Source organism: Caulobacter sp. GW821-FHT12D05 (genome assembly GCF_058807295.1).
Map to the genome: position 1 here is coordinate 838,233 of NZ_JBXAQO010000001.1, position 57,671 is coordinate 895,903.

Below are 57,671 nucleotides of genomic sequence, written 5' to 3' on the forward strand. Positions count from 1 at the left end.
GTTGCTCGTCGACAGCGCCCCCATCTGAGTGGCGGTCAGGGTGGCGATCTGGCCCGTGGCGAACTTGCCGAAGTCGTACTCCGACATGCCGGCGATCTGGGTGGTCGTGATCGCGGCCTGCTGGCTGGCGGTCAGGGCTTGGACCTGGTCATTGTCCAGGCTGTTGAAGCTGGTCGTGCTCAGGGCCGCGAACTGGGTGGGGCTGAGCGCCGCCACCTGGGTATGCGTGAAGCGCAGGAAGTCGTCATGCGACAGCGCGGCGATCTGGGTCGTGGTCACGCTGGCCAGCTGGGTGGCGCTGAAGCTCTGGACCCGATCCCAGCTGATGGCGCTGAAAGCCGTCGTCGACAGGCCGGCGATCTGGCTGGGGCGCAGTTGCTGGATCTGCTCGGCGGTGAACTCGCCCATGTCGGCGGCCGTCAGGGCGCCCACCTGGGTGGCTGTCAGGGCCGACAGCTGGGTCCCGGTCAGCGCCTGCACCTGATCCCAGCCCAGGCTGTTGAAGCTGGACGTGCTCAGCGCCGCCAGCTGCGAGGTGGTCAGCACCTTCATCTGGGTGGGCGAGAGGGCCGACAGGCCGGTCTGGCCTAGCCCGCTGATCTGGGTGGGGCTGAGGCCGCTGAGCTGCGTCGAGGCCAGGTTCTGGATCTGCACGTCGCGGAAGGCGTTCAGCTGCGTCGGCGTCAGGGCCGCCATCTGCGTGGTCTTCAGCAGCGCGATCTGCGAGGTCGCCAGCTCGGCGATCTTGGTCTCGGACAGGCCGCTGATCTGGGTCGTGCTCAGCGCCGCGACTTGCGTGGTGTTCAGGGCCTCGATCTGGCCCTGGCGCAGGGTGTTCAACTGGTCGTTGGTCAGGGCGGCCACCTGGGTCGCCGCGAACAGCTTCACCTGGTCGGGCGTGAACAGGCCCAGCGTCGTCTCCGACAGGCTGCGGATCCGCGTGGTGTTCAGCGAGGCCACCTGGGTGGAGGTCAGGCCTTCGACCTGGAACTGGCTGAGGCTGTTCAGCAGGTCGGTGGTCAGGGCGGCGAACTGGCTGGCGGCGAAGCCGCTGACCTGGTCGGCCGAGAACTCGGCCAGGTCGCTGTCGCGCAGCTGGCTGATCTGGGTGGTGGTGATCGCCGCCAGCTGGGCCTGGTCCAAACGGCCGATCTGGAACGCCGACAGCCCGCCGAAGCCTTCGGCGCTGAGGCCGGCCAGCTGGGTGGCGCTGAAGCTCTCGACCAGACCGTCGGAGAAGGCGGCGGTCTGGGTCGCGCTGAGTCCCCCCAGGCGTGTCGGCGTCAGCAGGTTGAGCTTGGTGTCCAGATTGGCGATCTGGGTTGGCGAAAGCGCCTGCAGCTGGGTCGCCGTCATGCCGCTGACCTGGGTGGCGTTCAGCGAGGCGATACGCGTGCCTTCGAACGACTGGACCAGATCGCTGGAAAGCCCTGACAGCTGGGTAGAGGTCAGGGCCTCGAATTGTTCGCGCGACAGCTCGCCCAGGTCGGTGGCGTCGAACGCGGCCAGCTGAGTAGCGGTCAGCTTCGACGTCTGCGTCAGGTTCAGGTTCGAGACCTGCACCGCGTCCAAATTCTTGAAATGGGTGGCGTCCAGTCCGCCGACCTGGGTGGCGGTCAGCACCTGCAGCCGCTCGGTGTCCAGCTTGGCCAACTGGGTCGAGGTCAAGGCGTTCAGCTGATTGCCGCTGAAGGCCGCCAGCTGCTCGGCGTCGAAGATCAGGGTCTGGGAGAAGGCGGGGATCTGGGTGGCCGTCAGGCCCTTCACCGCCGTGTTCGAGATCGCCGAGACCTGGGTGGCGCTCAGCGCGCCGACCGAGTCCTGCGACAGGGCGCCGACCTGGGTTCCGCTCAGCGTCTCCAGCTTGGTGGCCGACAGGGTCTGGATCGTCGTGACCGACAGCGCGGCCATCTGGGCGGCGGAGAGGTACGAAATCGGCACTGGATCCGTTGCCCCACAAGGTCGCGACGCGAATCGATCGCGTTAACCATACGGGAAAGCCGCCAGCACGACCATGCGGCGAACTGGCTGCTTTCTAGCTCGCCCGCATCGTCCAGAGATCGAGGTCCGCCTCGCGGCCGATCAGCGCCAGTCCCGAGGCGATGGACTCGAATTCGCCGCCGCTCTCGATCTTCTCGGCGCCGAAGCGACGCAGGAAGATTTCGCGCACGGCCGGCACGAACGAGCTGCCACCGGTCAGGAAGACGCGGTCGACGCCGGCCTCGGTCAGCTCGGCGCGCTGCAGGGCCTCGCCGACCGCGGTTTCAATGGCGGTCAGTTCCGGGGCGATCCAGCCCTCGAAGTCGGTCCGCTGGACTTGCTTCTCGATCTCCACCGAACCGGCGGCGAAGTGGAAGGTGGCTTCCGTCTGGGCCGACAGCGCCTCCTTCAGCGCCGAGACCGACTTGTAGAGGGCGTAGCCGTGGTTGCCGTCTAGCACCTCGATCAGGGCGGCGATCTTCTCGGGCTCCAGGGCCGTGCGCTCCAGGGCGCGGATGTCGCGCATGTCCTTGGAGGCGCGCAGCAAGGCCAACTGATCCCAGCGGGCGAAGGCGGCGTAGTAGCGCTGGGGGATCGGCAAGGCGTTGGAGAACGACTTGTACTCCGAGCCCTTGCCCAGCTCCGGCGAGACCAGCTGATCGATGATCCGGTAGTCGAACGCGTCGCCGGCGATGCCGACGCCCGAGCGCGACAGCGGCGTCGAGCGCAGCGTGCCGTCGGCGTCACGCTCGAACCGCACCAACGAAAAGTCGGACGTGCCGCCGCCGAAGTCGGCCACCAGCACGGTGGCGTCCTGCTTCAGCTGTCGTGCGAAGAAGAACGCCGCGCCGACCGGCTCGTAGGCGTAGCGGATGTCCTCGAAGCCCAGGCGCTTGAAGGCTTCTTCGTAACGGGTCAGGGCCAGGGTCTCGTTCGGCGAACTGCCGGCGAAGGTCACCGGGCGGCCGACGATGATACGCGGGGGCAGGGCGTCCAGCTGGGCGCCGGCGTGCTCCTTCAGGCGCAGCAGGAAGGCGGCCAGCAGGTCCTCGAACAGGTAGCGCTTGTTCAGGATGCGCGTCTCGGTGAAGGCCTGCGAGGCGGCGAAGGTCTTGAACGACTGGATGAACCGCGTTTCCAGCGGATCTTCCAGATAGGACTCGATGGCCCACGGGCCGGCCTCGACCACGCGCTCGTTGGCCGCGCCGCCGACGCCTTGCACGCTGTGGAAGCTGAGCGCCGAGCGGAAAGCGAACAGGTCGCGGTTGTCGATCGAGAAGCGGACCAGGCGCGCATTGTCGTCGCCGTGCGTCAGCGAGACGACGGTATTGGTGGTGCCGAAGTCGACGCCAATGGTCGGCGCAAGCGGTGCCGTCATGGGATGGCTCGATGTGGTCGGAACGGGGAGGGGCGTGCGTCGTAGCGCCTCCCCGAAGAAGGTCAAGCGTGATGACCCGTTTAAGCGCTCATTTACGGTCGGCGCCCGATGGTCAGGCCAATTGAACGGTGCTGTCGATTCGGCTGACACCGGTGTCGCCGGAAGCGCGAAAACTCATCGGACGCAGTGTTGGGGCGTCCAGTGTATTTGGGGGAACGCTGTGAAGCTCGACGATCTGAAGGTCTCTTCGAAGGTTCTGCTGCCGGCCCTGGTGCTGGCTGTCGCCACCGTGGCCTGCGCCGGCCTGGGCGTGTGGCAGCAGAAGCGCGCCGACGCGGCGACCGAAGTGCTGGTCAAGCACCGCTCGCCGGCCGAGGTGCAGTCGGCCCGTTTCCTGCGCCGGATCAGCATGATGGGCTACGCGGCCCACCGCACGGCGACCTATGAAGGTCTCTCCGAGCAGGCCGCCTCCGCTTCCAAGGAGCTGGACAAGGTCTATGCCGAGGGCGCGGAAAGTCTCGACAAGATCACCGCCGCCGATCCCAAGACGGCCGACTATACGGCTGGCATGAAGACCAAGCTGGACGCGGCCTATGCCGACGCCCGCTCGGCCGCCGACCTGGCTTTGAAGAACGACGACGCCGGCGCGGTCAGCGGCCTGGCCAAGGTCGATCCGGCCATCGACGCCATGGCCAAGGAAGGCAAGGCCTGGGGCGACGTCTATAACAAGGAGACGGCGGCCATGGTCGCCAGCGCCAGCAAGTCGGCCGCCGCCGGCTCGTGGCTGACCCTGCTGTTCGGCCTGGGCGCGGCCGCCTGCGGCATGGGCTTCGCGCTCTATATCGGCTCGGTGAAGATCTCGCGCCCGGTGCGCTCGCTGTCGCGTAGCATGACCGACCTGGCCGCCGGCCAGCTGAACGTCGAGGTGGTTGGCGCCGGTCGCAAGGACGAGGTCGGGCTGATGGCCCGCGCCGTCCAAGTGTTCAAGGACAACGCCGTGGCCCTGCGCTCGTCGGAAGCCGAGCAGGCCCGGATCTCAGCCGCCAGCGAGAGCGAGCGGACCCGCAATGAGCAAGCCTCGTCGGCCGCCGCCCGTGAGCAGGCCTTCGTCATGGACAGCCTGGCCGCCGCCCTGTCGCGCCTGTCGAACGGCGACTTGACCGTGCGTATCAACGACGCCTTCCCGGCGGGCTACGAAGCCATTCGCAACGACTTCAACGGCGCTATCGTCCAACTGGACGAGGCCATGAGCGGCATTGTCGGCGTGGTCGGCGCGGTCGGTTCCAGCGCCGACGAGATCGCCGCCGCCGCCGACAACACCGCCCGCCGCAGCGAGCAGCAGGCCGCCAGCCTGGAAGAGACCGCCGCGGCCCTCGACGAGATCACCGCCACCGTCCGTCGCGCCTCGCAGGGCGCCGGCGAGGCCAGCCGCGTGGTCACCTCGACCCGTTCGGACGCCGAGAAGTCCGGCAATGTCGTGCGCGGCGCCGTGGCGGCCATGACCGGCATCGAGCAGTCCTCGGCCAAGATCGGCAACATCGTCGGCGTGATCGACGAGATCGCCTTCCAGACCAACCTGTTGGCCCTGAACGCGGGCGTCGAAGCCGCGCGCGCCGGCGAAAGCGGCAAGGGCTTCGCGGTCGTCGCCCAGGAAGTCCGGGCCCTGGCCCAGCGCTCGGCCGAGGCGGCCAAGGAGATCAAGGGCCTGATCAGCGCCTCGACCGCGCAGGTCGACGAAGGCGTGCGCCTGGTCGGCCAGACCGGCGAGGCCCTGGACGGCATCGTGCTGAAGGTCGGCGAGATCGACGCCCTGGTGTCGGAACTGGCCGGCTCGGCCCAGGAACAGGCCCGCGGCCTCAACGAGGTCAACACCGCCGTCAACCAGATGGACCAGGGCGTGCAGCAGAACGCCGCCATGGTCGAGCAGGCTACCGCTGTCAGCCACTCGCTGAAGAACGACATCGGCGGGCTGGTGCAGATGGTCGGCCGCTTCAAGGTCAGCCAAGCGGCCCAACGCCCGCAGGCCGCCTCGCGTCCGGGCTATCGCCGCGCGGGTTGATTGACTCCGCCGCCTCGCTCCGGTCGAAGGGACCGGAGTTGAGGTAGGTGATCTTGGAAAATTTCGACGTCTTGGTGATCGGCGCGGGCGCGGCCGGCATGATGTGCGCCATCGAGGCCGGCAAGCGCGGGCGCTCGGTGCTGGTGATCGACCACGCCAAGGCCCCCGGCGAGAAGATCCGCATCAGCGGCGGCGGCCGGTGCAACTTCACCAACACCGGCGCGTCGATCCATAACTTCCTATCGGCCAACCCGAAGTTCGCGCTGTCGGCCCTGCGCCGTTATCGGCCCAAGGACTTCATCGCCCTGGTCGAGCGGTACGGCATCGCCTACCACGAGAAGACCCTCGGCCAGCTGTTCTGCGACGGCTCGGCCATGCAGATCATCACCATGCTGCTGACCGAGATGAAGACCGCCGGCGTCGAGCTGCGGCTGGAGACCGGTGTGGAGAAGGTCGCCAAGACCGAGGCCGGCTTCGAGGTCTCGCTGTCATCCGGCAAGGTCCAGTGCGCCTCGCTCGTGGTGGCCAGCGGCGGCAAGTCGATCCCGAAGATGGGCGCGACGGGCCTGGGCTACGACATCGCCAAGCAGTTCGGGCTCAACATCATCGAGACCCGGCCGGCGCTCGTCCCGCTGACCTTCGAGGCCGGCATGCTGGCGCGCCTGACGCCGCTGTCGGGCGTGGCCTTGGACGCCGTGGTCGCCCACGGCAAGACCAAGTTCCGCGAAGGCATGCTGTTCACCCACCGGGGCCTGTCGGGCCCCTCGATCCTGCAGATCTCGTCCTACTGGCGCGAGGGCGACGAGATCCGGGTCGACATGGCCCCCGGCGTCGACGCCCTGGCGGCGCTGAAGGCCGCCCGCACGGCCACGCCGCGCCAGGCCGTGGCGACGGTGCTGTCGACCCTGCTGCCCAAGCGTGTCGCGCAGCTGATCGCGGACGAGGTCGCGCCGGGCAAGGGCAACATCGCCGACTGCTCGGACAAGGTGCTGGTTCCGCTGGCCGCCGCGGTCAACGCCTGGACCTTCAAGCCCGTGGGCTCGGAAGGCTATCGCACGGCGGAAGTGACGCTGGGCGGGGTCGACACCGACGCCCTGGACTCACGCAGCCTGGAGGCCAAGGCCGTGCCGGGGCTCTATTTCATCGGCGAGGTGGTCGACGTCACCGGCTGGCTGGGCGGCTATAACTTCCAGTGGGCCTGGGCGTCCGGCTGGTCGGCGGGGCAAGAGGCCTAAGAAAAAAAGCCCCTCCGGTGAGGGAGGGGCTCTTCGTCATCTACTTCTTCTTGAACGGCTTACCGGCCGGCTTGCCGCCGGGCTTGGCGTCGAAGCTCTTGGCCTTGAAGGGCTTGGGACCCTTGAACGGCTTGCCGGGACCGGCGTCGTCGCGCTTGCCGGCATAGGGCTTCGAATAGGGCTTGGGACCAGCGGCGTTGTCGGCGAAGGCCTTCTTGAAAGGCTTCTTCGGACCGTCGCCATCGGCGCGCGGCGCACGCGGCTTGAACTCGCGCGGCGCGTCGGCGCCGGCCTCGTGGCGCGGCTTGAAGGCGCGCTTGGGAGCGCCTTCGGAGTCCTGCGGCGAGTACGGACGCGGGGCCTCATCACGCGGCTTGAAGTCACGCGGCGCGTCGTTGTCACGCGGGGCGCGACGCGGCTTGTAGTCGGCCTTGGGCTCTTCGCCACTGCCGTAAGGCTTGGCGTTGCTGACACCGTCGTCGCCGTAGCTGGACGGACGCGGCGTGTGATCGCGCGAGCCCGGCGCATTGGCGCGGGGGCTGTAGGGACGATCTTCACGCGGCGGGCGCGGCTTGAACTCGCGCGGACCATCGTTGTCGCCGCGCGGCGGACGCGGGGTGAATTCACGACGCGGACCGGCTTCACGAGCGGCCGGGGCCGCCGTCGGGGTGATCGTGACGTCTTCGCGCACCGTCTGCTGGACCGCCGCGCCGAACTTCACGGCCGCTTCGGCCGAGATCTCGAACTTGGTGTCGTAGTCGAAGATCCGGATCGACCCGATGTCCTTCTTGGTGATGTGGCCCAGGCGGCAGATCAGCGGGATCAGCCACTTGGGGTCGGCGTTGTTGCGGCGACCGGTGTTGAGGCGGAACCACTCCGAACCGTCCATGCTGACGCGTTCCGGACGATCGCCAAAGTCGCGATCGCCACCGAATTCACGAGGTTCACGCGGCTCGCGGCTGCGCGGCCCCGGATCGGCGCCGTGGCGCGGGTCGTCATAGATTTCTTCCGGAGCCGGCAGCTTGGCGCGGCGGGCGCGGATCAGGGCCGAGGCCAGCTCTTCCGGCGTGCGCTTTTCCAGCATGGCGGCGACCAGGCCGGCGTCATCCTCGTTGGCGGCTTCCGAGAAGATCGGATCGTCCAGCAAGCGCTCGGTGTCTTTGACGCGGATCTCGTCGGCCGTCGGGGCGCCGCCCCACTGGCCTTCGACGCCGGCGGCCATCAGCAGCTGCTCGGCCTTGCGACGACGGGTGTAGGGGACGACCAGGGCGCTGACGCCCTTCTTGCCCGCACGGCCCGTGCGGCCCGAGCGGTGCAGCAGGGTGGCTTTGTTGACCGGCAGTTCGGCGTGGATGACCAGGCCGAGGTCGGGCAGGTCGAGACCGCGCGCGGCGACGTCGGTGGCGACGCAGACGCGGGCGTGGCCGTCGCGCAGGGCCTGCAGGGCGTCGGCGCGTTCGCGTTGCGACAGCTCGCCCGACAGGCCGACGACGGCGAAGCCGCGCTCGCGCAGCTTGGAGTGCAGCGAGCGGACGCTTTCACGGGTGTTGGCGAACACCAGCGCGCCGGGGCTTTCGAAATAGCGCAGCAGATTGACGACCGCGTGCTCGACCTCGTTCGGCGCGACGCGGACGGCGCGGTATTCGATGTCGCGGTGCGGTTCGTTGCGGCCGATCGTGTCGATGCGGATGGCGTCGTTCTGGTAGCTCTTGGCCAGCTGCACGATCTCGCGCGCCAGGGTGGCCGAGAACAGCAGGGTGCGGCGCTCGGCCGGGGCAGCGTCGAGGATGAATTCCAGGTCCTCGCGGAAGCCCATGTCGAGCATCTCGTCGGCCTCGTCGAGGACGGCGACCTTCAGCTCCGACAGGTCCAGGTGACCGCGCTCGATGTGGTCGCGCAGGCGGCCCGGGGTGCCGACGACGATGTGGGCGCCGTAGTTCAGGGCGCGCTGCTCGCGGCGAGCGTCCATGCCGCCGACGCAGTTGACCACCACGGCCTTGGCCTCGGCGTACAGCCAGGTCAGCTCACGATTGACCTGGATGGCCAGTTCGCGGGTCGGGGCGATGACCAGGCACAGCGGCGCGGCGGCGCGGCCGAAGATCTCTTCCTTACCCAGCAAGGTGGGGGCGGCGGCTAGGCCGAAAGCGACGGTCTTGCCCGAGCCGGTCTGGGCGCTGACCAGCAGGTCGCGGCCTTCGGCGTCGGCTTCCAGCACGGCGGCCTGGACGGGGGTGGGCTCGAGATAACCTTGAGCGGCAAGAGCCCGCTCAAGAGCGGGGTGGGAGGCGGGGAAGGGCATTTCGGTCCAGTTCATTTGCGGCCGCGCACACAAAAACGCGCGGCTCGCGCCAATGACCAAATCGGGCCCCTGAAGCCTGTAACGCTTCCCTCGGACCGCTTATTGGTCGAATTCCAACGAAAATAGCCCCCTCCGCGACGGAAGGGGGCTCACGAGAAGCCTTATGCGCTTGTTGCAGTGCAAAAGGCAAGCGCAATGACGGATTTGTTTCAGTTCACCGTCGCCAGCGCCTGGTCGATCGCCTGGACGATCCGTTCCGGGGTCTCGGCGCCGACCACGGCGACCTTGCCGGCGAAGATGGCGAACGGCACGCCGGTCACGCCGCCCTGGACGGCCATGGCGTGTTCGCGGGCCACGGCCTCCTTGTCGGCGCCTTCGGAGAGCAGTTGCAGCACCACCGTCCGCTCCATGCCCGCGGCCTCGGCGATGTCGGCCAGCACGATCGGATCGCCGATGTCGAGGCCTCGCTCGAAATAGGCCTTGAACAGAGCCTCGACGACCAGGTCCTGCACGCCGGCCGTCAGGGCCCAGCGGATCAGGCGATGGGCGGCGTTGGTGTTGGGCGACAGGGCGATGGCCTCGAAGTTGAAGGCGATGCCTTCCTCGGCGCCGCCCTCGACCAGGGCCGCGTGCACGGCCTTCAGCTTGTCGGGGTCCTTGAACTTGTTGGCCATGTAGGCCTTGCGGTCGACGCCTTCCTCGGGAAGCGTCGGGTCCAGCTGATAGGGCCGCCAGATCAGCTGGGCCTCGACATCGGGACGCAGGGCCACGGCCGACTTCAGGCGTCGCCAGCCCAGATAGCACCAGGGGCAGACCACGTCGGCGACGACGTCGATGAGCAGTTGCTGGGCCATGGCGCACTCCTACGAACGATGTCCGCTACAGGACGTGTTCCATATAGGGGCTGCCGTTACGGCGCCCAAGCTCTAGCTGGCGTCGCGCTTCAGGGCGCTGGCGGCGGCGCGTTCCAGGGCCTTGACCGCGCCTTCGCCGCGCTGGACCTCGGCCACGCCGATATCGAACTCGCAGACGAACGGCGGACGGTCCTCGCCGGCGTCGAAGGCGGTGCAGCCGATCACGGCGGCGATCCGCTCGGCGGCGGCGCGGGCGGCGTTCTGGTTGGTCGCCGGCAGGGCCAGGGCGAAGACTTCGGTGGCCAGGCGGGCGGGCGTGTCCTCGACGCGGACCAGGCGGCCGACCATTGAGCCAATCTGCGGGATGGCGCGGTCCAGCCAGCCGTTCTGGCGGGCCCAGACGGTGTCGGGCTTGTCGGCGACGCGCAGCACGCAGATCGACAGCGGCCGGGCGCGGTCGGCGGCGGCCTTGGCCAGGCGCGCCAGGTGGGCGGCGAACAGGTCGCGGGTGAAGAGGCCGGTGGCGGCGTCCATCAGGCCCGAGCTGCGGGCCTTCTCCAGCGCGCCGCGGATCGACTCGCCGCGGCGGAAGCTGCGGGCCAGCTCCATCACCCGCATGGCGGTCTCGGTCTCGGGCGTCTCGGGCGAGGCCACGTCGGACACGCCGCGATGGAAGGCCTCGGACATGGTCACATAGCTCTCGGCCTTCAGGTACAGCAGGGCCGGGATGTGGAAGAGGCGGGTGTTGCGGCGCATGCCGGCCGCGATCGACAGGGCTTCCTGCTGGCTGTCGCCGGCCCACAGGACCACCGAGTCAAACGCCCGCTCGTGCAGGTAATCGAAGGCCGTATAGGCGGTGAAGGCGCCGACCACCTCGGCGCCGCTGCTCTGCAGGGCGTTGGCCAGGGCCAGAAACTGCGGGGCCGGCTCGCCGACGGCCAGGATGCGGAAGGGAACTTCCGAGTTCTCGGGCAGGTCCAGGCGACGGCCGCGTTCGCCAAAGGTCTCGAGGCGCAGCTCGAACTCTTCCTCGGCGATTGCGGTGCGCACCAGGCTCTCCAGGCGCAGGGCGGCCTGGGACGGATGCAGCGGCGGCGACAGGGTCAGGTCGAAGGCCTGGTTGCGATAGTCGCCGTCGGGATCGCCGATGGCGATGACCGGCAGGCGGCGCGGGGCGACGGCGGCTTTCAGGCGACGGGCCAGCGTCTGGGTCTCGGGACCGGCGCTGGCCAGGTCGACGATGACCGCCTCGATCGGCAGGTCGCCCAGGGCGGCCAGGGCGGCATAAGGACCGCGAGCGGTGATCGTGCGCCAGCCCAACCGGTCCAGCCCTTCGGCCAGCGGTCCGGCGCGAACATCGTCGCGCGCCACGATCAGGATCCGGGCGTCAACCGCCAAACCAGCCTCCGGCCAAACGCTCGCATGCCCGGTCACCACACGACCGCCGAGATTCGACGCTGCAACATAGCAGAGGCTTTGTGCGGTCAAAGGTACGGAACGCCGCAGGCGGGGGATGAATCCGTAAGGGCTTGCCTGACCGAACGTCAGGGTCGTTCTAGTGCTCGCAACCGGCCGCGTTCGAAGTGCCGAAAGGGAGAAGATCATGGGCCAGGGGCCGCTTTCGGGGCTGAAGATCGTCGAGTTCGCCGGCATCGGTCCGGGACCGTTCTGCGGCATGCTGCTGTCGGACCTGGGCGCGGACGTCGTGCGCATCGACCGCAAGGGCCAGGGCAGGGGTTCCCCGGCCGACGTGACGGCCCGGGGCCGGCGCTCGGTGGCGCTGGACCTGAAGCACCCCGAAGCGATCAAGACCTGCCTGAAGCTGCTGGAACAGGCCGATGGCCTGATCGAAGGCTTCCGGCCGGGGGTCATGGAGCGGCTGGGCCTGGGGCCGGACGTCGCCTTGGCGCGCAATCCCAAGCTGGTCTACGGCCGCATGACCGGCTGGGGCCAGACGGGGCCCTACGCCAAGGCCGCCGGCCACGACATGAACTACATCGCCATCACCGGGGCGTTGGACGCCATCGGGACCAGCGACAAGCCCGTGCCGCCGCTGAACCTGGTCGGGGATTTCGGGGGCGGGGCGCTTTATCTGGCCTTTGGCCTGTTGGCCGGGGTGATCCATGCGCGCTCCACCGGCCAGGGCCAGGTGATCGACTGCGCCATGAGTGACGGCGCGGCCTCGCTGATGGCCATGTTCTACGGCTTCAAGGCCGGCGGCATGTGGAACGAGGGGCGGCGAACCAACCTGCTGGATGGCGGGGCGCACTTCTACGACACCTACGAGTGCGCCGACGGCAAGTGGATCTCGATCGGCTCGATCGAGCCGCAGTTCTATCTGCTGCTGCTGGAGAAGACCGGCATCACCGACCCGCAGTTCCAGCACCAGATGAGCCGCGAGGAGTGGCCGGAGCTGCGCCAGAAGCTGGCGGCCGTGATCAAGCAGAAGAACCGCGACGACTGGTGCGCGATCATGGACGCCACCGACGTCTGCTTCGCCCCAGTCCTGACCATGGACGAGGCGCCCAAGCACGCCCACAACGCCGCCCGCGAAACCTTCGTCGAGGTGGCCGGGGTCATGCAGCCCGCGCCCGCGCCGCGCTTCTCGGTCACGCCGGGCGTCATCCAGGGACCGCCGCCCAAGATCGGCGCGAACAACGACGACGCCCTGGCCGACTGGGGTTTCTCGGCCGAGGCGATCACCGACTTGAAGGAAAATGGCGCCCTCTGAGACCTGACGGGTTCGTTCAGATTGGGTTCAGGCGGCGGGTCATAACTTGCGGGTGTCGACCGGTCGCTGCGCCATCCGTCCCTCGATGTGGCGATCGGTTCACAGGACTATCCTGCGGAGACGCGTCGCTTTTCCCAAGCGGCGCGTCTTTGACTCTGGGACCTCGCATCGCCATGGTCCGCCGGATGCAAGACCCGCAGCATCATATTCGCTGGCGCGACCTCGACCTCGATCCGATCCATTGGGCCCGCGAAATCCTGCGTGTGCTGGGGCTGGCTTTGTCGCGCCTGTGGGGCCGCGATGTCATGCTGTACGTGGGCGGCGTCTCGTTTTTCGCCCTGCTGGCGGTGTTCCCGGGCCTGGCGATTCTGATCGGCCTGTACAGCTTCTTCCTGACGCCCGTCAGCGCCGCGCATCAGGCCAACCGGTTGGCCGAACTGATTCCCTCCGGCGCGCGCTCGATGTTCCAGGACGAGTTCTCACGCCTGGCCCATGCGCCCGGCCAGACCATTTCCCTGCAGAGCGCCGTCGTGCTGATCGTCGGCGCCTATGCCGCCCATCGCGGCTTCAAGGCGCTACTGGCGGGGCTGTCGTTCATCCACGACGAAGAAGACCAGCGCGGCTTCGTCGGCTTCAACCTGATGGCGCTGTTCGTGCTGATCGCGGCGTTTGGCCTGTTGTTCGTGATGTCGGGCATTTTTCTGACGTTGCGCCTGTTAGGCACGGCCCTGGACCTGCGGCCGCTGGCCGGCGTGTCGTGGATCCAGTCGGAATGGACCTGGGCCAGCTTCGGCATCGTGGTCGGCATGAGCCTGGTCTATCGCTACGCCATGTCGCGCGAGGCGGTCGGCTGGCGGGCCTCGATCTCGGGCGGCGTCGCGGCGGCGGCCCTGTGCGTGTTCATGTCCTGGGCCAGCGCCTTCTACGTCGAGAAGATCGTCCACCTGGGCGCGACCTACGGCTCGATCTCGGCCGTGATCATCTTCCTGATCTGGCTGTCGTGGAGCGTGAACGCGATCTTCTTCGGCGGAGCCTTGGCCACCGAGGTCGAGATCGCGCTGGATGAGCGGCCGCGAGCCCTGTTGGAAGGCCCGCGGGCGATCCCGCTTAAGGCGCCTTCCGAATACGAAAACGGATGACGCCGCCGTCCTGGTCGGCGATGTCCAGCACCTGAGCGCCGATCTGACCGGCGAAGTGCGGCACGTCGATCCGGGCCATCGGGTCGGTGGCCAGCAGAACCAGCTCAGCGCCCGGCGCAGCGGCCTCGTGGGCCTTGCGCAGCTTCAGGGTCGGAACGGGGCAGTGATGGCCGCGCGCGTCGACCAGGATGGGCTCAGACATCGAACACGCCTTCGGCCTCGGCGGCCGGCAGGATGCGATACTGGCCCGGTTCCAGGTCGGCGGGCAGGACAAGGCCCCCGATCCGCTCGCGGTGCAGCGTGACCACGTGATTGCCGACGGCCGCGAACATGCGGCGCACCTGGTGATAACGACCTTCGGTGATCGTCAGCCGGGCGGTCTTGGCGTCGACGACGTCCAGCTGGGCCGGCAGAAGCGGCTTTTCCTCGCCATCCAGCATCAGCGTTCCGGCGGCGAAGATCTCGCCCTCCGTACCGGCCAGCGGCCGATCCAGGGTCGCCAGATACGTCTTGGGCACATGGCGCTTGGGCGAGATCACCCGATGCAGGAAGTCGCCGTCGTCGGTGATCAGGATCAGGCCGCTGGTGTCCTTGTCGAGCCGGCCGACGGTCGACAGCCCCGGATCCCGGATCTGCCAGCGACGGGGCAGCAGGTCATAGATCTTCTGGCCGTCTTCCTTGTGCGAGCAGGTTACGCCCAGCGGCTTGTGCATCAGCAGCACCAACGGCGCCGGCGGATCGATGGCGACGCCGCGGATCGTCATACGCTCGGGAAGCGTGGCGTCGACGGCGATGCGAGCGCCGGCGTCCTTCAGGACCTTGCCGTCCAGGACGACCTTGCCGGCGGCGACCAGGGCCTGGACGTCCTTGCGGCTGCCATAGCCCAGATTGGCCAGCAGTCGGTCCAGCCGGGCCATCAACGCCTTAGCCATTACTTGCGGGCCTCGAAGACCTTGTACCCGGCGCCTTCTCCGACCAGGCGGACCTTGGCGAAGCTCTCGCCCAGGATCGCTTCGTACGGCAGGTGGCGGTTGGCGACGATCCACAAGGTCCCGCCCTTGCGCAGCGCGGCGGCAGCCGAAGTGATGAAGGCCTGGCCCAGCGTCTTGTCCTCGCCGCCGCCCTCGTGGAACGGCGGGTTGCTGACGATGAAGTCCAGGTCCTTCAGCTCGATCTGGCGCACGTCGCCCCAGACGAACTGGGCGCGCGGATCGGTGACGTTGCGCTTGGAGACCTCGACGGCCCGATGGTCCAGCTCGACCAGGGTCAGCTTGGTCACCTTGGGCGAGGCCAGGACGTTCAGCGCCAGGATGCCGATGCCCGACCCGAAGTCGGCGCCGACGCCGGCGAACGGCGGCAGGACCTGGAGCAGGGCGTTGGTGCCGGCGTCCAGGCGATCCCAGCTGAACACCCCGGGCTGAGTCCACAGACCGTCGTCGCTGATCCGGCGCGGCGCGCCCGAGGCCAGCGCTTCCTTCAGGCCGGTGATCTCGGCCGGGCGGACGACCAGGCAGATGCGGTTGTGACGTCGGGCGCTCTCGCCGACCTCGCAGCCCAGGGCCTGGAGTTCCTTCTTCAGGCGCAGGCCACCACGATCCTTGGGGGCGAAGGCGGTCAGGCGGCCGCCGGGCGCCAGAATTCGCAACGCTTGGGCGAGGACAAATCGTCGCTCCACCGCGCCGGCAGGGGCGCGGACGGTCACGGCGGTAAAGGATTCGTCCGCGACCGAGGCCAGATCCGTCGACCCGACGATGAACGGCGACAGCTGAACGGCGTCCGGCGCGGACGGCGCCAGGTCGTGATCGGCCTGGCCATAGAGCGCGGTGGAGATCGCCGACATGCTTGTCCTGAAAGGGTTTTTTGAGATTTAGAGGTCTGGCGGGCAGGGTGGGATTCGAACCCACGGTAGACTTTCACCTACGGCGGTTTTCAAGACCGCTGCCTTAAACCACTCGGCCACCTGCCCGGAGCAGGCGGCTATATCAGCGCGATCCGCCCTTAACCAGACTTCAAAACAAACGAGTGACGATGTGGGCTCGGAAGGGGTGTGGACCCGTCTGGACACTTGAGCGGAATGAACCAGCGTATCCAACAGGCTTGGCGGACCTTGCGCACTCTCGGCCTCATGGCCGTAGCGGCGGCGAGCCTGGCGGCCTGCGCGACGCCCAAGTACGAGACCGGCAAGTCCGGTTTCACGGCCACGGCCCGCAACGACACCACGCGAGGCTCGGCGCCGCGCGCGGGCTCGACGGTGGGCAAGGACGGCAAGGCGCTGCGGGGCACCGAGAAGCCCTATCAGATCAACGGGATCTGGTACTATCCGAAGGCCGATCCGGACTACAACGTCGTGGGCGTCGGCTCGTGGTACGGCGATCAGTTCCACAACCGCCGCACCGCCAACGGCGAACTCTTCGACATGAACATCCCGTCGGCGGCCCATAAGACTCTGCCGCTGCCCAGCCTGGTCGAGGTGACCAACCTGGACACCGGCCAGAAGATGATCGTTCGGGTCAACGACCGCGGGCCGTTCGTCGGCGATCGTGTCATCGACCTGTCCAAGGCCGCCGCCCAGCAGCTGGGTTACTATCGCCAGGGCGTGGCCCGCGTGCGGGTGAAATATGTCGGCCCGGCGTCCAAGAGCGTCTTCGATCCGCAGCGTCAGTACGCCCGAACCTCGACACCGCCGCCGGCCCCGGTGCGAACCGGTCCGCGCAGCTTCGACGACATCAAGGAACCGCCGCAGCGGGTCCAGGTCCTGCCGTCACGCGCCGAGCCGGACTGGGCCCAGACCAGCGCCCCGATCATGCAGTCGGCTCCGCAGATCAATCCCCCAGATCGCGTCTATGCCGCGGCCAAGTCGGCCTATCGCGTGCAGGCCGGCTCGTTCTCCAGCCGTGAGAACGCTGAAAAGGCCGTGCGCCAGCTCTCGGGGACCGGACAGGCCGCGATCGACACCATCGAGCGGGCCAACGGCACGCTCTATCGCGTCACCGTGACCGCCGGCCAGGACGAGGGCTCGGCCTGGAGCCTGCGCGATCGCGTGGAGTCGCTGGGCTATCAGGGCGCGACCGTTCTTCGGCCCTAGACACAGCTCGGAAACCGGTCGAATGAGGCCGGGTGACCCAGGGTTCTTTCATCAGTTTCGAAGGCGGGGAGGGGGCTGGAAAGTCCACCCAGATCCGCCGCCTGGCCGAGCGGCTGCAAGCGGCCGGCCATGACGTCGTCGTCACTCGCGAACCGGGCGGCAGCCCCGGCGCCGAGGCCATTCGCGAGCTGCTGGTCAACGGCGCGGCCGACCGCTGGTCGCCGGTCACCGAGACTCTTCTGATGTACGCCGCTCGCCGCGACCACGTGGAGCGGGTGATCCGCCCGGCGCTGGCGCAGGGCAAGGTCGTGCTATGCGATCGTTTCGCCGATTCCACCCGGGCCTACCAAGGCGCGGGCGGCGACGCGCCGGCCAGCCTGATTGCCTCGCTGGAAGAGCATGTGCTGAACGGCACGGTCCCAGTGCTGACCCTGATCCTGGACCTGCCGGCCGAGGTTGGCCTGCAACGCGCCGAGGCGCGGGGCGGCGCCGCTCGCTTCGAGTCCAAGGGCATCGAGTTTCACCAGCGCCTGCGCGCCGGCTATCTGGAGATCGCTCGCCAGGAGCCTGAGCGCTGCGTCGTCATCAACGCCGACGCCACGCTTGACGATGTCGCCGCCGCCATCGCCGAGGCGGTCGCCCAGCGACTGGATCTTTAGGCGATGCCGGCCCATCCCCGCGACGTCTACCAGCTGGACGGCCAGTCGGCCGCCGAGGCCGCGTTCCTCGACGCCCTGGATCGCGGCCGGCTGCACCATGCCTGGCTGTTGACCGGTCCCGAGGGCGTCGGCAAGGCGACCCTGGCCTACCGCATGGCGCGCCGTCTGCTGGGCGCGCGGCCCGAGCCCGGCCTGGGCCTACTGGGCGCGGCGCCGTCCGACGTGGTCAGCCGCCAGGTCGCCGCCCGCTCGCACCCCGACCTGATGGTGCTGGAGCGCCTGACCGACGACGGCAAGGCGCGCAAGTCGATCCCGGTCGACGAAGCGCGGCAACTGCCGGAGTTCTTCTCGACGACGCCGGCCATCTCGCCCTATCGCGTGGCGATCATCGACGCCGCCGACGACCTGAACGTCAACGCCGCCAACGCAGTGCTCAAGACGCTGGAGGAGCCGCCAGCGCGCGGGGTGATCCTGCTGATCAGCCATGCGCCGGGCAAGCTGCTGCCGACCATCCGCTCGCGCTGTCGCCGCCTGGCCGTGCCGGCTCCGGGCGTTCCGGCCGCCGCCGAGATGGTCGAGCGCATGGCCGACGTTTCCGGCCGTGACGCCGAACGCCTGGCCCGCATGGCCCACGGCGCGCCGGGCAAGGCCCTGCAACTGGCCGCCGCCAAGGCCATCGAGATGGACGACGCGGCCAACGACATCCTGCGGACCCTGCCCAAGATCGACGAAGGCGCGCTGCTGGCCATGGCCGACACCTTCCGAGGCGCGGAGGGCATGGCGCGCTTCGAGCTCTTGATGGATCGCCTGGCCGATCAGGTGCGGATCTTCGCCACCCAGGTGGCCGCCGACGGCAAGCAATCGCCCGGCCTGGACCGTTGGGCGGCGGCCTGGGAGCGGCTGTCCAACGTCTCCGGCGAGGTCGAAGCGGTGAACCTGGATCGCGCCGACGCCTTCTGGAGCGTCATCTCGGACTTGCGCGCGGCGGCCAAGACGGCGATTTGAGCGGCATGCTCATCGACAGCCATGTGAATCTGCACGCGCCCCAGTTCGCCGAGGACAAGGACGCCGTCATCGCCCGCGCCCGAGAGGCCGGCATCGCCCTGATGGTCACCATCTGTGACAAGGTCTCGTCCTTCGAGGCCGTGCACGCCATCGCCATGGCCGAGCCGGATATCTGGTGCACGGTCGGCACCCACCCGCACGAGTCCAAGGAAGACCCGGAGCTGACCGCCGCCCGCCTGGTCGAGCTGGCCCAGCGTCCGCGCGTCATCGGCATCGGCGAATGCGGCCTGGACTTCCACTACGATCTGTCGCCGCGCGACGTGCAGGCGGCCGTGTTCCGCCAGCACTGTGTCGCCGCGCGCGAGAGCGGCCTGCCGCTGGTGCTCCACACCCGTGAGGCCGACGAGGTCATGGGGCAGATCCTCGAGGAGGAGCACGCGGCCGGAGCCTTCAAGATCCTGATGCACTGCTACACCAGCGGGGCCGAGCTGGCCGCGCGAGCCGCCGCCTTGGGCGCCTGGTTCTCGGTCTCGGGCATCGCGACCTTCAAGCAGGCCGAGGACGTGCGGGCGGTGATCCGCGACATGCCGGCCGACCGGATCATCGTCGAGACCGACTGCCCGTACCTGGCCCCCGTGCCGATGCGCGGCCGCCGTAACGAGCCGTCATATCTGCCCCATATCTACGACAAGCTGGCCGAGATTCGCGGCTGGAGCCGGGCCGACACCGAACAGCGGACCGAGGACGCCTTCTTCAACCTGTTTGACCGGATCCCTCGTCCATGACCGGACCGCTGGAGTTCACGATCCTGGGCTCCGGCTCGTCCGGCGGTGTTCCGCGCGCCGACGGCAATTGGGGCGATTGTGATCCGGCAGAGCCCAAGAACCACCGTTCGCGCTGCTCGATGCTCGTCCGGCGGCTAGGGCAGGGGCCTCAGCACGAGACCACCGTCGTCGTCGACACCTCGCCGGACCTGCGCCTGCAGACCGCCCACGCCGGCGTGAAGCGGGTCGATGCGGCGCTGTTCACCCACGATCACGCTGACCAGGCCCACGGCATCGACGACCTGCGGCCATTCTTTCTCAATCAGCGCCAGCGCATCCCGACCTGGATGGACCAGGCCACGCACGACGGCCTGCTGACCCGTTTCGAGTACATCTTCAAGACGCGCGGCGGCTATCCGGCGATCCTGGAGCCGCGCCTCATTCCGCCGCTGGGCGAGGACTTCCAGATCGACGGTCCCAGCGGCTTGATCCCGGTCCACACCTTCGACGTCGACCATGGCGAGATCCGCGCCGTCGGCTACCGTTTCGGCGGTGTGGCCTATACGCCGGACGTGCGGGCGATCCCCGACGGCAGCTGGGCGGACCTGGCCGATCTGGACGTCTGGATCGTCGACGCGCTGCGCTGGACGCCGCATCCGACCCACGCCCACGTGGAATTGGCGCTGGAATGGATCGCCAAGGCCAAGCCGCGCCGGGCCATCCTGACCAACCTGCACATCGACCTGGACTACAACGCCCTGACGGCCCGACTACCGCCCGGCGTCGAGGCGGCCTATGATGGCCTGCGCTTTACGCTTTAGGTCGAGTGAGCGACGGAAAGTCGCCGGCCGATCGTCATGACAAGGAGCCTGCAAGAGAGGTGAATGTTCGCCTTGATCGCAAGTTCGCCCAAGTTTGTCTAAAACTTGGCTTTACGTAACAGCGTTGAAATAAGCTCGTCCAACAACACCGTCATAGGGACGCGGTAGAGTCACTTTCCCGTGCGTCACTGACAGACCTCACATGGCTGAAACCGTCACCATTTCCCGAGAAGTCTTCCAGCGTCTGCGATCGCGGCTGCCCGCCGTGACGCGCGAGCACCTGTTCGACTGCTACGCGATCAGCGAGACGACCTGGACCAAGCTGCGCGACGGCAAGCCGGTGAAGCGCTCCACGCTGGACCGGATCATGATCAAGCTGGCCAAGCTGGACGCGCGCGTCGCCGCTTAAGCCAGGGTTGGCCATAGCCAACCCTAATTCTTAGCTTCGGAGCGCTTCTGGGCGAAACCGCTCACACTTTCGCCGGCGCGCTCCGCCCGATCTTTATGCCGCCCTTATGTGGCGGCTCAGCTTCGACATAGAGCCCTTACGCTCCAAAATGGTCTGTGGCCTCCAACACCAAAGGAGGCCGTTATGGCTGATCTTCTCTATGGGGCGCTGGCCTTGGGCCTGTTCGCCCTGTTCGGCGCATTCGTCGCCGCGCTGAGGCGCGTGTGACCATGCTCGTGAACCTGCTGTGGGCGGCCGGGGCCATCGTGGTCGCCGGCTACATGGTCGCCGCGATGATGCGACCCGACAAGTTCTGACGGATTTCCTCAAATGAACTGGCAAGGATGGGCGGAAATCGCCCTGACCCTGAGCCTGGCGGTCGCCATCGGCTGGCCGCTGGGCGTTTTCATGTCGCGCGTCTGGAATGGCGAGCGGACGTTCCTCGACCCGGTGATGCGTCCCGTAGAGGCCCTTTTCTACACCGCCTGTGGCGTTGACCCGAAGAAGAGCCAGAGCTGGCATGCCTATGCCCTGGCGCTGCTGGCCTTCAACCTGGTCGGCTTCGCCATCACCTACGCCGTCCTGCGCTTGCAGGGCGTGCTGCCGATGAACCCGCAGGGCTTTCCTGGCCTGTCGGGCCACCTGTCGTTCAACACGGCGATCAGCTTCGTCACCAACACTAACTGGCAGAGCTATGCGGGCGAGACGACCATGTCGACGCTCAGCCAGATGGTCGTGCTGACCGTGCAGAACTTCGTCTCGGCCGCCACCGGCGCGACCGTGGCCGCGGCCTTGGCCCGCGCCTTCCTGGCCAATCGTGGCGAGGGCGTCGGCAACTTCTGGGCCGACCTGATCCGCACCACGCTCTATGTGCTGCTGCCGCTGTCCTTCGTGGTGGCCGTGCTGCTGGTCGCCTTGGGGATCCCTCAGGCCCTGTCGGCCGGCGTCACCGCCCACACCCTTGAAGGCGCCGATCAGAAGATCTCGCTCTATGCCGTGGCCTCTCAGGAAGCCATCAAGATGCTGGGCATCAACGGCGGCGGCGTCTTCAACGCCAACTCGGCGCACCCGTTCGAGAACCCCACGCCGCTGACCAACCTGATCACGGCGATCTCGATAAACGTGCTGGGCTGGGCCGCCTTCTTCGCCTTTGGCCGCATGGTCATGGCCAAGAAGGACGTCCGCGCCCTGGTGATGGCGGCCTTCGTGCTGCTGTTCGCCGGCGCGGCGGGCATCTACGCCACCGAAACCCAACCGTCGCCCGCTCAGGTCGCGGCCAAGGTCGACACGACGGTCAATATGGAAGGCAAGGAGGTCCGCTTCGGCGCGCCCGCCACCGCCGCCTGGGCCGCCGCCACGACCGGCGCCTCGAACGGCTCGGTCAACGGCATGCACTCCAGCCTGATGCCCCTGGGCGGCGGCATCGCGATGTTCCTGATGCAGCTGGGCGAGATCCTGCCGGGCGGCATCGGCTCGGGCATCGCCATCATGGTCGTCATGGCCCTGCTGTCGGTGTTCGTCGCCGGCCTGATGGTCGGCCGCACGCCGGAGTACCTCGGCAAGAAGATCGAGGCCCGCGAGATCCAGTTCTCGATCCTGGCCGTGATCGTCATCCCGCTGTCGATGCTGGGCTTCTCGGCGCTGGCCGCCGTGCTGCCCGAGGCGCTGAAGGGCCTGATGCACGCCGGGCCGCACGGCCTGTCGGAGATCCTCTACGCCTACGTCTCCGGCACCGCCAACAACGGCTCGGCCTTCGCCGGCCTGACCGCCAACGCGCCCTGGTGGAACGTCACCTTGGCTCTCGCGATGGCCATGGGCCGCTTCCTGCCCATCGTGGTCGTGCTGGCCATCGCCGGCGCCCTGGCCGCCAAGCCCAAGCTCGCCCCGACCGCCGGCACCCTGCCGACTGACGGCGGCCTGTTCGTCGGCCTCCTGGTCGGGGTGATCCTGATCCTGGGCGGCCTGCAATTCTTCCCCGCGATGGCGCTGGGACCGATCGTCGAGCACTTCCAAGCGCTCGGCGCGGTCGCGGCCCTTCGCTGAACGGTGACATCATGAGCGCCATCAATATGCATTCCTCGGTCGACGGCCGTCGCAAGGCTCCGGCCTTGGCCGGCGGTCTTTCCGGCCCTGTCCTGGCCCGCGCGGCCAAGGACAGCTTCCTCAAGCTCGATCCGCGCAAGCTGACGGGCAATCCGGTGATCTTCGCCACCTGGATCGTGGCTCTGCTGTCGACCGTCTCGGCGGTCGCGGCAGTGGCCAACCACCAGGCGGCGGGCTTCGCCATCCAGGTCTCGATCTGGCTGTGGGCCACGGTGCTGTTCGCCAACCTGGCCGAAAGCGTCGCCGAAGGGCGCGGCAAGGCGGCGGCGGACAGCCTGCGCGCCACCCGCGTGACCACCAAGGCCAAGCTGATCGTCGACGACAAGACCGGGACCTATGTCCCGACTCCGGCCCACAAGCTGGGCGTCGGCGAGGTGATCCTGGTCGAGGCCGGCGACGTCATCCCGACCGATGGCGAGATCATCGAGGGCATGGCCAGCGTCAACGAGGCGGCCATCACCGGCGAAAGCGCCCCGGTGATCCGCGAGAGCGGCGGCGACCGCTCGGCCGTCACCGGCGGCACCACGATCGTCTCCGACTGGCTGAAGATCCGCGTCACGGCCGAGGCGGGCAACACCTTCCTCGACCGCATGATCGCCATGGTCGAGGGCGCGGACCGTCGCAAGACGCCGAACGAGATCGCCCTGGCCGTACTGCTGGCGGGCCTGACCCTGATCTTCCTGATCGCGGTCGTGACCCTGCTGGGCCTGGGCAAGTTCTCGGGCGTGGTGCTGGATCCGCTGGTGCTGGGCGCGCTGTTCATCACGCTCATTCCGACGACCATCGGCGGCCTCCTGTCGGCCGTCGGCATCGCCGGCATGGACCGCCTGCTGAAGGTCAACGTCCTGGCCACGTCTGGCCGCGCCGTGGAAGCCGCCGGCGACGTCGACACCCTGCTGCTGGACAAGACCGGCACCATCACCTTCGGCAACCGCATGGCTACCGAAGTGATCCCGGCCCCCGGCGTGCGTCCTGAAGCGGCCATGCGCGCCGCCCTGATGGCCTCGCTGGCCGACGAGACCCCGGAAGGCCGCTCGATCATCGAACTGGCCCGCAACCAGGGTCTGGTCGTCGAGGCTCCGGCCGGCGCCACGGCGATCCCGTTCACGGCTCAGACCCGCCAATCGGGCCTGGACCATGACGGCCGGAGCTGGCGCAAGGGCGCGGTGGACGCCGTCTATCGCTCGTTGGCGCTGGAACCCAAAAGCGTCGCGGTCGAGCTGACCGGCGCCGTGGACCGTATCGCCCGTTCGGGCGGCACGCCGCTGGCGGTCAGCGAGGACGGCGTCCTGGTCGGCGTCATTCACCTGAAGGACGTGGTCAAGCCGGGCGTGAAGGAACGCTTCGCCGACCTGCGCCGCATGGGCCTGCGCACGGTGATGATCACCGGCGACAACCCGGTGACCGCCGCGGCCATCGCCTCGGAAGCCGGCGTCGACGACTTCCTGGCCGAAGCGACTCCCGAGGACAAGCTGCGCTTGATCCGGGAAGAGCAGGGCAAGGGCCGCCTGGTGGCCATGTGCGGCGACGGCGCCAACGACGCGCCCGCGCTGGCCCAAGCCGATGTCGGCGTGGCCATGCAGACCGGCGCCCAGGCCGCTCGCGAGGCCGGCAACATGGTCGACCTCGACAGCGACCCGACCAAGGTCATCGAGATCGTCGAGGTCGGTAAGCAGATGCTGATCACCCGCGGCGCCCTGACGACTTTCTCGATCGCCAACGACGTGGCCAAGTACTTCGCCATCATCCCGGCGATGTTCGTGGTCTCACTGCCGGCCCTGGGCGCGCTGAACGTCATGCACCTGCACAGCCCGCAGAGCGCGATCCTGTCGGCGGTGATCTTCAACGCCCTGGTGATCGTCGCCCTGATCCCGCTGGCCCTGAAGGGCGTGAAGTACCGCGCCATCGGCGCCGGCAAGCTCCTGTCGCGCAACCTGACGCTCTACGGCATCGGCGGCCTGCTGGCGCCGTTCGTGGGCATCAAGCTGATCGACATGATCGTCTCGGCCCTGGGGCTGGCCTGATGCTCCGCCCGATCGCCAAGGATTTCGCCTTCGGCGCCGTGGCGATCGGGCTCGTCTTCCTGGCGGCCTATTCCGCCGAACTCTTCCTCTGAAAGACCTCCAATGATTTCCCGCATTTTCGCCGCCGTCTCGATTTTGGCCCTGTCGGCTGGTGTTGCTCAGGCCCAGGACGGGCCCAAGCTGAGCTACAACCTCGGCGTCGCCTCAGACTATGTGTTCCGCGGCGTCTCGCAAACCCAGGAGGACCCGCAGCTGTTCGGCGGCGTCGACCTGACCGCCGGCAAGTTCTACGCCGGGACCTGGGCCTCGAACGTCGACTTCGGCGACAAGACCGACGCCGAGGTCGATCTCTATGCCGGCTACAAGCCGACCGTCGGCGCCGTCTCGCTGGACCTCGGCGTGATCTATTACGGCTATCTGGGCGCGCCGAAGGGCGCCGACTACGGCAATGTCGAGTTCAAGGCCGCGGGCTCGGTTCCCGCCGGCAAGGGCGCCCTGGGCGCGGCGGTGTTCTACAGCCCCGACAGCTTCGGCGCCGCCGATGAGGCCGTCTATTACGAGCTAAACGGCAGTTATCCGATCGCCGCCAAATGGTCGGTCTCGGGCGCCGTCGGCCGCCAAACCTATGAAGGCTCGGGCGACTACACGACCTGGAACGTCGGCGCGGCCTACGCCCTGACCGACAAGCTGTCGCTCGACCTGCGCTACCACGACACCGACGAACACGGCTTCGGCAAGGTCTATGGCGCGCGCGCCGTGGCGTCGCTGAAGGCCGTGTTCTAGAAGGGAGTTCAGAGCCATGCTTTCACATCTTCGTCCCGCTCTGGTCTCGATGGGCCTGTTCACCGCGCTGCTGGGCGTGGCCTATCCGCTGGCCGTCACCGGCGTCGCCCAGGCGGCGTTCCCGGCCCAGGCCGGCGGCAGCCTGGTCCGCGACGACGCCGGCAAGGTCGTCGGCTCGGCCCTGATCGGCCAGGTCTTCGCCAAGCCGGAATACTTCCACGGCCGTCCGTCGGCCGCCGGTAACGGCTATGACGCCAGCGCCTCCAGCGGCTCGAACATGGGTCCGCTGAACGAGAAGCTGATCGAGCGCGAGAAGACCGACGCCGCCAGCCTGCGCGCCGAGAACCCCGGCGTGGCCATCCCGGCCGACGCCGTGACGACCTCGGGCTCGGGCCTGGATCCGGACATCTCGCCGGCCAACGCCCGCTTCCAGGCGCCGCGTATCGCCAAGGCGCGCGGCGTGGCCGAGAAGGCCGTGTTGGCCACGATCGACCAGCATATCGACCAGCCGCTGCTCGGCTTCATCGGCCAGCCGCGCGTCAATGTGCTGGCGCTGAACCGAGCGCTGGACGCTCGTTTCCCGAAAGGCGGATAGTTGCCGGCCGACGAACCGAACCGTCCCGACCCAGAGGCGCTCCTGGCCGCCGCCAACAAGGCGCGCCGGGGGCGCCTCAAGGTGTTTCTGGGCATGGCCCCGGGGGTGGGCAAGACCTACGAGATGCTGCGCGCCGCCCGCCGCCGAAAGGCCGAGGGCGTCGACGTCCTGATCGGCGTGGTCGAGACCCACGGCCGCCGCGAGACCGAGAGCCTGCTGCGCGGCATGGAAGTCCTGCCCCGCAAGCCGATCGAGCATCGCGGCCGCGTCCAGATGGAGTTCGACATCGACACGGCGCTTGAGCGCAAGCCCAAGATCCTGCTGGTCGACGAATACGCCCACTCCAACGCCATCGGTTCGCGCCATCCCAAGCGGTGGCAAGACGTCGAGGAGTTGCTGGCCGCCGGCGTCGACGTCTGGACCACCCTGAATGTCCAGCATCTGGAGAGCCTGGTCGACGTCGTCCAGCGCATCACCGGCGTCCGCCAGCGCGAGACCGTGCCCGACAGTGCGCTCTCCCGCGCCGACGCCATCGAGCTGGTCGACATCACGCCCGAAGAGCTGCGCGAACGGATGGCGGCCGGCAAGGTCTATGTTCCCGAGACCGCGCGGCTGGCCTCGGAGAACTTCTTCAAGGTCGAGAACCTGACGGCCCTGCGTGAGCTGGCCCTGCGCCGCGCGGCCCAGACCGTCGACGACCAGCTGGTCGCCGCCATGCGCGAGAAGGGCGTCGAAGGGCCTTGGGCGGCGGGTGAGCGGATCCTGGTCCTGGTCAGCGGCGACGCCATGGCCGGGGCCCTGGTCCGCGCGGGCCGGCGGCTGTCGGACATGATGATGGACGCGCCGTGGATCGTCGCCCACGTCGAGCGCACCGATCGTCCGGCGGCGGGCGAGGGAAGCGCGGCGCGCCTGCGCGAGGCCTATCGCCTGGCCGAGCAGTTGGGCGGGACGACCGTGGCCCTGACCGGCGGCGACATCGTCGCGACCGTGATGGCCTATGCTCGCCGCAGCAACGTCACCCAGATCGTCATCGGCAAGTCGGTGGAGAGCCGCTGGCGCGAGATCCTCGGTCGCTCCCTGGCCGCAGCCCTGCTGCGCGAGGCGCGGGGCGTGGCGGTGCACGTCGTCACCGAGGCCGCTCACGAACGCGAGCCCAAGCCGGCGCGACCGCTCAGCCTGGGGCGCTGGCAAGGCTACGCCGTCGGGGCGCTGTTCGTAGCGGCCGCGACCCTGACCGCCTGGGGCCTGGACGTCGCCTTCGACCGCGTCGATCTGGGGATGATCTTCTTGGCCGCCGTGCTGGCCGCCGGGGTGCTGCATGGCCTGAGGCCGGCCCTGGCGGCGGCGACCGTGGCGTTCTTCGTCTACAACTACCTGTTCCTGGCGCCGCGCTACAGTCTGGCGATCGGCGCGCCGACGGACTTCATCACACTGGTGGTGTTCTGGGCCGTGGCCTTGGCGTCCGGCGGCCTGGCCGGCCGGGTTCGCGACCAGGCCCTGGGCTCGCAGCGCCGCGCCGCCGCTGTCGCCACCTTGCTGGCCGCCAGCCGGACGTTGTCGGCCGCCACCGGCCGCGACGCGGTCGCCCGCGCACTCGCCGAGCAGGTCGCGGCGGCCGCCGGCGGGCGCTCGCTGGTCCTGCTGCCCCAGGGCGACGAGATCGCCCCGGTCGCCGGCTCGCCCAGCCTGGAGCCGCTGGACGCCGCCCAGATGGCCGCCGCGCGTTGGGCGTGGGAGAAGGGCGAGGCGGCCGGCTTCGGCACTGGCACCTTGCCGCAGGCACGCTGGACCTTCTGGCCGCTGGAGGGCGTGCGCGCCCGCACCGGCGTGGCCGGGGTCGAGGCCGGCGCCGCGCCGCCCGGCTCGGACCACGAGCGGCTGGTCCTGGCGCTGCTGGAGCAGGGCGCCGTGGCCCTGGAGCGTTCGCAGCTGGCCACCGAGGCGCTGGAGACCGAGACCTTGCGCCGCGCTGACCGCTTCCGCTCGGCCCTGATGAACTCGGTCAGCCATGACCTGCGCACGCCGCTGTCGACGGTGCTGGGCGCCTCGACGACGCTGCTGGACTACGGCGACAAGATGCAGAAGGCTGTGCGCGAGGATCTGCTGCTCAGCATCCGCGAGGAGGCTGAACGCCTCAGCCGCTACGTCGCCAACCTGCTGGACATGACCCGGCTGGAAGGCGGCGGCTTGAAGCTGCGCAGCGACTGGACCGACGTCCGCGACGTGCTGAACGCCGCCGCCGAGCGGGTCACCCGACGCCTGGGCGAACGGACGCTGACCCGCGACTACCCAACGACCCTGACCCTGGTCCAGGCTGACGTCAGCCTTCTCGAGCAAGTCGTTGTCAACATTCTGGAAAACGCCATCACCTACAGCGGCGACGGCAGCCGGATCGAGCTGGCGGTCTATGAGGATCGCGGCAATGTCGTGATCAGCGTCGAGGACGAGGGCAGGGGCGTTCCGCCGGCCGAGCTGGAGCGGATCTTCGACAAGTTCCGCCGCATGGAAGAACCCAGCGATCGCCACCAGGGCGCCGGTTTGGGCCTGGCCATCGCCAAGGGTTTCATCGACGCCATGGGCGGCCGCATCGCCGCGGCCAGCCCGATCCACGATGGGCGCGGCACGCGCATGCTGATCAGCCTGCCCAAGGCGATCGCCACGCCGCGTGATCTGCTATGAGCGTCTCCATGAGCGCCGGACGCCACCGCATCCTCGTCATCGACGACGAGCCGCAGATCCATCGTTTCCTGGGCCCGGCCCTGGACGCCGCCGGCTACGAGCCGTTGCGCGCCGACAGCGGCCAGGAGGGCCTGCGCGGCATCGCCCTGTGGTCGCCCGACGCCGTGGTGCTGGACCTGGGTTTGCCCGACATGGACGGCAAGGACGTGCTGGAGAAGGCGCGCGCCTTCTATGACGGCCCCATCCTGATCCTGTCGGCCCGCGATCGCGAGATCGAGAAGATCCAGGCGCTGGATCGCGGGGCCAACGACTATGTCGAAAAGCCTTTCGGCGTCGGCGAGTTGCTGGCCCGCCTTCGCGCCGCCCTGCGCCAGACCGGACGCGCCCAGGCGCCCAGCGGTCCCATCCGCGCTGGCGAGATCGAGATCGACCTGGAGAAGCGCCGCGTCACCCGCGCCGGCGAGGCGGTGAAGCTGTCGCCGCGTGAATACGATGTCCTGACCCGCCTGGCCCTGGGCCACGGCAAGGTGCTGACGCACAAGGAGCTGCTGACGGCGGTCTGGGGTCCGGCGCACGTCCAGGACACCCAGTACCTGCGGGTCTTCATCGGCCAACTTCGGCAGAAGCTGGAGGCCGATCCGGCCACGCCCAGGATGCTGCAGACCGAGCCCGGCATCGGCTATCGTTTCGTCGGTGACGACGAGGCTTAAGGCGTCCAGCCCAGGCGGCGGCTGACGACCGTCGCGGCGTCGGCGACCTGGCGTCCGGCGGCGTCCATCTGGTCGGCGGACATGTATTGCTGGGCGCTGGAGAGGCTGAGCGCGGCGATCACCTCGCCGCTGGCGTCGCGAACGGGCGCGGCCACGCAGCAGATGCGCTCGCCGTCCTCGCCGATGTGGCGGGCGAAACCTTCGGCGATCAGGGCGTCCTGGCTCTCGGCCGGGAAACTGGCGCGCCAAATGGCCGACGACGCGTCCATCAGCAAGGCTCGCCCCAGAGCCGTGGCGTCGACACGGTTGCGATCGCCCAGCTGGTGACGAACGGCCAGCAGGCGGCGGCTGGGCGCTCGGCCGACATAGACGATGTGGTCGCCGTCGCGGATGGCCAGGTTCGTCGCGTCACCGGTCTCGAGACTCAGTGCGTCCAGCGTCGGCTGAGCAATGGCGATCAGATCCGCGCTCTCGTGCGCCATGGCGCCCAGGGTCAGGATGCGGGGGCCAAGCTGATAGCCCTTGCGCGGGTCGTGTCGCAGCAGCCCACGATCGACCAGGGCCGAGGCTAGGCGGTACGCCGTGCTGCGGGTCAGGCCCAGGCGCGTGGTGATGTCGACCAGGCTGATCGGACCCGTGCTGACGGCGTCCAGGATATCCAGCGCCCGCATCAGCGAGCGGCTGACATCCGTCCGTTCGCCCAAGGGAAGCGACGGAGAGAGGGGGATCGACGGTGACAGGGTCATCTTGATGATCTTGCGCGGACGGACGCTCGCCTTCCCGGGCTGGGGAGGGCGAGCGTCCTTACCCACTAGAACTTGGCGCGCACCCCGAAGAAGAAGCGCGAACCGAAGGTCTCGTTGCCGATCCGGCGGACGGCGTTGTTGTTCTCGATCCGGACCTCGTCGGTCAGGTTCACGCCTTCGACGAAGAAAGTGATGTGCTCATTGAGGTTGTAGCTGGCCGAGGCGTCCAGCGAGCCATAGGCCTCGTTGAACTCCGGCAGGCTGCCGCGGCCGACGGCCGTGATCAGCCAGGCGTCACGCCAGTTGTACGAGGCGCGGGCGCTGAACTTCTCGTTCTCGTAGTAGAGCGAGACGTTGTAGCTCTTCCGCGACAGGCCCGGGAACGGCAGGATCTCGCCGGTCAGCAGGTTGGTGCCCTTGAAGCCCTCGTCCTTCTGGTAGGTGTAGTTGGCCAGGACCCCGAAGCCCTTGAAGGGCGCGGGCAGGAAGTCGAACGAATATTGGCCGCCGATTTCCAGGCCGTTGATGTTGACCTGGTCCGTGCCGTTGACCGGACGGGTGATGTTGTAGGTCGTGCCGTCGATGGTTTCCGGCGCGGCCTGGTTGATGATGAACGACGAGATCTCCTTCCGGAAATAGGTCGCCGAGATGAAGCTGTCGCGGGTGAAGTACCACTCCAGGCCCGCGTCATAGGCGGTGGCTTCGAACGGCTGCAGGTCCGGGTTGCCGCGCGAGCCCGTCAGGCCGACGACGTCGATGCTGCGGCGCAGGGCCAGCTGGCTGGGCGCGGCGCGGGCCATCACCTTGCTGGCGGCGGCGCGACCGATCAGCGTGTTGGGGATGAACTCGAAGCGCAGGTTCAGCGACGGCAGGGTCTTGGTGTAGCCGCCCTCCTGCGAGCCCTTGACGAAGTTGACCGGAGCGCCGCCGCCGGGGCCGGTGGTGCGGTTGTAGCCGGTCGAGACCGTCTTGGTGTCGACCACGCGCACGCCCAGGGTGCCGCTGATCGGCACCGGCAGGCTGCTGAAGTCGAAGGCGGCCTGGACATAGGCGCTCTTGGTCTTTTCCTCGACCGACCAGGTGTCGAGGAAGGCCTGGAAGCTGCCCGAGCCACCGGCCTTCTCGGCGGTGTTCGGGTTCGGGTTGACGCCATAGACGTCGTTCTGCAGGCCCGCCGCCGCGAGGGTGGCGTTGTAGGTGGCCAGGGTGTTGTCGTTCCAGTAGCGGACGCCGCCGTCGTAACCCAGGTCGCCGGTCTTGAAGAACGGGATGCTGTTGGTCACCGAGTTGGTGTTGACGATGCCCTCGATGGTCGCGCACGAGGTCGCCACCGCGACGGCCGCGGCGCTGCTGGTGTCGGCGCGGCAGTTCAGGCGCGTGGTGCGCTGGTACAGGATCTGGTCGGTCTTGAACTGACGAGCCTGCACGCCGCCCTTGATCTGGGTCAGCCACGAGTCCGTCGGCTTGTAGGTGACGTTGAACTGTTCGGCGGTCTCTTCGGAGGTGTTGTTACGTGGGTTGAACACCGCGTCCAGGCGGTTGACGCCCTGGCCCGTGGTGACGTCCAGGCCCGGGAACGAGAAGTTCGGGGCGCGCTGGCTGCCGGTGTAGTCGATGATCGCGCGCGGCACGCCGAAGACGGTGGCGGTCGAGTTGATCTCGTTGTTCTGGACCTCGGCGTTGGAGTAGTCGAGGCGGGCGTCGAACACCCAGTTGTCCAGCTTCCACTCACCGCCCAGGGCCGTGGTGTACTGGGTGCGGGTCAGGTCGCCCAGGATGTTGCGATAGGCCAGGTCCATCGGGAAGGCGGCGCTGCTGGTCAGCTCGATGTGGTTGACCGTGTTGTCGCTGCCCAGCGTCGTCTTGCTGTAGTCGATCAGGCCGCCCGAGGCGCCCAGCTGCAGGAGCGTGCTGTTCACCTTCTCGGTGGCCGTGGCGTAGGTGCCGTCCAGATAGGCCTTGAAGTTGTCGTTCGGACGCCATTCCAGGACGCCGTTCAGCGCCTTCCGCTTGGTGACGCGGCGGTCGATGATCAGGCGGGGGATTTCCGGCACCCAGTCCAGCGTGCCGTCATTGTTGACGTCGGTGCTGCGCCCGGGCGTCGCGCCCGCGCCGGTGGCCGTGGCCGCACGGCGAATCCAGCCCGTGGTGCGGGCGTTGTTGCTGTTGAGGTGACGGTTCTCCCAGGTGCCCGACAGCAGCACGCCCAGGGTGTCGTTCAGGAAGGTCTTGGCGCCGATCAGCGCGAATTTCGGATCGTATTCTTTGGCCAGGTTCGAATAGACGCCCTGGATCGAGCCAGCGACGAAGGGCTCCTTGCTGTCGAACGGACGGCGGGTGATCACCCGCACGGTGCCGCCGATGCCGCCTTCGGCCATGTCGGCGGTCGGCGACTTGACGACGTCCAGGCGCGAGACGAACTCGACGGGGATGTCGCGGAAGTCGACGGCGCGGTCGCTGCCGCCCACGGTCAGGGACAGGGCCGACGAGCCGTTGATCTCGACGCGGTTCAGGCCCGGATCGGCGCCGCGGATGCTGACGCCGCGGCCTTCGCCGTCCTGGCGGCTGATCTGCACGCCGGTCACCCGTTGCAGGGCTTCGGACAGGTTCTTGTCGGGGAAGTCGCCGATGTCCTCGGCCGAGATGGTGTCGACCACCTGCAGCGAGTTGCGCTTTACGTCCATGGCGCTGCGCAGGCTGGCGCGGATGCCGGTGACGACGATCTCGTCGACGACGTCAGCAGATTGGGCGGGGGCAGGGGCTGTTTGGGCGGCGGCAGCGCCGGCGACCGAGGACAGCAGGACAGTTGCGACCGCAAGGCGCGAGGCGCCCGACCGCCATTGCGTACGCAGAGACGTCTTCATGGTTTTCCTCTCCATTGTGCGAACCCACCGTTGCTCAGCACCCCTGAGGTCGGCAGTCTCATATTTTGGTATTCTATCCCGAATATGGGGAAGATACCGTCATTTCTCTGTTCGTGTCGAGAGGGGCGCAGTGTTTCAGCGCCGAAACCGCGTCGGCGGCCGGGGCTGCATGAACCATGCGGAGACCCGTGGAACCGGGCTCCAGTTCAAATAGAAATTTCCCCGTGGTCCCCTACGATGCCCAAGCTGTGCTGAGTTTTAGGGACGCCATCGATGTCGGCTGGAAATCTCGCGGAACCGAATCTGCAACGCCGTCGACTTATGTTTTCGGCGGCGGCTCTGGCGTTGATTCCGGGCCTGCCGGCGATGGCGGCGACGGACGAAGCGGCCCGACTCACCACGATTTTCGATGCGCTGCATGCCGAGGGTTTGGCGCGGTCGCCCGAGCGGATCGTCAGCCTGGGCCTGGATCGCCAGCCGCAGTACGCCGGCGCCAAGTCGCAGCTGTCGGACCGCTCTTTGGCCGCCGCAGATCGGGCGCGGGCCGATCTGGCGAATGACGTACGGCGGCTGAAGTCGATCGATCGCGCCAAGCTCTCGGGTGCGGCCCGCAACGCCTACGACACCGTGCTGTTCGACCGGGAGGTCTCGCTGGAGGGCGCCAAGCGCTTTGCCTATGGCGCGGTCGGTGATCCCAACCCGTACGTGATCTCGCAGAATGCCGGCGTCTATCGCGGCGTGCCCGAGGGCTTGAGCAACGCTCAGATCGAGACGGCCGACGACGCCGAGGCGTGGCTGTCGCGCTTGAACGCCTTCGGGACGGCGCTGGACCAGGACACTGAGCGTTTCCGCCACGACGCAGGCCTGGGCGTGCTGCCGCCCGACTTCCTGTTCGACAAGACCATCGCCAGCCTCGCGGCCCTGGCGGCCGAGGACCCGAACACCTCGCCCCTGGCCGCCGGCCTCGCCAAGAAGACCGCAGACAAGGGTTTGAGCGGCGACTGGAGCACCCGCGCCAAGGCGGTGCTGGCCCAGACCGTTCAGCCCGCCCTCAATCGCCAGCTTGAGGCGCTGAAAGCCGCCCGTCCCAAGGCCGTGCACGAGGCTGGCGTTCGCCGCCTGCCGGATGGCGGCGCCTATTACGACTGGGCGATCCTCTCCAACACCACGGCCCGGATCACCGCCGACGAGGTCCACCGCCTGGGCCTGGCCCAGATGGAAGAGGCCACCGCCCGCGCCGACGAACTGCTGAAGAGCCAGGGCCTGACCCAAGGCGCGGTCGGCGCCCGCATCGGCGCCCTGAATGTCGATCCGCGCTTCCTCTACCCGGAAACCGACGAGGGCAGGGCGCGGCTGATGGAGCGGGTCAAGGGCCTGATCGCGGCGATGGACGCCCAGATGCCGCGCATGTTCGGCCGCTTCCCAAAGCGAGCCGTGCAGGTGCGGGCCACGCCCGCCGCGCAAGAGGCCGGCGCGCCCGGCGCCTATTACTCGGCCGGATCCGCTGATGGCGCTCGGCCGGGCTACTACAACATCAACATGCGGCTGGTCGGCGCCAGCCCGGACTGGCAGCTGCCGACCATCACCTTCCACGAGGCCAATCCGGGCCATCACCACCAGATCTCGATCGCGCGGGAGTCCGCCGGCGACGTCCACCCGATCCTGCGCGACATGGGCTTCACGGCCTACAGCGAGGGCTGGGCGCTCTATGCCGAGCAGCTGGGCGACGAGCTGGGCCTCTATGCCGACGATCCGTTCGGCAAGGTCGGCTACTACCGCTCGATGATGTTCCGGGCCGCGCGCCTGGTGGTCGACAGCGGCATCCACGCCAAGGGCTGGTCGCGCGAGCAGGCCATCGCCTATCTGGTCGACAATGTCGGCATGAGCCAGCGCGGCATGACCAGCGAGGTCGATCGTTATTGCAGCTGGCCGGGCCAGGCCTGCGCCTACAAGATCGGCCACGCCAAGTGGACAACCCTGCGCGAACGCACCCGCAAGGCGCTGGGCGACCGCTTCGACATCAAGGCCTTCCACGACGCGACCCTGGCCGCCGGCGCCATGCCGCTGGACGTGCTGGACCGGTTCGTCGCCGACTGGGCCAAGGCTCAGAAGGCTTAGCGCCCCCGGCGACGCGGCGCCCGGAGTATCAGGCCGGGCAGGTCATCGCCGAACAGCGGCTTGATGTTCATCATCTCGACGGCGTCGATCTTGGGCCGCTGACGCAGGTCGCGCGCCCACTGGGCCGCCTCGCGCCAGTCGTGGTGATAGGTCGACAGCCGGTAGTCGAAGTCGCCGATGACCCTCTGGGCGCCGGCCACGCACGCATCGGCGATCAGGTCGTTCTCGAAGGCCTCGATGTCGGCGGGCGTGGCGTCGACCAGGCGCACCCAGGTCGTCGACTGCTGGTCCACGCCGCGCGCGACCGGGTCGTGCAGGGTCACCAGCTGGGCGATGCCCAGCGAGCGCAGGATCGACAGGCGCTGGGACATCACGAAGCGGCTGATGTTCAGATCACGCATGATCTGCTCGATCGAGCCCTTGGTGGCGAGGGCGGCCTGGTAGAGCTCGCGCATATGCGGCTGGGACGAGCGCTCGAGGGCGTCGACCTGATTGCTCTTCACGGGTTTTGCTAGCGCCATCGTGTTCGTCGCGGCGTCCATCCGCGCTCCCTGATGAGCGCAAATTTAGCCGTGATGGGGCGGCATTTTAATTCGTATGCACCGCTGCCTGGCTTCTAGATGAATAGTCTATCCAGGCGCGACGATTGATATGCTTAAGCCTGCCGGATGGCATGCAGGGCCAGTCGCAGGCGCTCGAGGTTACGGTCCAGCGTCGCCGGATCCGATCCGAAACCCAGGCGAATGTGACCCGACAGCCCGAAGAACTCACCCGGCGCCACCAGCAGGCCGTGGCGGATCCACAGTCGCTTGGCCAGGGCCAGGGTGTCTTCGACGCCTACCACCTTGGGGAAGGCCATGCAGCCGAACTCGGGCAGCTGACCCTCCAGCAGGCCTTCGGCGACCATCGCCTGCAGGCAGCGCTCGGCGACGGGCCGGGTCGCGGCCAGGACGCGTTTCCAGTGCAGGTCGAAGACGTCGGGCGCCTCCAGCACGTGGGCCGCCACGGTGTGGGCCAGCTTGGACACGCCGATGTCGCCCTCGGGCGAGCGGGCCCGGATACGGGCGATCAGGTCGGGCGCGGCGCAGATCCAGCCGAACTTCAGGGCGAACAGGCCAAAGACCTTTGTCAGGCTGGACACCGTCACCAGGTTCGGCGCCAGGGTCGCAGCGGCGCGCTCGACGGCGGGCCGGGCGAAATCGGCATAGACCTCGTCGACGATCACCTGGGCCCCAACCGTCGCGGCCAGGGCGGCGATCCGCTGCAAGTCGGCGGCCGGCGTCAGTGCGCCGGAGGGATTATGCAGGCTGGTCAGGACGATGGCGCGGGTGTCGGAGCGGATCTTGGCGGCCAGGTCGACCAGGTCGACGGCGAAGTCCGGCGCCGAGCGCTGGAAGGTCTCGACCCGCGCGCGGCGCTCGTCGGCGACCTGGGCCAGCAGGTCGAAGCCGGGGCTCTCGATCAGGACATGGTCGCCGTCCTTGACCAGGGCTTTCAGCACCAGATCGAGCGCGCTGGTGGCGCCGGTCGTCGTCAGGATCTGGTCCTCGTCGACGCCATAGCGCCGGGCCAGGGCCTGGATGGCGAAGCGATTGCCGCCCGCGAACACACTCACATACCGCGGCGACACCGACAGCGAGAAGGCGTCGCGGACGACGTCGACCAGCTCGGGCAGGGGCTCGCGGATGGTGCTCTCGAACAGCGCCGCGATCCTGGGATCGGCCGCGCGCAGGCGCATGCCCTCGCGCACCCAGTCCGCATAGGTCGTGGCCGAGAACAGGCGATCGGCCTGGGCGCGACGGGCGTCGGTCTCGGAGGGAGTGCTGGCGTCCAAGGTGGCGATCTGAGGTTACGCTATGAAGAGATCTCCCAGCCTAGGCCGACCGACCGGAATTTCTTTGCGACCTGATCGGCCGCCGGCGGCAAATTCGTCGCCCCTATGCGCCGCGTGACTGCGCCGTGAATAACTTATGTCAGGCGCTTTGGAGGCGTCCGCGCGATTGCAAAGATATTGTGGCGTTCGGCGACTAGTCTGAACGGGTCGAGGGAGATCCAAGTCTTATGAAAACCGCTGCCGCCCGCGCGCTCGCCGTCACGCTCCTGCTGGGTTCGCCAGCCCTGGCCTTCGCCGCCGACGCGGCCAAGCCGCCGGCCACCGCGTCGGCCCTGCAGGTCGCGGTTTCCAAGCACACCGGCGTCTTTAATGGCCAGAAGGTGGCCTACACCGCCACGGTCGCCGAATATCTGGTGGACGGCGCCGACGGCAAGCCGGGCGCCAAGATCGTCACCATCGCCTATGCCCGCGACGTCAAGGACGCCGCCAAGCGACCGGTGATGTTCGTCTACAATGGCGGCCCCGGCGCCTCATCCTCGCCGCTGCACTTCGCGGCCCTGGGCCCGATGCGCAAGGTCGCCGCCGATGCGCCCAAGGACGGGCCGCAGATCCGCGACAATCCCTTCAGCCCGCTGGACGCCTTCGACCTGGTGTTCATCGACCCGGTCGGCACCGGCTTCAGCCGGCCGTTCCCGGACACCGATCCCAAGGCCTTCTATTCGCGCGCCGGCGACGCCCAGGCGGTCGGCTCGGCCATCAAGCAGTGGCTCAAGGCCAACAAGCGCGAGGCCTCGCCCCGCTACATGACCGGCGAGAGCTACGGCACCACCCGCGCGGCGATGATCCTGAAGGTCGTGCCCGACCTGAAGTTCGACGGCGTGGCGCTGGTCGCCCTGGTCGGCGACACCGCCGGCCGCGAGATGCCCTATGTGGCGGCCCTGCCGACCATGGCCGCCGGCGCCTGGTATCACAACCGGGTCGACCGCAAGGGCCGCACGGTCCAGCAGACCTTCGACGAGGCCCTGGCCTTCGCGCGCGGCGACTACGTCACCGCCCTGATCCAGGGCGCGAGCCTGCCGGCCGCCGAGCGCCGCCGCGTGGCAGAGCGCATGTCGCAGCTGATCGGCCTGCCGGCGGACCTGATCGAGTCCAAGAACCTGCGCCTGACCAAGAACGACTTCATGTTCAACCTGCTGAAGGATCAGACCCTGCGGACGGGCCTGCTGGATGTGCGGGTCACCGCGCCGCTGGAGCCCGGCCAGGACGGGGCGATCGACGATCCGGCCCTGGGCGTCGTGCCCAAGCGCGCCCCGGGCGCCCCCGCCGGACCGCCGCCGTCGCCGGCCGCCATCGGGGTGATCCCCAACGCGGTGCTGGGCGGCTACATCAAGGACAATCTGAAGTTCAAGACCGACGAGCCGTACTACGCCCTGAACTTCAAGGTGAACGCGGCCTGGAACTTCGACGACCGCAAGGACGTCAATCCGGCCATCGCCGCGGCGATGACGGCCGATCCGAGCCTGCGGCTGTTCTGGGCGGGCGGCGTCTATGACCTGACGACGCCGGCCTATGCGGCGCGCTACACCCTGGACCAGGTCGGCATCCCGTCGGACCGGCTGACGGCGATCTATTTCGACGGCCCGCACGGCGTCTATGACGGCGACGACAACCTTGCCAAGTTCACCGCCGCCCTGAAGGCCTTCGTGGCGGCGGGCCGGTAGACCTGCCGCCAAGCCTCGCCGATCAGGTCGGCGAGGCGGGCAGGGCGCTCAGCAGACGATCGATGTCGTTGGCGTCGTTGAAGGCCGCCAGCGACACCCGGAAGCGATTGGCCGAGACGGTGATCGTCACATTGGCCTTCTTCAGTGGCTCGCTCAGCTTGGCGCGGGCGTCCTTCAGCGCGAAGGCGACCAGCTGGGTGCGATTGCCCAACGGCGTCAGCGGCTCGTAGCCGCGTCGGCGCAGCTCGGTCTGGACCGTGTCGGCCAGCGGTTGGCGATGGGCCTGCAGGCGCTCGACGCCCACGGCCTTGATCCACGGCAGCGAATAGGAGAGGTGGACGATCCCCGTCCACGAGGTGGTGCCCATGGCGAAGCGGCCGTGGGCGGTGTTGCCCGCCGTGATGTCGGCCACGGTCGCGCCCGGCGGGTCGTACGGATAGACGTGCGGCTGGAAGCCGGTGACCTGCTCGTAGCCCCACCAGGGGCGCGGGATCTTCTCCTGGATCTCCTTGCGGACATACAGGAAGCCCAAGCCAAAATCGCCCATCAGCCACTTGTAGGAAGAGCAGGCGGCGAAATCGACGCCGCTGGCCCGTAGGTCCACCGGCACGACGCCGGCGGCGTGGACGATGTCGGCATAGACATAGGCGCCGTGAGCGTGGGCCAAGTCGCAGACGGCCTTCAGGTCGTGCTCGAAGCCGTTGACCGTTGAAACCAGGCTGATCGAGACCAGCTTGGTCTTGTCGTTGATGGCCGCGGCCATCTCGGCCATGTCGATGCGGCCGTCCTTGGTCATGCGCAGGGTGACGACGTCGACCCCGGCCTTGCCCAGTTCGCCATAGGTGTAGAACGAGCCGAAGAAGTGCAGGGCGTCGGTGACGATGCGGCCGCCGGCGCGGGGGAAGTCCAGCGCCTTCAGCACCAGGTTCTCGCCCATGGTGGTGGACTGGATGATGCACAGCTCGTCGGGCGTGGCGCCGACCAGTTCAGCGAAGGTCTGGACGACCGTGCGTTCCTTGCGGCTGACGCTGTAGTCGGGCAGCGAGCCGTCGCGGGTCTTGTAGCGCAGGTACTCTTCCAGCGCGGCCTTGGCGCCCAGCGGCATCGGGTGGGTCGAGCCGGCGTCCAGATAGGTCATCGGCATCTTGGCGAAGGCGCTCTTGGCCGGCAGGGCGATGGTCTCGGCCGGCGCGGTCGGGGCCTGGCCCGTGGCCTGTGCAGCCTTGGCCAGGCCGGGCGAGAGGGCGGCGGCCGCGACCAGGGCGCGTCGGGTGAAGCTCACGGGCGTCTCCTTGAACAGAGCTCGACGCTAGCCGAGGCCGGCGGAATAGTCCGTTCGTTATGGTCCGTCGTCTGAGCGGCGGTTGAATAGACTATCTCACGCCGCCAGCGGGGACGCATCGCTCATGCGCGTCAGCGGAACCCGCGCACCACCAGCGGGACGGCCGTTGTGCTCTTGGTCTCGGTCAGGGTGACGATCGAGCGGACATCGACCACGCCGGGCAGCTTCAGCAGCACTTGGAAGATGAAGTCCTGGTACCACTTCACGTCGGGGGCCAGGATCTTGACCATGCAGTCCATCTCGCCAAACACGGTCCAGCACTCCAGGATCTCCGGGGTGTTGCGGATGGCGCGGTGGAATTTCTCGCGATCCTCGTCGTTCAGGGTGGTCATCTTCACCTGGGCGAAGATCTGCATCGCGAAGCCCAGCTTCTCGTGGTCGACGATGGCCACCACCGACTTGATGTAGCCTTCCTCGCGCAGGCGCTGGATCCGCCGCCAGCAGGGCGACTGGGACAGGCCGACGCGTTCGGCCAGCTCGGATGACGACAGGGACGCGTCGCGCTGCATGACCTCGAGAATCTTCAGGTCGATGGCGTCGGGCGTGAACGACATAGGCTATCCTCCGCTTTCTTTGTTTTTGCATCATGCATGTGCTGGTCGCGCCAGATGTGCAAGTCCTAGCCGCTGGAAGGCGCATGGCAGGCGCCTAATGACTGAGCCTCGGTGCCTGTTCGCCAGGCGCTTTGCGGGCGAATGGATCACATCGTTCGCTGGGTGAAGGCCGCATGGCCTATGCGTCTCGGGCAATCCAGCGCATGAAAACACAAAGATCAGTCGGACCGGCGGCGATATAATGCGCGCCGGGAGAGAGGCGACGAAGCATGGGCAAGGCAACGGGATTGGTCGTCTTCGACGCGGCGGCGGTGCACGAGCGCCTGACCGTCGGCGCGGCGATCCCCGTGGTCCGCGAGGCCATGATCGCCCTGTCCAGCGACCGTGTCCGCCAGCTCTTGCGCAGCTTCATCGCCGTGGGCGAGGGCAAGACCTTCGCGATCATGCCGGCGGCCCTGCTGGACGCCGAGGTGTTCGGGGCCAAGCTGGTCTCGGTGTTCGCCGACGGCCAGGGGCGCAAGGCGCATGAGGGCGTGGTGGTGCTGTTCGACGGCTTCGACGGCGCGCCGGTCTGCGTGGCCGATGCGGGGGAGGTGACGGCGATCCGCACCGCCGCCGCCAGCGCCGTGGCGAGCGACGCCCTGGCGCGGCCGGACGCCCAACGACTGGCGATCCTTGGCACAGGCCGACAGGCCGCCGCTCACATCGAAGCGATCGGTAAGGTTCGTGACCTGAAATCCGTGACCGTCTGGGGCCGTGATCCGGAACGCACGCGCGCCTTCGCCGCCGAGCACTCGGTCGAGGCCGCGCCGGACGTGGAGAGCGCCGTCGCGGACGCCGACATCGTCTGCACGGTGTCGACCGCTGTCGATCCCATCCTGAACGGCGCGTGGATCGCCCCTGGGACCCACGTCAACGTCGTCGGTTCCAGCGGCCCTATGGCGGCCGAGATCGATGCGGAACTGGTGCGCGCCAGCCGCTTCGTCGTCGATCACCGCGAGCACGTGCTGGTCCACGGCGGCGAGTTCCTGCGCGCCAAGGCGCAAGGTCTGGTTGGCGACGATCACATCGCCGGCGAGATCGGCGAGGTGCTGGCCGGCCGCGTCGAAGGACGCCAGTCGGCCGACCAGATCACCGTCTACAAGTCGCTAGGCCACGCCGCTCAGGATCTGGCGGTCGCGGCCTGGCTCTACCGCACCCGCTAGGCGGGCGCGCCGCCCTGGACGAAGGCGCGGATGTCGTCGGTGAAGGCCGTCAGGCTGGGCAGGTTCGAATAGGCCATGTGCCCGCCGACATACTGCCGCTGATAGACTCGATCGCGCGGGAAGCCGTTGCTGGACACCAGGTAGCGGGCCGGACCGATCGTGGTGGTCAGGTCGTAGAGGCCGGTGCCGACCATCAGGCGGAACTTCGGATTGGCGGCGAACGCCTTCCGCAGCTGGGCGGGGTAGTCGTAGTCCTGGAAGGGACCCGCGCCACCGCCGGTCGAGTTGTAGTTCCAGGCCCCGGCGCCGGGCGCGCTGTCGCGGTACTCGCTCCAGGTGACGCCCAGGCTCTTGAGGTGCTCGACCACCATCGCCGGGATCGCCGAGGTGACCGCCAGGGCCGGATCGCCGGCGCGGGCGCCGGGGGCGGGCAGGGGAGCGGTGTAACGGGCGTCATAGGTCCCGGTCATCAGGCCCTTGTCCTTGAGCAGCTCGCGGGCGAAGGCGACCTTGGTGATCGTCAGGTCGTGGGTCAGGTAGTAGTCGGCGCTGATGCCGCTCAGGGCCTGAAGCTTGTCGGCCACGCGGCGTTGCTCGGCGCCCGGCAGGTAGCTGCCTTGGGCCAGGGCCACCAGATAGTCGCTCATCGCCCAGGCCTGGACCTTGTCGATGAAGGCGGCCGGCGACAGACCGCCGGTGTCGACCTTGCCGTGATAGGCCGCGATCGAGGCCATCTGCGACAGGTTGGTGGCGTACGAGATGATGTTGCGGGCGCGCTGGCTGGTCTCGATCATGTTGGCCGCCTGGCCGAACAGGAAGACGCCTTCCAGCGGCATGACGCCCGACAGCTTGCCGGCCATCACGGTCGCGCGGATCGTGCCGTAGCTTTCGCCCAGCACGTACTTCGGCGAGGCCTCGCGGCCGTTGGCCTTGCTCCAGGCCACAACCAGGTCGGCGATCGACAGGGCATCGCCTTCGACGCTGTAGAAGCGCTCCTTCGAACCCGCCGGGCCGATGCGCGAGAAGCCGGTTTCGGCCGGGTCGACGAACACCAGGTCGGCGACGTCCAGGACGGTGAGTTCGTTGTCGACCAGCTGCGGCGGCGGCTGGGGCGCGGTGATGTCCTGGGCGATGACCACGCGGCGCGGGCCCAGGGCCGCCATGTGCAGGGTCGCCGACGAGCTGCTGGGACCGCCGTTGAACACGAACAGCACGGGCCGCTTGGCGTCGGTCTTGGTCGCGACGTACGCGGTCGTCACCAGGGTAAGCGTTATCGCGCCCTTGTCGTCGGTCAGCACCGTCTCGCCGACCGTGGCGACGTAGTCGACCGTCTTGCCGTTGAAGGCTCCGCGACGCTTGGCGACGAACGGACCGCCGGTGCGGGCGGCGTCCTGCGCTTGGGCCGGAACGCCGGCCGCCAGGGCGCCGGCGCCGAGGACAGCGCCCGTCAGCAGGGCGCGCTTGGTCAAGGAAGTCATGGCGTTCCGGGTCTCCAGCTCGATGACATGAGCCTAGCCGTGCGATGTCGGATTATCTTTGCATTGTGATGTCGGCGAACCGCCGCCCGTGTCGAACCTATGCAAGCCCTGCGGATCATGCAGATGGATGATGCGCGGATAGGCTCGTGCGCGCCTGACGTTTGCGCGCCGAAGCCTGGACCGGTTCATCGCGACCTCGGGCAATAAATATCCAAAACCGCGGCCAAGCCCGACTAAGTCCTCCGTGGGCGGCGCGGAGCGCAGCAAGTTCGAATAGTTGATGCGAGGGCCTGCCCCTATGCTGACGACCTGAAATTTTCGGAGCGTCCAAGACCTCATGACAGGCCCCGCATCCGCCCCTTCGCCGGCCTTGAAGCACGGCGTCGGCCTGCTCGATCTGGTCATGCTGGGCGCGGGCACCGCCATCGGCGCGGCGATCTTCTCGGTGCTGGGCCCGGCCAGCCAGGTCGGCGGCGCCGGCATCTTGATCGCGGCGGGCCTGGCGGCGATCCCGATGATCGTCTTCGCGCTGGTCTATGCCTACATGGCCTCGGCCCTGCCCAAAACCGCCGCGTCCTACGAGTGGCAGCGCCTGCTGACAAAGCCCTGGATCGCCTTCGCCGTGGTGTGGATGCGGATCCTGAGCAACGCGGTCGTGATGATCGTACTGGGTCGGGTGTTGGTCAGCTACCTGTCGATGGTGATCGAGGTCCCGGCCGCGCCGACCATGCTGGGCCTGTTCGCCCTGATCTTCGCGCTGAACTTCGTCGGGGTGAAGGTCGCGGCCAAGGCGCAGACGGCGATGATGCTGCTGCTGCTGGCGGTGTTCGCGATCTTCGTGGCGTCCGGCGCCCACGGCTTGAAACCACACCTGTTCGTCGAAGCCGTAGCCGGCGGCTGGACCCCGATCCTGGCGGCGCTGCCGCTGATGATCCAGCTGTTCTTAGGGATTGAGACCGCCACCGAGGTCGGCGAGGAGGTGCGCGATCCCAAGCGCACCGTGCCGCTGGGCCTGGCCTTGGCCCTGGCCCTGACCGTGGTCGTCTATGTCTCCATCGCCTTCACGGCGCTGAGCCTGGCCGGTGTCGACACCCTCGCGTCGAGCAAGGCGCCGCTGCTGGCCGCCGCCGAGGTGTCGCTGGGCGGTTGGGCCAAGCCCCTGATCGTCGGCGCCGCGCTGCTGGCCCTGACCAAGTCGATGAACGCCATCTTCCTGGTCTTCACCCGCTTCCTGTACGCCATGGGTCGTTCGGGCGTGCTGCCCGCAAAGCTGGGCGAGGTGCATCCGCGCTTCGGCACGCCGCACTGGGCGACGATCACCGCCTTCGCCCTGACGGCGGCCTGCGTGCTGCTACCGTCCAGCCTGCTGTTCCTGCTGCTGGCCATCAACATCCCGACGATGATGAAGTACGCCGCCTCGTGTCTGGCCGCCTACAACATGGCGACCAAACATCCGGAATTGCACGCCGAGGCGCGACTGCGTTTCAGCAAGCGCGCGGTGCAGATCCTGGCCGTGGTTGGCCTGCTGGTCGCCGTGGCGATCGCCGCCCTGGGCCTTGGGACCGACTGGCGGCCCTATGTGCTGCTGGGCGGCTGGTTGGCGGTCGGCATGATCTACTATGCCGTGACGCTGGGCCGCCGCGCTGGCCAAGAGGCCTCGGCATGAAGATGGAGATCGGCCGTCCGCTCGGCGTCGCCCGCCGCGCCGACTTCGCGCCCATGTCCAGGATCCACCTGGACGCGGCCTATATGCACCCGATGAGCCTGGGCGCACGCCAGGCCCTGGACCGCTACGCCGAGTACCGCATGGGCTCGTCGTCCGGCGAAGGCCATGACGACGGCGCGATCCGCGAGCAGGTCCAGCGCATGTTCGCCACCCTGATCGGCGCCAAGCCGGCCGAGATCGCCTTCGTGCCCAGCACCATGGCCGGCGAGAACGCCGTGCTGTCGGCCCTGGGCCTCAGCGGCGGGAAGGGCAGGGTGGTCACCGACGCCCTGCATTTCACCGGCTCGCTCTATCTCTATGAACGCCTAGCCGAGCATGGCTTGGACGTCGAGGTGGTGCCCGCCCGCGACGGCCGCATTGAACTCTCGGACCTGGCGGCGGCGCTGGAGAAGCCCACGGACCTGGTCGCCCTATCGTCGGTGTCTAACTACAACGGCTTCCGCCACGACCTGGAGGCCGTCTGCGAACTGGCCCATGCGCGCGGCGCGCTGGTCTATGCCGACATCATCCAGGCGGCCGGCGCCGTGCCCTTCGACGTGAAGGCGTCCGGCGTCGATTTCTGCGCCTGCGCCACCTACAAGTGGCTGATGGGCGATTTCGGCGTGGGCTTCCTCTACGCCCGCGGCGACCGCCTGGATCGGCTGGACCCAACCGCCTTCGGCTATCGCCAGGTCAGCGAGATGATCGCCCAACCCATGGCCGATCCGCCCGTGCTGTGGCGCGCCCGGCCCGACGCTACCGGCGCCTTCGGCATGGGGACCATGGCCAGCGGCGCGGTGGCTCAACTGCACCATTCGCTGGACGACCTGCTGCGCATCGGCGTCGAGGCGCTGGCGCGCCATCGCGAGACCCTGCTGACGCCGCTGCGTGAGCGCCTGGTCGCCAAGGGCTGCCGGATCCTGACGCCGCATGAGACGGGTTCGCCGCTGCTGGCCTTCGTGCCGCCCGGCCTCGACACGGTCGGGGCGCGGCTGGAGGCGGCGGGGATCTTCGCGTCGGTCTATGAGGACCGGGTGCGGGTGGCCCCGACCTTGTTCAACGATCTCGACGACATCGGCGCCCTGGTCGCGGCTCTGTTCGCCTAGGCGTCAAAAACACATCCGGGGGAGGACTGAAAGATGCGCCATTTCATGATGATGGGCGTTGCGGCGCTGGCGTTGAGCGCCGGCATGGCCCATGCGGCCGAGCAGGGGCCTCCGCCCAAGCTGTCCGTACGCCTGACCCCGCACGCGCTGGGCGGGCCGCAGAGCTACATGGCCGTGCAGGAGACGCTCCAAGCGCCCGGCCTGGCGGCTGGCGACACCCTGGTGCACCTGCCGATCCGGCTGGTCGGGATTCCCGGCTCGCAACTGCTGGGCGCTGGCCTGACCGCGCGTGACGCCTCGGGCCCGATTGCCCTGACCCAGGTCGACGAGCCGCCGACACCGCAGGGCGGCTATCGCGGCTGGAAGGTCTCGCGCGCCACGGTCGGCGACGTCGTGGTCGAGTACCAGGCCGCGCCGCGCCAGATCACCGCCGCCACCAACAACGGTCCGCTGTTCGACCTGCGCGAGGAAAGCGGCGGCTTCGCCGCGGCCGGCGTGACCTTCATGGCCGTGCCGCCCGGCAACAAGCCCTATCGCATCACCCTGGACTGGGATCTCTCCGCCGCGCCCAAGGGGTCGCGCGGGGTGTCGTCGCTGGGCGAAGGCCATGTCGAGACCATGGGACCGTCCGAGCGCCTGGCCTTCTCGTTCTACGCGGCCGGCCCGCTGCAAGGCATCGGCGGCGGCAAGAGCGACTTTGGCCTGTTCTGGCTGAGCCCACCGCCGTTTTCGGCCGAGACCCTGGGCCAGCGCATCCAGACCCTGCACGGCGCCATGGCCAAGTTCTTCGGCGACAAGAACGGCGTCTATCGCGTCTTCATGCGCCAGAACCCCTATGCCGGCACCGGCGGCACGGCGCTGCCGCAGTCGTTCATGTTCGGCTACCGCCCTAGCGACAAGCCGACGATCGAGGCGCTGCAGAGCCTGCTGTCGCACGAGATGGCCCACAACTGGCCGTCCATGCAGGGCGAGCACGGCGCCACGGCCTGGTACAGCGAAGGCACGGCCGAGTTCTACTCGATGATGCTGTCCTACCGCTCGGGCGTGCTGTCGCTGGACGACTTCGCCAAGTCGCTGAACGACAAGACGACGGCCTACTACACCAATCCCTATCTGCGCCTGAGCAACACCGAGGCGGCCAAGATCTTCTGGAGCGATCCGACCGCCCAGACCGTGCCGTACGGCCGGGGCGTGATCTATTTGATCGATGTCGACGCCAAGATCCGCGCCCGCTCGAACGGCCAGCGCAGCCTGGATGACATCGTCAAGGAGCTCTATCGCCGCGAGAGCACCGACCAGCCCTACACGATCGAGGCCTGGCTGGACCTGGTCGGCAAGGAGATCGGCGCCGACGAGGCCAAGGCCGGCTACGACGCCATGGCCCGGGGCGATATCCTGAAGCCGGGCGATCGCTTCAAGGGCTGTCTGACGCCGACCGCCAAGACCTACAAGGTCTTCGAGTTGGGCTTCGACCGCGCCTCGTTCAGCAGCGAGGGGCGGCTCGTGAAAGGCCTGAAGGCCGGCACGACCGCCGACCAGGCCGGCATCCGCGACGGCGACCAGATCGTCACCGAGGACGGCATGCTGCAGGCGCGGGCCGACGAGACCAAGGCCCTGACCCTGACGCTCAAGCGCGATGGCGTGACCCGCACGCTGACCTATACGCCGCGCGGCGCCTCGGTCGACGGCGTGACCTGGGCCAAGACTCCCGGCGCGACCACGCAAGCCTGCCGCTTCTAGGTCCTCGACATAGACGATGCGAGGAGGCCGCCAGGCTCGCATAATCCATGTATGTCGATGACGCGACGGTTCGAAGAACGAAAAGATAAACTGTCCCCCTTGGCCTAGCTTTCATCTGTGGCGACGACCTGGCGGGCTGGAAACAGACCCGCCGGGCGATCCAGCCAGCGCAGCTTGGGGAAGCGCGCGTTGTGAAACCAAGATTGGGGGTACCATGCGAAAGTCTTCGATCCGCGGCCGTCTGCTCGCCACGACCATCATCGGCGGCGCGGCTCTGGCCGGCGGCTTCACGCCCGTCCGGGTCCACGCCCAAGAAGCGGCCGAGATGGTCACCGAGGTCGTCGTCACCGGCTCGCGCATCCGTCGCGCCGAGACGACCACGCCGGCCCCGGTCACGGTGATCGGCCAGGAAGCCATCGTCGAGCGCGGCTATGTCCAGGCCGGTGAAGCCCTGAACCAGATCTCGTCGGTCGCTCCGACCTACGGGCAAGCTTCGGGCAGCGGCGCGGCCGCCGGCTCGGGCCAGCAGTTCCCCAACCTGTTCAACATGGGCGCGGGTCGCACCCTGACCCTGATCAACGGTCGCCGCACGGTGACCTCGTCCAGCGGCCTGGGCGACCGGGTCGTCGACACCAGCATCATCCCGGTCGGCCTGATCGAGCGCGTGGACGTGGTCCAGGCCGGCGGCGCGGCCGTCTACGGCTCGGACGCCATCGCCGGCGTGGTCAACTATGTCCTCAAGCGCAATTTCGAAGGCGTCGAGCTGGACGCCCAGTACGGCATCTCCTCGCGCAGCGACAACAAGAAGCCGGCTCTGCGCGCCACCCTGGGCAAGAACTACGCTGACGGCCGCGGCAACGTCGCCGTGAATCTGGAATGGTCGAAGACCGATCCGCTGTTCGACCGCGATCGCCCGCTGACCAACCTGGGCCGCGTGACCTACACCAACCCGGCCAACACCAGCCAGACCGACGGCATCCCGGCGCTGGCCCCGGCGCTGAACGCCACCTTCTACTCGTACACCAACAACGGCGTGGTCTTCACGACGCCGGCGCCGGTGCCGACCTTCATCCTGCGCTCTGGCGGCGCGACCCAGCAGTTCAACGCAGCCGGCACCGGCCTGCAGAACTACAATCTCGGGACCTTCCTGCAGGTGCCGTTCGCCAGCGGCGGCGACGGCTTCCCGTACCAGGACCTGGCGACGCTGCGCACCGGCGTCGAACGCAAGAACGCCAACGCCATCTACCACTACGACTTCAGCGACCACCTGAAGGTGTCGGGCGAGTTCCTGTACTCCAACACCGTCGGCCGCGACCCGTACGGCACGATCGCCAGCAACACGGTGCTGAACACCCCCGCCAGCGGCGCGGGCTACATCACCTTCTTCGCGACCAACCCGTATCTCAGCACCGAAGCCGTGAATTCGCTGAAGGCGGCCAGCCCGTCGTTCGGCGCCGGCGCGCCGCTGTTCCTGTCCAAGTCGTGGTCGGACCTGCTGCCGACCCGCGAGACCCGCTACAACACCGACACCTACCGCGCCCTGCTGTCGCTGGAAGGCGACTTCAACCGCGCCGACCGTGACTTCTACTGGACCCTGTCGGCCAGCCATGGCGGCACCAAGGGCTCGCAGTCGGGCTGGGGCGTGAAGACCGCCGCCTTCAACAAGGCGATCAATGCGGTCAAGAACAGCGCCGGCAACATCGTCTGCGCCGTCAACGCCAACGCCAGCACCGCCGATGACGACCTGGCCTGTGCCCCGCTGAACATCTTCGGCTCGGGCAATGTCAGCAAGGAAGCGCGCGCCTACGTCACCACGCCGTCGGGCCAGGACTTCCGCAACACCCAGGACGACGTCCTGGCCACCCTGGGCGGCGACCTGTTCCAACTGCCGGCCGGCGTCGCCAAGTTCAGCGTCGCCTACGAGTACCGCGCCGAGTGGGCCCGCTTCAAACCGTTCGAGGGCAACCAACTGGGCCAGGTCGGCTCGGGCGCCATCAGCAAGGCGACCTCGGGCAAGTACCACACCAGCGAAGTGTCGGGCGAAGTCCTGGTGCCGATCCTGGGCGGCGACTTCAGCTTCCCCGGCGCCAAGCGCCTGGAGTTCGACGGTTCGTACCGCATCGTCGACCACTCGATCACCGGCACCGAGAAGGTCTGGGGCGCGGGCCTGCAGTGGGAAGTCTTCGACGGCTTCAGCCTGCGCGGTTCGCGTAGCCGCAACTTCCGCGCGCCGACCCTGGACCAGCTGTTCGCGCCGCAACAGACGACCCTGGGCTCGATCACCCAGGACCCCTGCGACAGCGACCGCATCAACGCCGGTCCGTCGCCGGCCACCCGCCGCGCCAACTGCCAGGCCCTGTTCGCCGCCAATCCGGGTTACGGCCCGCTGGCGACCTTCCAGGACCCGTCGGAGAACTTCAACAACGCGCTGATCACCACCGGCGGCAATATCGACCTGAAGAACGAGGTCTCGGACACCACGACCATCGGTCTGGTGTTCCAGCCCAGCTTCATTCCGGGCCTGACCCTGATCGCCGACCGCGTGAAGATCGACCTGACCAACGGCCTGTCGGGCTTCACCCCGATGGACTTCCTGGCCACCTGCTACGACGCGACTTCGCCGTCGAAGGAGGTTTGCGGCACCTTCACCCGTGACGCCAGCGGCTATGTCACCACGGCCATCTCGACGACCTACAACGCTGGCCGCATCAGCTATCGCGGCGAGGTCTACAACATCAACTACCGCCTGCCGCTGAGCCGCCTGTTCCCGGACCACGACTACGGCACGCTGGAGCTGGGCCTCGAGGCGACCCACAACACCCGCTACGAGACCTCGGTGACCGGTTCGGACCTGTCGCGCACCGACGGCACCATCGTGCTGCCCGACTGGCGCGGTCGCTTCGACATGCGCTACTCGCGCGGTCCGCTGAAGCTGTACTACTCGGTCGACTACATGCCCTCGGCCCTGACCGCCTGGGGCGCGACGATCGAGACCACGCCGACCCCGACGGTCGCGGCGAACATCCGCCACAACATCTCGGGCGCCTATGACTTCGGCAAGTACACCGTGCGCGCCGGCGTCACCGACCTGACCGACGAAATGACGTCCTATCCCAACCGGGCCTATGGCGACATCATCGGCCGTCAGTTCTTCCTGGGCCTGAACGCGCGGTTCTAGCGACCATAGGGCCTCCGTCTCGGCGGAGGCCCGTCTGCTTCCAGTAGGAGGGCGAACGTCTTGCGTATCATCGACGGTTCGCAGGTGCGCCAGCATCTGACCTACGAGCGCTGCATCCCGCTGGTGCGCGAGGCGATGATCCGCTTCTCGGCCGGCCGGACCCAGCAGCTGCTGCGCTCCATCCTGGACCTGGGCGAAGGCCGCATGTTCGGCGTCATGCCGGGCGGGATGGGCGAGGGCGGGGTGTTCGGCGCCAAGCTGGTCAGCGTCTTTCCGCCCGACAGTTCGGCGGAGCACCGCTCGCACCAAGGCGTGGTCGTCCTGTTCGACGGCAAGACCGGCGCGCCGGTCTGCGTGGCCGACGCCGGCGAGATCACCGCCATTCGCACGGCCTGCGCCAGCGCCGTGGCCACCGACGCTCTGGCCTGGCCGGACGCCGAGGTCATGGCCGTGTTGGGCACGGGCGAGCAGGCCCTGCATCACGCCCGCGCCATCGCCCACGTCCGGGCGCTGAAGGCCATCCGCATCTGGGGCCGCTCGACCGAGCGCGCCAAGGCTCTGGCCAACCAGATCGCCGAGGAAACGGGCGTGGCGACCATCACCTGCCAGGGCGCCGAAGAGGCCGTCAGCGGGGCCGAGATCATCTGCACCGTGACCAGCGCCCGCGAGCCCGTCCTGCTGGGCCGCTGGGTCAGTCCCGGCGCCCACGTCAACGTGGTCGGCTCCAGCTATGCCGGCCCGGTCGAGGTCGACAACGACTTGGTCGTCGCCGCGCGCTTCATCGCCGACAGCCGGGAAGGGGTCCTCAAGCAGGGCGCCGAATTCCTGGCCGCCAAGGCCGCCGGCCTGGTCGACGACGACCACGTGGTCGGCGAGATCGGCCAGGTGCTGGCCGGCGACCTGCCGGGCCGGCAGAGGGCCGATCAGATCACCGTCTACAAGTCGCTGGGCCATGTCGTGCAGGACCTGGCCGCGGCGAGCCTCCTTCACGACCTGCCCTGAGTTCGGAGCCGGACATGGCCAAGACGAACCTTCTCCTGCTGGGCCTGGCCAGCGCATGCCTGATGAGCTCGGCCGCCGTGGCGGCGCCGCCTGATTGGGTCGCGACCCGCCACACCATGCCGCTGGGCGGCAAGACCCTGGCCTATGAGGCCGAGGTCGGCCGCGTGCCGATCCGCGACGCCGAGACCGGCGACGTTCACGGCTATATGGGCTTCATCGCCTATCGCGTGCCCACCACCGGGAAGCCGCGTCCGGTGACCTTCGTCTGGAACGGCGGTCCGGGCGCCAACTCGGCCACGCTGCATTTCGAGATGGTAGGACCCAAGCGCGGGGAGGGGGCTTCCCTCGTCGACAACCAGGAAACCTGGCTGGCCGACACCGACCTCGTCTTCGTCGACCCGATCGGCACCGGCTTCAGCCGCCCGACTCGCTCTGAGTACCGCAAGGAATTCTACGGCACCGTCGGCGACGTCGCTTCGGTCACCGAGTTCATCCGCGCCTGGCGCCTGCTGAGCGGCGCCGAGGCCGCGCCGATCTATCTGGCCGGCGAAAGCTGGGGCGCGGGCAGGGCGGGCAGCGTCGGCTACAGCCTGATCAAGCGCGGCATCCCGGTGAAGGGTCTTGTCCTGATTTCCGGCGGCTCGGGCCTGAAGGCCGAGCGACGCGATCCCAGCGTCAGCGCCGCCATGCGGGTCACGGACCTCGCCGCCACGGCGCTCTATCACGGCAAGCTGTCGCCCAGCCTGGGCAAGGACCGCGCGGCCGTCCTGGCGCGCGTCGAGGCCTGGGGCCGCGAGACCTACGCGCCGGCGCTCGCCAAGATCAACGAGCTGTCGGACGCCGACCGCGAGCGGATCGCCGGCGAGCTGGCCGGCTATATCGGTCTCAAGCCCGAGCAGATCGACCGTAAAACCCTGGTCGTCACGCCGCGTCAGTACCGCGAAAATCTGCTCAAGCCCGACGGCAAGCCGTTGAATATCTTCGATATGCGACTGACCCAGTCGCCGAACGAAGACTTCGACAAGGCCGTGCCGCGCTATATCCGCCACGACCTGGGCTATCACACCGACCTGCCGTATGTCGGCAATGAGCGGCTGGACGAGGCCTATTCGCCGACCGGCAAGTTCGGCGGCGGGCCGGGCGCGGAGTGGAACTACGCCACCGCCGAGGCCACGCCCGAGGTCGTCGCGGCGGCGATAAAGGTCGCCCAAACCACGGGCGGCGGCCCGCCGGTGATCGGCCCGCCACTGCCCTCGACGGCCGAGGCTGTCGGCCTGGACGCCAAGCTGAAGGTGATGGTCGTGGCCGGACGCTACGACTCCCTCAACAGCTGCACCGAGAACGACGAGACCGCCCGCCAGCTGCCGGCGCCGCTGAAGGCCGCCTTCAGCTTCAAGTGCTACGACGGCGGTCACATGTTCTATCGCGACCAGCCCTCGCGCCTGGCCTTCACCCGCGACTTCCGCGCCCTGCTGCAAGCCCGCTGAGAGCTTCCGACATGAAAACCGCGCTTCTCGCCGGCGTCCTGGCCGGCGCCATGGCCTTCGCCAGCCTCTCCTCAGCCGCGCCGATCGCGCCGCACGAGGACAAGACCGTCACTACCCGCCACCAGATGACGGCCGGGGGCAGGGCGCTAACCTATACGGCTCGCGCCGGCCTGCTGCCGATCTATGTCAACGACACCGGCGAGCTGATGGCATCGGTGTTTTTCATCGCCTACAGCGTCCCGACCCCGGTCGGCGCGCCGCCGCGCCCGGTGACCTTCCTGTGGAACGGCGGGCCGGGCTCCAATTCGGCCCAGCTGCAGTTCATGGGCGTCGGCCCCAAGCGTCCGACGACGGCCGCGACCTATCCGGACTACGGCCCCAACACCGAGACGCCGCTGATCGACAATCCCGACAGCTGGCTGGCGACCAGCGACCTGGTGTTCATCGATCCGGTCGGCACCGGCTTCAGCCGCGCCACCAGCAAGGATTTCCGCGACGTGCTCTACAGCTCGCGCGGCGACTCCGAGGCCGTGGCCGAGGCGATCCGGGTCTATCTGACCCGCTACGACGGCTGGCAGCAGCCGCTCTATATCGGCGGCGAGAGCTACGGGACCACGCGCGCCATGCTGGTGGCCGAAGCGCTGGAAAAGCGCCGCACGCGGCTATCGGGCGTCATCCTGATGTCGGGCGACTACGCCGTCGGCCAGAAGGTGTCGCCGGCCTTGGCTCAAGCCCTGTCGATCACCGAGTTCACGGCCATCGCGCACTACCACAAGCGCCTGCCGGCAGATCTCCAGACGCTGTCCAGCACCGAGGCCGAGAAGCAGGCCGAAGCCTGGGTGAGGGCGGTTTACGCGCCGGCGCTGGAAAAGCGTGATGCTCTGAGTGCGGACGAACGCGCCGCCGTTTTGGCGGGGCTGCAACGCTTCACGGGCGTCGATAGCCAGTTCGTCGACGCCAAGACGCTGCGCCTGGACAGCGGCGTCTTCTTTGACCGACTGCTGGCCGACAAGGGCTTCGAACTGGGCCGCTACGACGGTCGCATCACGCTGAAATCACGCCCCGAAGGCACGCCGTGGCTGCCGACCGGCGACCCCAGCCTGCAGCGCATGGCCGACCTGATGAACGGCACGTCGCGGGTCTATAACGGCTATATCCGCCACGACCTGGGTTTCGAGAGCGACCTGGCTTATCGCGGCCCGTTCGGCGGCGCCTTCCATCCCGAACCGCTGGACGTCGATGCCCGCAGTGGCGTGGCCGCCGACTGGATGACACGCATGTTCAAGATGGACCGCAGCGACCAGCCCGAGCCGCCGTTGGCGCGCGCCATGCGGATCAATCCCAAGCTCCGGGTCTGGAACGTGCGCGGAATGTATGACGCCTCATGCGCGGCCATGAACGAAGCCGTGGCCCAGTCGCCGGCGGATCTGCGTCCGCGTGTTTCGGCGACGTGCCTGGTTGGCGGCCACATGTTCTATTCGGACCGCGACACGCGACAGGTGTTCAAGCGCCAGTTCGACAGCTTCGTCGCGGGCAAATAGAACCAGCGCCGCTATCGTTTCGGAGCGTCCATTATTTCCGATAATATATCTTAGACGATAAATGGATCAGCGTTTCCCTCTGCCGTTATTCCGCCCCGTTATGTCGCTGACTTACCGCCCGACTAAGTTCGCGCCACAACGCAATCGGGAGAAATGGCATGGCTCGATCGGCAGCGGTTCTTCTCGTCGGCGCGGTCCTGACGATCGCGGCGCCGGCGCGCGCCCAGGACATGGTCAATGTCTATCTGATGGACGGCGGCGCGTTTAACAACGCGCTGAACGCCAGCACCATCGTCTCGCGGACCAAGGCGCTGCTTGGCGATCAAGCCAAGTCGCCGGCCAGCGCGCCGCCGCGTTCCGCGCTGGTTTCCGGCAAGAGCCTGCGGTTCGTATCGACGCCTGGCGCCACCGCGATCCCGGCCATGGCGTCTACGTATCCCGCTTCAAAACGAACTGAGGTTACGTCGGTTTTTCAACAGCTTCTGGGAAAGTTTGGTGGGATCGAGCGCCTGTTCGGCCAGCCCGATCACGACCTGCCGACCGCCCTATCGCTGTATGTCGCCACCAGCTACGAGGCCGTCACGGGCACGCAGGTGACGCCGCAACAGGCCCGGCCGCTGATCGCCCAGATGCGCGGCCTGCTCCAGGGCGAGCCCGGTGTCGCCGGCGCGTCCGACGCCGAGAAGCAGAAGCTCTACGAGCAACTGGCCGTCACGGGCATGTTCACCTCGGTGGCGACGATGGAGCTGAAACAGAAACCCAATCCCGTCGCCAGCGACCGGCTGAAGGCCACTGCCCGCGCCAATCTGACCCAGCTGGGCCTGGATCCCGACCGGATTCGCTTCGGCGAGAACGGCCTGTCAGCGCGGTGAGCTGACGGACTGGCGGTGCATCAGCGTCAGCTCGATCGGCTCCTGCGGCCAGTTCAGGCGCTTGCCGTTGATCATCTCCAGCAGACGCTCGGTGGCGGCCTGGGCCATGTCGACCAGCGGACGGCGGATCGTGGTCAGTGCGGGCGTGATGATCGAGGCGATGTCGCTGTCGTCGAAGCCGACGACCGACAGCTGATCCGGAATGGCCAGGCCGCGCTCGCGGGCGGTCTTGACGACGGCGGCGGCCATAATGTCGTTGGCGGCGAAGATCGCTGTCGGCGGCTGGTCCAGCGCCAGCAACGCCTCGGCGGCTGCGAGGCCGCTCTCGAAGCCGTAGTCGCCCTTGCGCAGATAAGGCTCGGGCATGGCGCCGCCGATGCCTTCCAGGAAGCCGGCCTTGCGCTCCTGGGCCGAGCGGAAATGCGGCGGCCCCTCGATCATGGCGATGCGCTGGTGACCTAGCGACTTGAGATGCTGGCCAAGCGCCCTACTGGCGCCCCGCTCGTTGCTGACCAGCATGCACGGATATTCAGGCATCGAGACCGAAGCGATGCCGACCGACGGCACGCCCAGGCGGGTCAGGCGCTCGGGAATGGCGGCGATCTCGGACGCCGGCGGCAGGACGATCAGCCCATCCACCCGTGAGCGACGCACGAAGGTCTCGACGTCGGCCGCGACATCGGGATTACCCGACCGCACCGGCCGCACGACCAGCTCGTAGCCGTGCGAGGAACAGGCCTCGACGATGCCCCGCTGCAACGGACCGATGACGTGGGCGTTGGGGTCGTCCTGCACCATGGCGATCAGGAACGACCGGCCTGAAGCCAGCGCCCGCGCCCGGGTGCTGGGCGCGTAGCCTAGGCGTTCGATGGTCTCGAGCACCCGCTTGCGGGTCTCGTCGCCGACATTCGGCGACTCGTTCAGGACGCGGGAAACGGTTCGAATCGAGACCTCGGCCGCGATGGCCACGTCGTCGATCGTCACCGACAAAGCAGCGCCAAAGTCCCCTACCCCCACGCGAGTCTCCCTGTTCCCATCATGTGGATATAACGGCATTTGTCTGAGTGCTAGCGATAGCAGATAGTGTGCCAGCGCTGGCAGATTTGATGATACCTACAGCGCCGATCATCCGCGGAAATGCCTCGCCATGCTCGTGACCAGCGAAACCAAGACCGAAAAGGTCAGCCAGACCCTGTTGCGCGCGCTGGATATCCTGGACGCCGCGCGTGGCGGTCCGGTGGCGCTGACCGAGCTGGAACGCAAGCTGGGCCTGACCCGCAGCACGGCGCACCGCCTGGCCTCGGCCCTGGTCGATCGCCGCCTGCTGACCCACGACCCGCGCAAGGGCTACCGCCTGGGCCCGAAGCTGATGGACCTGGGTTTCCAGGCCAAGGAGGCGACCAGCCTGGCCGTCGTCTCCCAGCCGTTCCTGGACGGTCTGGCCCAGCAGATGGACGACGCCACCAACCTGGCGGTCCGTGACGGCGATGACGTCGTCTATATCGCCCGCTCGCCTAGCCGCCGTCGCGTGGCCGTGCGCCACCAGGTCGGCGACCGCAACCGCGTCAGCAACACGGCTCTGGGTCGCGCTTTGATGCTAGACGCCTCGGAAGAGGCCTGGGCGACCTATTTTTCGGATGAGGATCAGCACCTCGCCCGGGACCAGGGGCTGGGTCGCCACTTCGACGAGGCCGGCGATTGCATCCGCTGCGTCGCCGCCCCGATCCGCGACGCCAGCGGCGCCATCGTCGCGGCCATGAGCCTGTCCAGCATTCCGCAATATATGGACGAAGAGCGGATGGAGCAGGCCAGCCAGGGCGTCATCGC

At 68.2% G+C, this 57,671-nt stretch carries 44 protein-coding genes and 1 tRNA gene (2 of these 45 cut by a window edge); 28 read left to right on the forward strand and 17 right to left on the reverse strand.

What is annotated here, in order from left to right:
- Both AC1RRR_RS03580 and AC1RRR_RS03585 read right to left on the reverse strand, forming a co-directional pair.
- On the reverse strand, positions 1-1,941 hold the 5' portion of the coding sequence (locus AC1RRR_RS03580; protein WP_492810627.1) for a hypothetical protein. It extends 663 nt beyond the left edge of the window; the window shows 1,941 of its 2,604 coding nt (coding positions 1-1,941); its start codon is at positions 1,939-1,941; its stop codon lies beyond the left edge, outside the window.
- 94 nt (positions 1,942-2,035) lie between these two features.
- Positions 2,036-3,358, reverse strand: coding sequence for an Hsp70 family protein (locus AC1RRR_RS03585; protein ID WP_492810628.1), 1,323 nt, complete (start codon positions 3,356-3,358; stop codon positions 2,036-2,038).
- 688 nt (positions 3,359-4,046) lie between these two features.
- Here AC1RRR_RS03585 and AC1RRR_RS03590 point away from each other — a divergent pair.
- Together AC1RRR_RS03590 and AC1RRR_RS03595 are read left to right on the forward strand one after the other, a co-directional pair.
- A complete protein-coding gene (locus tag AC1RRR_RS03590) occupies positions 4,047-5,417 on the forward strand; it encodes a methyl-accepting chemotaxis protein (RefSeq protein WP_492811751.1) in 1,371 nt (456 codons plus the stop codon).
- Between the two features lie 53 nt (positions 5,418-5,470).
- Positions 5,471-6,652: a BaiN/RdsA family NAD(P)/FAD-dependent oxidoreductase gene (locus AC1RRR_RS03595; protein ID WP_492811753.1), complete on the forward strand. Its 1,182-nt coding sequence runs from the start codon at positions 5,471-5,473 to the stop codon at positions 6,650-6,652.
- 40 nt (positions 6,653-6,692) lie between these two features.
- On the opposite strand, the gene AC1RRR_RS03600 is transcribed toward AC1RRR_RS03595, so the two are convergent.
- From AC1RRR_RS03600 to AC1RRR_RS03610, 3 genes are all read right to left on the reverse strand, one after another.
- Positions 6,693-8,951, reverse strand: a complete 2,259-nt coding sequence (locus AC1RRR_RS03600) for a DEAD/DEAH box helicase (RefSeq protein WP_492811755.1) — start codon at positions 8,949-8,951, stop codon at positions 6,693-6,695.
- A 209-nt stretch (positions 8,952-9,160) separates the two neighbouring features.
- Positions 9,161-9,805: a DsbA family oxidoreductase gene (locus tag AC1RRR_RS03605; protein ID WP_492810629.1), complete on the reverse strand. Its 645-nt coding sequence runs from the start codon at positions 9,803-9,805 to the stop codon at positions 9,161-9,163.
- 72 nt (positions 9,806-9,877) lie between these two features.
- Entirely contained in the window at positions 9,878-11,203 is a 1,326-nt protein-coding gene (locus tag AC1RRR_RS03610; RefSeq protein WP_492810630.1) for a diguanylate cyclase domain-containing protein, read from the reverse strand.
- Between the two features lie 205 nt (positions 11,204-11,408).
- Between AC1RRR_RS03610 and AC1RRR_RS03615 the strand changes: the two genes are divergently transcribed.
- A complete protein-coding gene (locus tag AC1RRR_RS03615; protein WP_492810631.1) occupies positions 11,409-12,536 on the forward strand; it encodes a CaiB/BaiF CoA transferase family protein in 1,128 nt (375 codons plus the stop codon).
- A 173-nt stretch (positions 12,537-12,709) separates the two neighbouring features.
- Positions 12,710-13,675, forward strand: a complete 966-nt coding sequence (locus AC1RRR_RS03620) for a YihY/virulence factor BrkB family protein (RefSeq protein WP_492811757.1) — start codon at positions 12,710-12,712, stop codon at positions 13,673-13,675.
- Here the strand turns inward: AC1RRR_RS03620 and AC1RRR_RS03625 are convergent.
- The 4 genes from AC1RRR_RS03625 to AC1RRR_RS03640 form a co-directional block, all read right to left on the reverse strand.
- Complete coding sequence (locus AC1RRR_RS03625; protein WP_492810633.1) at positions 13,644-13,877, reverse strand: sulfurtransferase TusA family protein; 234 nt, start codon at positions 13,875-13,877, stop codon at positions 13,644-13,646. The genes AC1RRR_RS03620 and AC1RRR_RS03625 overlap by 32 nt on opposite strands.
- Positions 13,870-14,607, reverse strand: a complete 738-nt coding sequence (locus tag AC1RRR_RS03630) for a pseudouridine synthase (RefSeq protein WP_492810634.1) — start codon at positions 14,605-14,607, stop codon at positions 13,870-13,872. The genes AC1RRR_RS03625 and AC1RRR_RS03630 overlap by 8 nt, the downstream gene beginning before the upstream one ends.
- On the reverse strand, positions 14,607-15,515 hold the full coding sequence (locus AC1RRR_RS03635) for a class I SAM-dependent methyltransferase (protein WP_492810636.1): 909 nt from the start codon (positions 15,513-15,515) through the stop codon (positions 14,607-14,609). Before AC1RRR_RS03635 ends, AC1RRR_RS03630 begins: the two co-directional genes overlap by 1 nt.
- 36 nt (positions 15,516-15,551) lie before the next feature.
- A tRNA-Ser gene (locus AC1RRR_RS03640) sits at positions 15,552-15,641 on the reverse strand.
- Positions 15,642-15,749: 108 nt separating this feature from the next.
- Here AC1RRR_RS03640 and AC1RRR_RS03645 point away from each other — a divergent pair.
- The 12 genes from AC1RRR_RS03645 (at position 15,750) to AC1RRR_RS03700 (ending at position 29,351) form a co-directional block, all read left to right on the forward strand.
- Entirely contained in the window at positions 15,750-16,760 is a 1,011-nt protein-coding gene (locus AC1RRR_RS03645; RefSeq protein WP_492810638.1) for a septal ring lytic transglycosylase RlpA family protein, read from the forward strand.
- Between the two features lie 32 nt (positions 16,761-16,792).
- Positions 16,793-17,419, forward strand: coding sequence for a dTMP kinase (tmk, locus tag AC1RRR_RS03650; RefSeq protein ID WP_492810640.1), 627 nt, complete (start codon positions 16,793-16,795; stop codon positions 17,417-17,419).
- A 3-nt stretch (positions 17,420-17,422) separates the two neighbouring features.
- The gene (locus AC1RRR_RS03655; protein ID WP_492810642.1) at positions 17,423-18,424 is read left to right on the forward strand and encodes a DNA polymerase III subunit delta'; all 1,002 of its coding nucleotides are present in this window, start codon (positions 17,423-17,425) and stop codon (positions 18,422-18,424) included.
- The gene (locus AC1RRR_RS03660; RefSeq protein WP_492810643.1) at positions 18,421-19,209 is read left to right on the forward strand and encodes a TatD family hydrolase; all 789 of its coding nucleotides are present in this window, start codon (positions 18,421-18,423) and stop codon (positions 19,207-19,209) included. Before AC1RRR_RS03655 ends, AC1RRR_RS03660 begins: the two co-directional genes overlap by 4 nt.
- On the forward strand, positions 19,206-20,009 hold the full coding sequence (locus AC1RRR_RS03665; protein ID WP_492810644.1) for an MBL fold metallo-hydrolase: 804 nt from the start codon (positions 19,206-19,208) through the stop codon (positions 20,007-20,009). Before AC1RRR_RS03660 ends, AC1RRR_RS03665 begins: the two co-directional genes overlap by 4 nt.
- A 202-nt stretch (positions 20,010-20,211) precedes the next feature.
- Entirely contained in the window at positions 20,212-20,418 is a 207-nt protein-coding gene (locus tag AC1RRR_RS03670; protein ID WP_295110465.1) for a hypothetical protein, read from the forward strand.
- A gap of 369 nt (positions 20,419-20,787) precedes the next feature.
- Entirely contained in the window at positions 20,788-22,500 is a 1,713-nt protein-coding gene (gene kdpA, locus AC1RRR_RS03675; protein ID WP_492810646.1) for a potassium-transporting ATPase subunit KdpA, read from the forward strand.
- A gap of 26 nt (positions 22,501-22,526) precedes the next feature.
- A complete protein-coding gene (gene kdpB / locus AC1RRR_RS03680) occupies positions 22,527-24,584 on the forward strand; it encodes a potassium-transporting ATPase subunit KdpB (RefSeq protein ID WP_492811759.1) in 2,058 nt (685 codons plus the stop codon).
- A gap of 102 nt (positions 24,585-24,686) precedes the next feature.
- Entirely contained in the window at positions 24,687-25,367 is a 681-nt protein-coding gene (locus AC1RRR_RS03685; RefSeq protein WP_492810648.1) for a TorF family putative porin, read from the forward strand.
- 16 nt (positions 25,368-25,383) lie between these two features.
- The gene (gene kdpC, locus AC1RRR_RS03690; RefSeq protein ID WP_492810650.1) at positions 25,384-25,962 is read left to right on the forward strand and encodes a potassium-transporting ATPase subunit KdpC; all 579 of its coding nucleotides are present in this window, start codon (positions 25,384-25,386) and stop codon (positions 25,960-25,962) included.
- Entirely contained in the window at positions 25,963-28,641 is a 2,679-nt protein-coding gene (locus AC1RRR_RS03695; RefSeq protein WP_492810652.1) for an ATP-binding protein, read from the forward strand.
- Positions 28,642-28,649: 8 nt separating this feature from the next.
- Positions 28,650-29,351, forward strand: coding sequence for a winged helix-turn-helix domain-containing protein (locus AC1RRR_RS03700; RefSeq protein ID WP_492810654.1), 702 nt, complete (start codon positions 28,650-28,652; stop codon positions 29,349-29,351).
- Here AC1RRR_RS03700 and AC1RRR_RS03705 read toward each other — a convergent pair.
- Complete coding sequence (locus AC1RRR_RS03705) at positions 29,348-30,022, reverse strand: IclR family transcriptional regulator (protein WP_492810656.1); 675 nt, start codon at positions 30,020-30,022, stop codon at positions 29,348-29,350. The genes AC1RRR_RS03700 and AC1RRR_RS03705 overlap by 4 nt on opposite strands.
- A gap of 140 nt (positions 30,023-30,162) precedes the next feature.
- Positions 30,163-32,961, reverse strand: coding sequence for a TonB-dependent receptor (locus AC1RRR_RS03710; RefSeq protein WP_492810657.1), 2,799 nt, complete (start codon positions 32,959-32,961; stop codon positions 30,163-30,165).
- A gap of 366 nt (positions 32,962-33,327) precedes the next feature.
- Between AC1RRR_RS03710 and AC1RRR_RS03715 the strand changes: the two genes are divergently transcribed.
- Entirely contained in the window at positions 33,328-35,079 is a 1,752-nt protein-coding gene (locus tag AC1RRR_RS03715) for a DUF885 domain-containing protein (protein ID WP_492810658.1), read from the forward strand.
- Here AC1RRR_RS03715 and AC1RRR_RS03720 read toward each other — a convergent pair.
- Entirely contained in the window at positions 35,076-35,621 is a 546-nt protein-coding gene (locus AC1RRR_RS03720) for a hypothetical protein (protein WP_492810660.1), read from the reverse strand. The two genes, AC1RRR_RS03715 and AC1RRR_RS03720, sit on opposite strands and share 4 nt — an antisense overlap.
- Positions 35,622-35,734: 113 nt before the next feature.
- A complete protein-coding gene (locus tag AC1RRR_RS03725) occupies positions 35,735-36,913 on the reverse strand; it encodes a pyridoxal phosphate-dependent aminotransferase (protein WP_492810662.1) in 1,179 nt (392 codons plus the stop codon).
- A 227-nt stretch (positions 36,914-37,140) separates the two neighbouring features.
- On the opposite strand from AC1RRR_RS03725, the gene AC1RRR_RS03730 reads away from it, so the two are divergent.
- The gene (locus tag AC1RRR_RS03730; RefSeq protein WP_492810664.1) at positions 37,141-38,634 is read left to right on the forward strand and encodes a S10 family peptidase; all 1,494 of its coding nucleotides are present in this window, start codon (positions 37,141-37,143) and stop codon (positions 38,632-38,634) included.
- A gap of 22 nt (positions 38,635-38,656) precedes the next feature.
- Here the strand turns inward: AC1RRR_RS03730 and AC1RRR_RS03735 are convergent, their stop codons facing one another.
- Both AC1RRR_RS03735 and AC1RRR_RS03740 read right to left on the reverse strand, forming a co-directional pair.
- The gene (locus AC1RRR_RS03735; RefSeq protein WP_492810666.1) at positions 38,657-39,916 is read right to left on the reverse strand and encodes an aminotransferase class V-fold PLP-dependent enzyme; all 1,260 of its coding nucleotides are present in this window, start codon (positions 39,914-39,916) and stop codon (positions 38,657-38,659) included.
- Between the two features lie 131 nt (positions 39,917-40,047).
- Positions 40,048-40,530, reverse strand: coding sequence for an Lrp/AsnC family transcriptional regulator (locus AC1RRR_RS03740; protein ID WP_454716097.1), 483 nt, complete (start codon positions 40,528-40,530; stop codon positions 40,048-40,050).
- A gap of 269 nt (positions 40,531-40,799) precedes the next feature.
- Here AC1RRR_RS03740 and AC1RRR_RS03745 point away from each other — a divergent pair, with 269 nt between their 5' ends.
- Positions 40,800-41,735 carry an ornithine cyclodeaminase family protein gene (locus AC1RRR_RS03745; RefSeq protein ID WP_492810668.1) on the forward strand — a complete coding sequence of 312 codons (936 nt, stop codon included), beginning with the start codon at positions 40,800-40,802 and terminating at the stop codon, positions 41,733-41,735.
- Here AC1RRR_RS03745 and AC1RRR_RS03750 read toward each other — a convergent pair.
- Entirely contained in the window at positions 41,732-43,213 is a 1,482-nt protein-coding gene (locus AC1RRR_RS03750) for a S10 family peptidase (RefSeq protein ID WP_492810670.1), read from the reverse strand. The genes AC1RRR_RS03745 and AC1RRR_RS03750 overlap by 4 nt on opposite strands.
- A 337-nt stretch (positions 43,214-43,550) precedes the next feature.
- Here AC1RRR_RS03750 and AC1RRR_RS03755 point away from each other — a divergent pair, with 337 nt between their 5' ends.
- From AC1RRR_RS03755 to AC1RRR_RS03790, 8 genes are all read left to right on the forward strand, one after another.
- Complete coding sequence (locus tag AC1RRR_RS03755) at positions 43,551-44,879, forward strand: APC family permease (RefSeq protein ID WP_492810671.1); 1,329 nt, start codon at positions 43,551-43,553, stop codon at positions 44,877-44,879.
- A complete protein-coding gene (locus AC1RRR_RS03760) occupies positions 44,876-46,024 on the forward strand; it encodes an aminotransferase class V-fold PLP-dependent enzyme (RefSeq protein ID WP_492810672.1) in 1,149 nt (382 codons plus the stop codon). Before AC1RRR_RS03755 ends, AC1RRR_RS03760 begins: the two co-directional genes overlap by 4 nt.
- Before the next feature lie 33 nt (positions 46,025-46,057).
- Positions 46,058-47,764, forward strand: coding sequence for a M61 metallopeptidase family protein (locus tag AC1RRR_RS03765; protein ID WP_492810673.1), 1,707 nt, complete (start codon positions 46,058-46,060; stop codon positions 47,762-47,764).
- 214 nt (positions 47,765-47,978) lie between these two features.
- The gene (locus AC1RRR_RS03770; protein ID WP_492810674.1) at positions 47,979-50,942 is read left to right on the forward strand and encodes a TonB-dependent receptor domain-containing protein; all 2,964 of its coding nucleotides are present in this window, start codon (positions 47,979-47,981) and stop codon (positions 50,940-50,942) included.
- A gap of 60 nt (positions 50,943-51,002) precedes the next feature.
- The gene (locus AC1RRR_RS03775; protein WP_492810676.1) at positions 51,003-51,944 is read left to right on the forward strand and encodes an ornithine cyclodeaminase family protein; all 942 of its coding nucleotides are present in this window, start codon (positions 51,003-51,005) and stop codon (positions 51,942-51,944) included.
- Positions 51,945-51,958: 14 nt separating this feature from the next.
- A complete protein-coding gene (locus AC1RRR_RS03780) occupies positions 51,959-53,431 on the forward strand; it encodes a S10 family serine carboxypeptidase-like protein (protein WP_492810678.1) in 1,473 nt (490 codons plus the stop codon).
- Between the two features lie 11 nt (positions 53,432-53,442).
- On the forward strand, positions 53,443-54,972 hold the full coding sequence (locus AC1RRR_RS03785) for a S10 family serine carboxypeptidase-like protein (protein WP_492810680.1): 1,530 nt from the start codon (positions 53,443-53,445) through the stop codon (positions 54,970-54,972).
- A gap of 158 nt (positions 54,973-55,130) precedes the next feature.
- The gene (locus AC1RRR_RS03790) at positions 55,131-55,844 is read left to right on the forward strand and encodes a DUF6683 family protein (RefSeq protein WP_492810681.1); all 714 of its coding nucleotides are present in this window, start codon (positions 55,131-55,133) and stop codon (positions 55,842-55,844) included.
- Here the strand turns inward: AC1RRR_RS03790 and AC1RRR_RS03795 are convergent.
- The gene (locus AC1RRR_RS03795; protein WP_492810682.1) at positions 55,833-56,861 is read right to left on the reverse strand and encodes a LacI family DNA-binding transcriptional regulator; all 1,029 of its coding nucleotides are present in this window, start codon (positions 56,859-56,861) and stop codon (positions 55,833-55,835) included. The genes AC1RRR_RS03790 and AC1RRR_RS03795 overlap by 12 nt on opposite strands.
- A 130-nt stretch (positions 56,862-56,991) precedes the next feature.
- On the opposite strand from AC1RRR_RS03795, the gene AC1RRR_RS03800 reads away from it, so the two are divergent.
- On the forward strand, positions 56,992-57,671 hold the 5' portion of the coding sequence (locus AC1RRR_RS03800) for an IclR family transcriptional regulator (RefSeq protein WP_492810684.1). 49 nt of this gene lie beyond the right edge of the window; only the first 680 of its 729 coding nucleotides appear in the window; its start codon is at positions 56,992-56,994; its stop codon lies off the right edge, out of view.

What these genes read in the sequence shown, in the direction of transcription:
- AC1RRR_RS03585 (WP_492810628.1), bottom strand. Translation starts at nt 3,358, where the DNA reads ATGACGGCACCGCTTGCGCCGACCATTGGCGTCGACTTCGGCACCACC.
- AC1RRR_RS03590 (WP_492811751.1), top strand. Translation starts at nt 4,047, where the DNA reads ATGGCCAAGGAAGGCAAGGCCTGGGGCGACGTCTATAACAAGGAGACG.
- AC1RRR_RS03600 (WP_492811755.1), bottom strand. Translation starts at nt 8,951, where the DNA reads ATGCCCTTCCCCGCCTCCCACCCCGCTCTTGAGCGGGCTCTTGCCGCT.
- AC1RRR_RS03605 (WP_492810629.1), bottom strand. Translation starts at nt 9,805, where the DNA reads ATGGCCCAGCAACTGCTCATCGACGTCGTCGCCGACGTGGTCTGCCCC.
- AC1RRR_RS03615 (WP_492810631.1), top strand. Translation starts at nt 11,409, where the DNA reads ATGGGCCAGGGGCCGCTTTCGGGGCTGAAGATCGTCGAGTTCGCCGGC.
- AC1RRR_RS03620 (WP_492811757.1), top strand. Translation starts at nt 12,710, where the DNA reads ATGGTCCGCCGGATGCAAGACCCGCAGCATCATATTCGCTGGCGCGAC.
- AC1RRR_RS03625 (WP_492810633.1), bottom strand. Translation starts at nt 13,877, where the DNA reads ATGTCTGAGCCCATCCTGGTCGACGCGCGCGGCCATCACTGCCCCGTT.
- AC1RRR_RS03630 (WP_492810634.1), bottom strand. Translation starts at nt 14,607, where the DNA reads ATGGCTAAGGCGTTGATGGCCCGGCTGGACCGACTGCTGGCCAATCTG.
- AC1RRR_RS03635 (WP_492810636.1), bottom strand. Translation starts at nt 15,515, where the DNA reads ATGTCGGCGATCTCCACCGCGCTCTATGGCCAGGCCGATCACGACCTG.
- AC1RRR_RS03645 (WP_492810638.1), top strand. Translation starts at nt 15,750, where the DNA reads ATGAACCAGCGTATCCAACAGGCTTGGCGGACCTTGCGCACTCTCGGC.
- AC1RRR_RS03655 (WP_492810642.1), top strand. Translation starts at nt 17,423, where the DNA reads ATGCCGGCCCATCCCCGCGACGTCTACCAGCTGGACGGCCAGTCGGCC.
- AC1RRR_RS03665 (WP_492810644.1), top strand. Translation starts at nt 19,206, where the DNA reads ATGACCGGACCGCTGGAGTTCACGATCCTGGGCTCCGGCTCGTCCGGC.
- AC1RRR_RS03670 (WP_295110465.1), top strand. Translation starts at nt 20,212, where the DNA reads ATGGCTGAAACCGTCACCATTTCCCGAGAAGTCTTCCAGCGTCTGCGA.
- kdpA (WP_492810646.1), top strand. Translation starts at nt 20,788, where the DNA reads ATGAACTGGCAAGGATGGGCGGAAATCGCCCTGACCCTGAGCCTGGCG.
- kdpB (WP_492811759.1), top strand. Translation starts at nt 22,527, where the DNA reads ATGCATTCCTCGGTCGACGGCCGTCGCAAGGCTCCGGCCTTGGCCGGC.
- AC1RRR_RS03685 (WP_492810648.1), top strand. Translation starts at nt 24,687, where the DNA reads ATGATTTCCCGCATTTTCGCCGCCGTCTCGATTTTGGCCCTGTCGGCT.
- kdpC (WP_492810650.1), top strand. Translation starts at nt 25,384, where the DNA reads ATGCTTTCACATCTTCGTCCCGCTCTGGTCTCGATGGGCCTGTTCACC.
- AC1RRR_RS03700 (WP_492810654.1), top strand. Translation starts at nt 28,650, where the DNA reads ATGAGCGCCGGACGCCACCGCATCCTCGTCATCGACGACGAGCCGCAG.
- AC1RRR_RS03705 (WP_492810656.1), bottom strand. Translation starts at nt 30,022, where the DNA reads ATGCGGGCGCTGGATATCCTGGACGCCGTCAGCACGGGTCCGATCAGC.
- AC1RRR_RS03710 (WP_492810657.1), bottom strand. Translation starts at nt 32,961, where the DNA reads ATGAAGACGTCTCTGCGTACGCAATGGCGGTCGGGCGCCTCGCGCCTT.
- AC1RRR_RS03715 (WP_492810658.1), top strand. Translation starts at nt 33,328, where the DNA reads ATGGCGGCGACGGACGAAGCGGCCCGACTCACCACGATTTTCGATGCG.
- AC1RRR_RS03720 (WP_492810660.1), bottom strand. Translation starts at nt 35,621, where the DNA reads ATGGACGCCGCGACGAACACGATGGCGCTAGCAAAACCCGTGAAGAGC.
- AC1RRR_RS03730 (WP_492810664.1), top strand. Translation starts at nt 37,141, where the DNA reads ATGAAAACCGCTGCCGCCCGCGCGCTCGCCGTCACGCTCCTGCTGGGT.
- AC1RRR_RS03740 (WP_454716097.1), bottom strand. Translation starts at nt 40,530, where the DNA reads ATGTCGTTCACGCCCGACGCCATCGACCTGAAGATTCTCGAGGTCATG.
- AC1RRR_RS03745 (WP_492810668.1), top strand. Translation starts at nt 40,800, where the DNA reads ATGGGCAAGGCAACGGGATTGGTCGTCTTCGACGCGGCGGCGGTGCAC.
- AC1RRR_RS03750 (WP_492810670.1), bottom strand. Translation starts at nt 43,213, where the DNA reads ATGACTTCCTTGACCAAGCGCGCCCTGCTGACGGGCGCTGTCCTCGGC.
- AC1RRR_RS03755 (WP_492810671.1), top strand. Translation starts at nt 43,551, where the DNA reads ATGACAGGCCCCGCATCCGCCCCTTCGCCGGCCTTGAAGCACGGCGTC.
- AC1RRR_RS03760 (WP_492810672.1), top strand. Translation starts at nt 44,876, where the DNA reads ATGAAGATGGAGATCGGCCGTCCGCTCGGCGTCGCCCGCCGCGCCGAC.
- AC1RRR_RS03765 (WP_492810673.1), top strand. Translation starts at nt 46,058, where the DNA reads ATGCGCCATTTCATGATGATGGGCGTTGCGGCGCTGGCGTTGAGCGCC.
- AC1RRR_RS03770 (WP_492810674.1), top strand. Translation starts at nt 47,979, where the DNA reads ATGCGAAAGTCTTCGATCCGCGGCCGTCTGCTCGCCACGACCATCATC.
- AC1RRR_RS03780 (WP_492810678.1), top strand. Translation starts at nt 51,959, where the DNA reads ATGGCCAAGACGAACCTTCTCCTGCTGGGCCTGGCCAGCGCATGCCTG.
- AC1RRR_RS03785 (WP_492810680.1), top strand. Translation starts at nt 53,443, where the DNA reads ATGAAAACCGCGCTTCTCGCCGGCGTCCTGGCCGGCGCCATGGCCTTC.
- AC1RRR_RS03790 (WP_492810681.1), top strand. Translation starts at nt 55,131, where the DNA reads ATGGCTCGATCGGCAGCGGTTCTTCTCGTCGGCGCGGTCCTGACGATC.